The organism is Klebsiella quasivariicola (genome assembly GCF_002269255.1).
Classification (GTDB): Bacteria; Pseudomonadota; Gammaproteobacteria; order Enterobacterales; family Enterobacteriaceae; genus Klebsiella; species Klebsiella quasivariicola.
On record NZ_CP022823.1, the window covers coordinates 4,212,113 to 4,269,783 of the forward strand.

Consider the following 57,671-nt stretch of genomic DNA (forward strand, 5'->3'; position numbering starts at 1 on the left):
TACGCTCATAGCTCGCCAGGGAGAGTTGCCGCTGGGCCTGCTGCACCACGGTCATCTCACCGACAAATTCACATTTATGAAAGATAATCTCCATCATCAACCGGCGGCGCTCTTCTGTCACCGTCGCTTCAAGAACATAGACTAATATCTCCCTGATAACTGAGAGTGGATCGTTAGGGAATTTTGCCCGATACTCAGTTTCGAGATCGCTAATACTGGCGTCTGACAGCTCCCAAATTTCATTGAATAGATCTGACTTATTCTTGAAATGCCAGTAGATAGCTCCCCTCGTTACACCTGCAGCTTTTGCAATTGTTGCCAACGAGGTAGATGATACGCCTTGCTGCGAAAACAGACGCAGAGCAACATCCAGAATCAGTTGCCGGGTCTCACGTGCCTGTTGTTTGGTTTTTCGTGCCATAGGTTAATGACTTTACAGAGGTTACGTTTACATACATTTGTGAATGTATGTACCATAGCATGACCATAATAGAAAGACTGTAGTGGGTTTGTGGTTGTTTGAGCCACTGAACATTTTGAAATTGGACACTCGAGGTTTACATATGAACAAAAACAGAGGGTTAACGCCTCTGGCGGTCGTTCTGATGCTCTCAGGCAGCTTAGCGCTAACAGGATGTGACGACAAACCGGCTCAACAGGGAGCCCAGCATATGCCGGAAGTCGGTATTGTGACGCTCAAATCCGCACCTCTACAAATAACCACCGAACTGCCAGGCCGCACCAGCGCCTATCGCATTGCGGAAGTCCGTCCTCAGGTCAGTGGCATTATTTTGAAACGTAACTTCGTTGAAGGTAGCGATATCCAGGCCGGCGTCTCCCTGTATCAGATCGATCCCGCCACCTATCAGGCCAGCTATGACAGCGCCAAAGGCGACCTGGCAAAAGCCCAGGCGGCGGCGAACATGGATCAACTGACGGTCAAGCGTTATCAGAAACTGTTAGGCACTAAATATATCAGTCAACAAGACTACGATACCGCCGTTGCGACAGCACAGCAGAGCAATGCGGCCGTGGTGGCAGCAAAAGCGGCTGTTGAAACCGCGCGCATCAATCTGGCCTACACCAAAGTCACTTCACCTATTAGCGGCCGTATTGGTAAATCCGCCGTGACCGAAGGGGCGCTGGTGCAGAATGGTCAGTCGACCGCGCTGGCAACCGTTCAGCAACTGGACCCGATCTATGTTGACGTCACCCAGTCGAGCAACGATTTCCTGCGCCTGAAACAGGAGCTGGCCGACGGCCGCCTGAAACAGGAAAACGGTAAAGCTAAAGTCGAGCTGGTGACTAACGACGGTGTTAAATACCCGCAGGGCGGTACGCTGGAATTCTCGGATGTGACTGTCGATCAGACCACTGGTTCTATCACATTGCGCGCTATTTTCCCGAACCCGGACCACACCCTGTTACCTGGGATGTTTGTGCGTGCGCGGCTGGAAGAAGGTGTCAACCCTGACGCACTGCTTGTGCCGCAGCAGGGTGTGACCCGTACTCCTCGTGGCGACGCCAGCGTCATGGTGGTAGGCGAAGGCGATAAAGTCGAAGTTCGCCAGGTCACCGCTACCCAGGCTATTGGCGATAAATGGCTGGTGACAGAAGGTCTGAAAACCGGCGATCGCGTTATCGTCACCGGCCTGCAAAAAATCAAACCAGGCGTGCAGGTAAAAGCGCAGGAAGTAGCTTCTGATGACAAACAGCAAGCCGCAGGCAACGCGCCATCAGAACAAACCAAGTCTTAACTTAAACAGGAGCCGTTAAGACATGCCTAATTTCTTTATCGATCGCCCCATATTTGCATGGGTGATCGCCATCATCATCATGCTGGCTGGGGGATTATCGATCCTCAAATTGCCGGTAGCGCAATATCCGACGATTGCGCCGCCAGCAATTTCCATTACCGCCATGTACCCCGGTGCTGACGCCGAAACCGTGCAGAACACCGTGACTCAGGTTATCGAACAGAATATGAACGGTATCGACCACCTGATGTACATGTCCTCAAATGGCGACTCCACCGGTACGGCGACCATCACCCTGACCTTCGAATCCGGCACCGATCCGGATATCGCCCAGGTCCAGGTACAGAACAAGCTGGCGCTGGCGACGCCCCTGCTGCCACAAGAAGTACAGCAGCAAGGGATTAGCGTTGAGAAAGCGTCCAGCAGCTTCCTGATGGTTGTCGGCGTTATTAACACCAACGGCACCATGAACCAGGACGATATTTCGGACTACGTGGCGGCCAACATGAAGGACCCGATCAGCCGTACCAGCGGCGTCGGTGACGTTCAGCTGTTCGGTTCCCAGTACGCGATGCGTATCTGGATGGACCCGAACAAACTGAACAACTTCCAGCTGACGCCGGTGGACGTGATCAGCGCGCTGAAAGCGCAGAACGCCCAGGTGGCCGCGGGTCAGTTAGGCGGTACGCCGCCGGTGAAAGGCCAGCAGCTTAACGCCTCGATCATCGCGCAAACCCGTCTGACCAATACCGAAGAGTTTGGCAACATTCTGCTGAAGGTGAACCAGGACGGTTCCCAGGTTCGTCTGCGTGATGTCGCCAAAATTGAACTGGGCGGCGAAAGCTATGATGTGGTGGCGAAGTTTAACGGCCAGCCGGCATCCGGTCTGGGTATTAAACTGGCTACCGGCGCGAACGCGCTGGATACCGCCAACGCTATCCGCGCTGAACTGGCGAAGATGGAGCCGTTTTTCCCATCGGGCCTGAAAATCGTTTACCCGTACGACACCACCCCGTTCGTGAAAATCTCTATTCACGAAGTGGTTAAAACGCTGGTGGAAGCGATCATCCTGGTGTTCCTGGTTATGTATCTGTTCCTGCAGAACTTCCGCGCCACGCTGATCCCAACCATCGCGGTACCGGTAGTCCTGTTAGGTACCTTTGCGGTCCTGGCGGCATTCGGCTTCTCAATAAACACCCTGACGATGTTCGGGATGGTACTCGCCATCGGCCTGTTGGTGGATGACGCCATCGTGGTGGTCGAGAACGTCGAGCGTGTAATGGCGGAAGAAGGCCTGCCGCCGAAAGAAGCAACACGTAAATCGATGGGGCAGATTCAGGGCGCGCTGGTCGGTATCGCCATGGTGCTGTCGGCGGTATTTATCCCAATGGCATTCTTCGGCGGTTCAACCGGGGCTATCTATCGTCAGTTCTCCATCACCATCGTTTCCGCGATGGCGCTGTCGGTACTGGTAGCGTTGATCCTGACGCCGGCGCTGTGCGCCACGATGCTGAAACCTATTCAGAAAGGCAGCCATGGCGCAACCACCGGTTTCTTCGGCTGGTTTAACCGCATGTTCGATAAGAGCACGCACCATTACACCGATAGCGTAGGCAACATTCTGCGCAGCACCGGTCGTTATCTGCTGCTGTATCTGATCATCGTAGTAGGCATGGCCTGGCTGTTCGTGCGTCTGCCGAGCTCCTTCCTGCCGGACGAGGACCAGGGGGTATTCCTGAGTATGGCGCAGTTGCCTGCTGGCGCGACCCAGGAACGTACGCAGAAAGTGCTGGATGAGATGACGAACTACTATCTCACCAAAGAGAAGGATAACGTGGAATCCGTGTTTGCGGTTAACGGCTTCGGTTTCGCCGGTCGTGGCCAGAACACCGGTATCGCGTTCGTCTCGCTGAAAGACTGGAGCCAGCGTCCGGGCGAGGAAAACAAAGTTGAAGCGATTACCGGCCGGGCGATGGGCTACTTCTCGCAGATTAAAGATGCGATGGTGTTCGCCTTTAACCTGCCGGCTATCGTTGAACTGGGTACCGCGACCGGCTTTGACTTCCAGCTCATTGACCAGGGCGGTCTGGGCCACGAAAAACTGACTCAAGCGCGTAACCAGCTGTTTGGCATGGTGGCTCAGCACCCTGACGTGCTGACCGGCGTGCGTCCTAACGGCCTGGAAGATACGCCGCAGTTCAAAGTCGATATCGATCAGGAAAAAGCCCAGGCGCTGGGCGTCTCCATCAGCGACATCAACACCACGCTGGGCGCGGCCTGGGGCGGAAGCTATGTCAACGACTTTATCGACCGCGGTCGCGTGAAAAAAGTGTACATCATGTCTGAAGCGAAATACCGTATGCTGCCGGAAGACATCGGCAAGTGGTATGTTCGCGGTAGTGATGGCCAGATGGTGCCGTTCTCCGCCTTCTCGACCTCGCGTTGGGAATACGGCTCGCCGCGTCTGGAACGTTACAACGGTCTGCCATCGCTGGAAATTCTCGGCCAGGCAGCGCCAGGCAAGAGTACCGGTGAAGCGATGGCGCTGATGGAAGAGCTGGCGGGTAAGCTGCCATCAGGTATCGGCTACGACTGGACCGGGATGTCTTATCAGGAACGACTGTCCGGCAACCAGGCCCCCGCCCTGTATGCCATCTCGCTGATTGTTGTCTTCCTGTGTCTGGCGGCCCTGTACGAGAGCTGGTCGATTCCATTCTCGGTTATGCTGGTTGTACCGTTGGGTGTGGTCGGTGCGCTGTTAGCCGCCACCTTCCGCGGGTTAACCAATGACGTTTACTTCCAGGTGGGTCTGCTGACGACCATCGGCCTGTCGGCGAAGAACGCGATATTGATCGTTGAATTCGCCAAAGACCTGATGGAGAAAGAAGGCAAAGGGCTGATTGAGGCGACGCTTGAAGCAGTACGTATGCGTCTGCGTCCAATCCTGATGACCTCCCTGGCGTTTATCCTCGGGGTAATGCCGTTGGTTATCAGCTCCGGTGCCGGCTCCGGCGCGCAGAACGCCGTTGGTACAGGCGTAATGGGCGGGATGGTGACTGCGACGATTCTGGCCATCTTCTTCGTGCCGGTGTTCTTCGTGGTGGTTCGCCGCCGCTTTAGCAAGAAATCGGAAGATATTGAGCACAGCCATCAGGTTGAGCATCATTAATCATCAATCCTGAACAAAGGGCCGCCATCGCGGCCCTTTTTTTGTCTGCCTGCCACAGGGCACATATTGCCATTGTTTATTTTTCGTGCTGCATTTAATATATATACATATGTTCCAGGCTGTTTTTATCAGATTGCTCAGCATTCAGGTTCAACATACGTACTTTTACCAGGAATAATCCTAATATCATTGTCAGTGGTCGGCGGTTTCTGAACGCGACAGCTGCCAGCCTTAAGCCAATGATTGATAAGACTTCTCTATTTTTCAGGTCTGGTACCGAAATCGAGGAAATTAATTCGTCTATTTTTAAGATAATTTCTCCCTGATAATTGTAATTTTTCGTAATAGCACGATGAAATCTTTTGGAGAGTGGATTATAGTTAAATCAGCAGGATTACTCAGTTAGTGCCAGGTCAGTTAGTCGTGTTCATCCCACAACGGTGTTTGTTAGTCGTCGTTTAAACCACTCAAAAGGGGATGCGTTATGGACGAATACTCGCCAAAAAGACATGATATAGCACAGCTACGCTTTCTCTGCGAAACGCTGTATCATGACTGTCTTGCAAACCTGGAAGAGAGCAACCATGGGTGGGTTAACGACCCGACATCGGCTGTCAATCTTCAGTTAAATGAATTGATCGAGCACATTGCCACGTTCGCGCTTAATTATAAAATTAAGTATGCCGAGGATAATAAACTGATCGATCAAGTTGACGAATATCTGGACGATACTTTCACATTGTTCAGTAACTACGGCATTAACTCCTCGGATTTGCAGAAGTGGAAAAAATCCGGTAATCGACTATTTCGTTGCTTTGTCAACGCCAGCCGGGAAAACCCGGCCAGTCTTTCGTGTTAGAATTATTACAATCAAAAGGTGGAATTATGTCTGATAAGCCATTAACTAAAACAGACTATTTGATGCGCTTACGCCGTTGCCAGACAATTGACACGCTGGAGCGCGTCATCGAAAAAAATAAATATGAACTGTCTGATAATGAACTGGCGGTATTTTACTCAGCAGCCGATCATCGTCTGGCTGAACTGACGATGAATAAGCTCTACGATAAGATCCCGACGTCGGTCTGGAAATTTATCCGTTAATTGTTGTGCAGAGCGAGGTCTATTGTCGAGGTGACAATCCCCGCATCTGCAGGGTATCTTTGTGATAGTACTCACATTTTTCCTTTTACAGCGAGCCTGTAACCGGTTTCTTTTTTATACTGCTATGGTGATAAAGAATCAGGTATAAGGAAATTCCATGAGTGAAGAAAAACGCAAAATGATCGCTGGTGAGCTCTATTTATCTGGCGACCCTACCCTCTGCGCCGATCGTCTGCGGGCCAGACATCTGCTGCATCGTTATAATCATTCTTCTCCGGATGCACAGCAAGAGCGTCAGTATATTCTGGCCGAATTGTTCGGTCGCGCCGGCGATGCATATATCGAGCCGAGCTTTCGCTGCGATTACGGCTACAATATCTTTCTCGGTTCCCATTTTTACGCCAATTTCGACTGCGTGATGCTGGACGTCTGTCCCATCCACATTGGAGATAACTGTATGCTGGCGCCGGGAGTCCATATTTATACCGCCACCCACCCCCTCGATGCCGATGCTCGTAACAGTGGTCAGGAATACGGTAAGCCCGTCACCATTGGTCATAACGTGTGGATCGGCGGCCGGGCGGTGATTAACCCCGGGGTAACCATTGGCGACAATGCGGTTATCGCCTCCGGCGCGGTCGTCACCAAAGATGTTCCGGCCTTTGCTGTCGTTGGCGGTAATCCGGCGCAGATCATCAAGCGGCTTCCGCAGCCAAATACGTAACTGTTATGCTTTTCTGTAACCGATCTGTTACTTTCACCCCGGAATATTGCAACATAAAATAGCCTTCAGGCTGAGCCTGCTATGCCCGGTCCGCCGGGCGCTCGTTGTTGGCTCATGGCAGAATTCGGGGACCAAGATGACAGAAATACAACGCCTGCTGACTCACACCATTGACGAACTCAACGTTCAGGAAAAACGCGATAATCGCCCGCGTTTTAGTATCAGTTTTATCCGCAACCATCCCGGGCTGTTTGTTGCCATGTATGCCGCGTTTCTGGCGACGCTGGTGGTCATGCTACGCTCTGAAACGCTGGTAGACTCGGTGTGGTTGCTGGTGGTGCTGTTCATCCTGTTCAACGCCTTTTTCTTCTTTGACGTCTATCCTCGCTATCGTTATGAGGATATCGATGTCCTCGATTTTCGCGTGTGCTACAACGGGGAATGGTACAACACCCGCTTTGTCCCCCGACAGCTGATCGATCGCATTCTTCAGTCGCCGGACGTCGATAGCGAGCAGAAGGCGCAGCTCAAAAAAATGGTCGCCACCAAAGGCGAGCTCTCCTTCTACGATGTCTTTACCCTCACCCGCGCCGGTGCTGCGCAATAAGGCGATTTAGCGTCCGTAGCGCCAGGAGATAGCGAGAAGCAGAGGTATTGCCATACCCAAGCACCAGTCCGCTCCGCGCTCGCTGCGGGTCGAGATAGAAATGACTTAACGCGGCAGGCGCCAGTTGAAACTGCCGCGCCTGCTGCGCCAGCATTCGGTCATTGACGCCCTCCATAGCGACCGTCAGATGCATCCCTCCTCCTCCGCCGAGAACCTCACACGGCACGGTGATCTCTTGCGCCAGCGCTTCGCGCAGCTGTTGTTGACGTTTGCGGTACAAACGGCGCATGGCCGCCAGATGGCGCGCATAGTGCCCCTTCTCAATAAACCTGGCCAGCGCGCGCTGTTCGGTACGGTGTCCGCCACGCAGCAGTGCGCCGATTACCGCCTGAGCAGCATCCGCCAGCGCGGACGGCATGACCATGAAGCCAATACGCAGCGCCGGAAAAAGCGTTTTGCTGAAGGTGCCGAGATACACCACCGGAGCGTCAGGGACCATCCCCAACATCGCCGGGATCGGTTCTCCGCTATGGCGAAACTCGCTGTCATAGTCATCTTCCACAATCCATGCCCCGTGCAGGCGGGCATACTCCACCAGCGCCAGACGTCGCGCAGCGCTCATGACGCTCCCGAGGGGATACTGATGAGAGGGAGAGGTGAAGATCAGCCGGGGCGGCTCCGCGACGCTGTCTGCTATTTGCATCCCTTCATCATCGACGGCCATCCCGCTGACCCGCAGCCCCGCCCGCAGGAAGACACTCCTGGCCCCCACATAACCCGGCTCTTCCACCCATACGCTATCGCCCGGGCTGGTCAGCAGTGAAGTACATAAATTAACGCCTTCCAGCGCCCCCTCGGTAATGACAATTTGCCGAATATCACAGCGGATCCCCCGGGAGAGCGCCAGATGGCGAGCGATAGCCTCCCGCAGCAGGGGGTCGCCTGCCGCCTCGCCATAGCCCAGCAGCGCGCTACCCTCGTCGCGTAAGACGTTATCCATCAGCCGCCGCCATAGCGGCAACGGGAAATAGTTCACCGCCGGCATGCCAGGGGTAAACAGCAGCGTCGGAGAGTCGCGGCGCATTGCGGCTGGCAGCCCCTGCAGCCGCTCAGGCAGCACGACGGGCGGCACCTTCATCGACTCTTCGCGGCAGGCGGCGAGCGGTACCACCTGCGTCCCCTGACGGCTCCGCGTCAGATAACCTTCCAGCGCCAGCTGCTCCAGTGCGGCATTGACCGTATTGCGCGACAGCTGCAGGTATCCGGCAATAACCCGCGAGCCGGGCAAACGGCAGCAGGCCGCCAGTGTTCCCTGCAGGATGGCATTGCGCAATGTGTGGTACAGCGCACGCTGCAGAGTTTCATCCTCACGCTGCCGTAACCCCTGCGCCAGCAACGCAAAAAATGCCTCGTCCGGTATATTCATTTCGCCTCCTCGTGGCCCCATAAAAACATACTCTGATGGCTCTTTTTATGGAACCAGCTAGCGCGTACGCTGCCAGCAAATCCCTGATGAGGAAACCGTAATGTGTGAATACAATCAGTTTGGACAGGCGCTCGGCGCCGCACTGCCTGACTGGCAACCGCGCCCCTGGCCGTCACGACAGGTATTGCAGGGTAGCCGCTGCCGCCTGGAACCACTGACCCCCGCCCATGCCAGCGATCTGTTTGCGGCCCACCAGCTGGCGCCTGACGCCCGCAGCTGGACCTGGCTGCTGCGTGAGCCAGAGAGCAGTCTCGCTGAATTTAGTGCCTGGGTAACGCAGGTGGCCACGCTGGCGGATCCGATCCATTTTGCCGTCGTTGACCAACAACACGGGAAAGCGATCGGCTCGCTGGCGTTAATGCGTATCGATGCCGCCCACGGCGTGGTCGAGGTGGGGCATGTGCATTTTTCGCCGTTATTAAGTCGGACCGCCATGGCGACCGAAGCGCACTGGCTGTTGATGCAGTATGTCTTCGACACGCTTGGCTACCGGCGCTATGAATGGAAATGCAACAGTCTTAATATCCCCTCAGCCCGGGCGGCAAGGCGGCTGGGGTTTCAGTACGAAGGACGTTTTCGCCAGGCGCTGGTGAGCAAAGGACACAACCGGGACACGGACTGGTTTTCGGTAATAGACGGCGAATGGCCGCAGCTGGATAACGCCATGCGGCAATGGCTGGCCGTCGACAATTTTACCGCCGACGGCCAGCAGCGCCGTCCCCTGGAGAGTTTCCGTTAACGACGTTTTTTACGCCCCTGTACCGCTTTGAAGCGGGGGTTACTCTTACAGATCACATACAGCCGCCCTTTGCGCTTGACCAGCTGGCAATCAGGGTGGCGCTGTTTGGCGCGGCGTAATGAGTTGACGACCTGCATCATGCTTTCCTTTTGGCATCAATAAAGCCGCCGAAACGCTGGCGGAAACGGGCTGCACTGCCTTCACTGGCGAACGTTTTTTGTTTGCCCGTGTAGTACGGATGCGATTTCGAGGAGACGTCGATCGTCACATACGGAAATGTTTCGCCATCGAGCTCAATCACGCGATCGGTGCGAATAGTTGATCCGACTTTAAAATACTCATTCGCGCTGGTGTCGTGAAACACCACCGTACGATAGGGAGGATGAATATGGGCTTTCATGATGACCTCTTTATTACGTTATAACATAACAACAAGGTTACGCCGTGCTGTGACAAAGATCAACCCTGCTTAATTTAAGGGTAAGGGTGAAAAGGCGAGTTTCCCCGCCTTTGGCTTCAGGGTGCCAGACGGTGGGCGATGGCGCGGAGCTGTTCCGCGATAGCCTGCAGATCTTTTCCCTCCTCGACTCGGGCACCGCTGGAATGGCGTATCACCAGGCGTGCCGGCAGGATGGATGAGGTATGCGACGCGCCGCTGGTACTGGCGAGGATCCGCCGCACAGCCTCCTTCCCCTGCAGATCGAGATCCAGCGACACCGTACTCAGTGCCGGATAGAAAAACGAGCTTTCGTAGGTATCGTCATAGCCAATAACGGACTTCTCACCCGGCACCGCCACCTGATGCTGATGGAAAGCGCTGAGCACCCCCAGCGCCATCTGGTCATTACCTACCAGCACGGCGCTGAAATTGGGCGTTTCGCGCAGCATCTGCAGTGCACCAGCATAGCCGCTTTGCGCATCCCAGTTGCCATGCAGAATAGTCACCGGCTTCAGGCCGTAGCCATCAAGGGTTTCCAGCCAGCTTTTTAGCCGGAGCTTGGCCGACACCGAGCTGTCCGGCCCCGCCAGCAACGCGATCTCCCGATGCCCCATCTCATAGAGATATTTGACGCTGGCCCGGGTACCGTCCGCCGGGTTAAACGAAACGTTAAACACGGAGCTGTAGGGATCGACATCGAGAAAAAGGCAGACGATATCATCATTGTCAGCGGCGATTTTCTGCGCCTGTTCGGTCTCCAGCGGCACGTTGATAATGACCTTGTCCACCCGCTGAGATTTCAGCTCATTGATAGAATCCTGGATACTTTGGTTGACGCTCTCATCGATCATCGAAATCAGTACCTGATAACCTTCCAGATTGGCATAGCGTTTTACCGCCGCCGCCACCTGGGAAGGCGCATGCCAGGCCAGCGAAATAGTCACCAGACCGACCGTCTGACTCTCCTTTCCCACCAGCTGCTGCGCCAGCCGGTTTGGCACATAGCGTAAGGCCTCTATCGATTTCTCCACCTTGCGGCGCGTCGCTTCGGATACATTGGCAGATTTATTGAGTACCCTGGACACGGTCTGGTAAGAGACGCCTGCATGACGGGCAACGTCTTCCAGAGTAGCGCTTTTAGACTTCATGGTCCGGTTCCTTATGTTGTTATCTCATGATTGTAACAGGGGCCATTTGAAAAAACGCTCACCGCCACTTCTCATTGCAAAAAAACACCTATAAAAGTATTACGTTCACAATACAGTGAATTGTGAATCATCTCACCCATCGCAACAAAAACCAGTGTGATTATTTGCAGTTAGTCACACAATAATCATATCTCATTTGCCTGAAGTTACATTTAGGCATTTTATGACATCAGTTATGTGAACGTAATACAAAACAATAAGAGGATAGAGATGAACACTACACTGCGCGCCCTTTCAGTCGCGTTAGCCGCTGCGCTAATCGCCCCTTCCGCATTTGCGGCTTCTGCCGCGATCCCGACGATCGATTTCCATGGCTATATGCGCGCCGGGGTTGGGGTCTCCGGCGATGGTAGCGAAGCGGAATGGCAAAAAAATAAGCTGGGCCGTTTGGGGAACGAGTCGGATACCTATGGCGAGCTGGAGCTGGGCTCTGAGGTCTACAAGAAAGATGACGTCAGCTTCTATCTCGACAGTATGGTCAGCATGGTCTCCGACGGCTCTAACGATAATGAAACCACGCTGAACGATGATGCACAGTTCGGCTTACGTCAGCTGAACCTGCAGATCAAAGGGCTGATCCCGGGCGATCCAAATGCGGTGATCTGGGGGGGTAAACGTTACTACCAGCGCCACGATCTGCATATCATCGATACCAAATACTGGAACATATCCGGCTCCGGGGCCGGGGTGGAAAACTACACCCTCGGCCCGGGCGCCGTCTCGCTGGCCTGGATCCGCGGCGATGCCAACGATGTTGACTATCGCGTCGATGGCGACAGCAACGTCAATATTAACTATATCGATTTACGCTACGCGGGCTGGAAGCCGTGGGCGGGCTCGTGGACCGAATTCGGTATCGACTACGCGATGCCAAACACCACGAAAAAACAGGATAGCTACGGCGGACTGTACGATGCTGACAACGGCGTCATGCTGACCGGTGAAATCAGTCAGGATATGCTGGGCGGCTATAACAAAACCGTGCTGCAGTACGCCAACAAAGGCCTGGCGCAGAACATGGTCTCCCAGGGCGGCGGCTGGTACGATATGTGGAACTACGTGAACGACGCCACCGGTTACCGTGTGATTAACACTGGCTTGATCCCCATTACTGAGAAGTTCTCCATCAACCATGTCCTGACCTGGGGCTCAGCGGATGACATTACCGACTATACCGACAAAACGCGGATGCTGTCGCTGGTCGCGCGCGGACAATACCAGTTCACCGACTATGTGCGCCTGATTGGCGAAGTTGGCGGTTTCTATCAGAAAGACAGCTACAACAATGGCACCAGCTACAAACAGGCGGGTGAGAAATACACCATTGCGCTGGGCCTGGCGGACGGGCCAGACTTTATGTCACGTCCGGAATTACGCATTTTTGCTTCATACTTGAATGATTCCGAGGATGGTAAACCGTTTGAAGACCAGACGGCGAATAATACCTGGAATTTCGGCGTGCAGGTCGAGGCCTGGTGGTAATCGCGCGCGGCTATGACTAATACGTTATTTTTATCTCCTGCTGTAAGACTGTTAATTATCTTCCGGTAAAGTTTATTGCCACTGCTGTCTTTGTCTTATTTTCGGGATAACCTGTTTTCAGGTTATCCCGTTTTATTTATTTCCGGGCGGCAAAATGTTCATCCAAAAGCTGACGCAGCGCATCGGACTGTTTACCGAAAATGGCATGCACCTGCTGACCAAGAATAATAACGCCCAGCGCCCCCTGCTGCTGTAATGCGTCCGTATCTACGTCTGCAAGATGACGAACCGTCACGCGCAGACGCGTAATACAGGCATCCACTTGCGTAATATTCGCTTCGCCACCAAAGGCCTGAATAAGCGCCTCAATTTGCTGTTTTTCCGCCTCGCTTAATGGCTGTGCCGGACGCGCAGGAGAGAAATAGTGCAGGAAGGATTTTAAACTCACCATAATAAACTCCAGGTTTAAGATAAAAAAAAGCCTGCTCGTCAGAGCAGGCGTGGAAAAGAAGAAATTACGCGTGACGACGGAGAATACGACAATCCCATGCTGACAGGCTCAGCGGAGCCGACACCGCCGCGTCGGTCAGGCAATCCCAATACCCTTGCGGCAGAGTCAGGGTATGGCTTTGGGCGCTGTAGTTCTGCAGGAAGATAAATGCGTTGTCACCGTCAGTGCGCGCAGTGGCCACCACGCCGGGTGGTAACTCCGTCGCTATCGCCCGCGGCAGGGCCAGCTCCTTGCTCAGGGCGCTAAAGAAATCGCGCTGGAAGGCTAAATCGTTGCGGGAGGCCACATGCCAGGCTTTGCCTTTCCCGAACTCGTTCACCGTCACCGCCGGCCGTCCGGCATAAAAATCATCCCGGTAGGTGGCCAGCGCCTGGGCGCTCTCGGTATGGATCAGTTCGCAGAGATGGCGCACCTGATAAGGGCCCTGCAGACCGCACTGATTCCCGGCAAGCCCCTGCACCAGATTAAACTCGCCGTCATTGAGGCAGTCGATCTCTTCCGCCCAGATCCCCAGCAGATTGCGCAGCGGGCCCGGGAAGCCGCCGAGATAGCAGAGATCGGACTCATTGACGATGCCGGTCCAGTAGGTGGTCACCAGGTGGCCGCCGCTGGCGACAAACGCCTCTGCCCGCCCGGCAAAGCCGTCGCGCACCATATATAACATCGGGGCAATCACTAACTGGTACGGCGTTAAATCAACATCGGCGTCAATCACATCGACGGCGATGCCCTGCTCCCAGAACGGGCGGTAGTGCTCGTTGACCGTCTTCTCATATTCCATCCCAAGATTGCGTGGCCCCTGGGCATCATCCAGCGCCCAGCGGTTCTGCTGGTCGAAGATAATCGCTACTTTCGCCTCGGTGCGACAGCCCCTCACCTCCGGCAGCTTACTGAGGATCTCGCCCAGCTGGCAGACTTCACGGCCAATGCGGGTATCAATGTGCCCAACGTGGTCGACCACCGCGCCGTGAAATTTCTCTACTGACCCGCGACTCTTCCGCCACTGGAAATACTGCACCGAGTCGGCACCATGCGCTACCGCCTGCAGCGAGGAGAGAATATGCATTCCCGGCTTCTTCAGTTTGCTGGTCGGCTGCCAGTTGGTGGCGCCCGGTGTGGACTCCATCAGCACAAACGGCTTACCACCCTTCAGGCTGCGCATCATGTCGTGATACATCGCGGTGTAGCAGGCCAGCGCGGTTTCGTCTTTATCGCGGTGCCACATCGGATAGCTGTCCCAGGAGATGAAATCCAGCGCCTCCGCCAGCTGCCAGTAGTCGTAATCGTAGAAATATTCCATAAAATTGGTGGTCACTGGCAGAGCGGCATTCGCCGCTTTCAGCGGGGCAATTTCATGGCGGCAAAAATCGGTCACCTGAGCGGTGTTAAAACGGCGCCAGTCAAGATTGAGACCGTGGATCGACACCTCGCCCTGCGGCGCAGGCGATTCAATCTGCGACCAGTCGGTATAGGTATGGCTCCAGAAGGTACTCCACCAGGCCTGGTTGAGATCCTCCAGGGTCTGGTAACGCGCCTTCAGCCAGTCGCGAAAACGGTTCTGGCAGAGATCGCAATGGCATTCACCGCCATATTCGTTGGAAATATGCCAACCCAGCACGGCCGGGTGTGAGGAGTAACGTTCTGCGAGCAGGCTATTGATTTTCAGGGTCTTCTCGCGATAGACCGGCGACGACATACAATGATTGTGACGGCCGCCGTGCAGGGCCGGCACCCGATCGCGCCCTACCCGCAGAACCTGCGGATAGCGTTGCGACATCCACGCCGGACGCGCGCCGCTCGGCGTGGCCAGAAAAACATGTATACCGGCGGCATACAGTTTATCCAGAATAGTGTCCAGCCAGGCGAAATCAAATACCCCTTCGCGTGGCTCAAGTTTCGCCCAGCTAAATATTCCCACCGACATCACATTGCATTTTGCCTGCTGCATCATGGCAATGTCTTTATCAATAATATCGGGGTCATTCTCCCATTGCTCCGGATTATAATCCGCGCCATGCAGCAGCGTATTAACCTTCGGATGTAAAGGTGCAAATTTATTCATAATAAACTTCCTGAAAAGAACGACAAAAAATTAATTAAATACTTTTACCGACGGCAATACTTTTCCCTGACAATCAAATAGCGCCTGATTTTCACGTGCATTGCCCTCTTTCCACTCGTCATGGATATATTTCATTCCCGCCGGCGTGGCCCAGGTATTTCCCGGCACGGCAATCCATGTAGGCTCCCAATAGAAAATACCTTTACCGCGCTGGTCAGGCACATCAACCACCGCCTGCATTAAATCGTGAATATAGTTATATTGTCCCTGTACGGTGGCGGGATATCCCCCATCCTTTTCTTCTTTCGCCTGGAAACTATTTTCCGCGTTGTCGCAGTTGGCCAGGGTATAGGCGTAGGCCGCCTCGACGACGATAACGTCTTTGTTATAGCGTTTGCTAATGTCATCCATATTGGCCTTCAGAGCGCTGATCGGGCCATTCCAGTAGGTGTACATCGACAGCCCAATCACGTCATACGGCACATGGCGTTTATCAATCTCATCAAACCACCAGCGGAAGGTATCATTTTTGGTCCCTTCGGCCAGATGCAGCATGATTTTCACCTGCTCGCCGTGGCGCAGGTTCTCCTTCAGGCCATCGATAGCCGCGTTCAGCAGGCCGGCCAGCCGGTCGAATTCTCCGCCACCCTGCCCCCAGCTTTTCCCTTCCGGCCACAGGATGCCGCCGTTGATTTCATTGCCAATCTGCACCATATCCGGCAGCACGCCCGCCTGCTTAAAGCGGGCGATAGTATCGCGGGTATAGTCATGAATCGCCGTTTTCAGCTGCGGGTAATCCATCTTTTCCCAGGCTTTCGGCTTGAACTGCTTGCCGGGATCGGTCCAGAAATCGCTGTAATGAAAATCAAGCAGCAGCTTCATCCCCTGGGCTTTCGCCCGCTTCGCCAGCGCCAGGGTGGTGGCCAGATCATTGTTCCCGCCGCCATAGTCCTCGCCGCTCGCCGATTGCGGATCAACCCACAGACGGAGGCGGACATAGTTGACGCCGTTCTCTTTCAGAATGGCGATCGGATCCTTGCGCTGATTATTCTGGTCGTAAAAGGTCGCCCCGTGTTTTTCCGCATCCAGCAGCGTGGAGATATCCGCGCCTTTGATAAAGTCCGCTGGCATGGCGTGAAACGCGCGGGTTTCAAGCGCGTCCGCGGCCAGTGAAGGAAGGGAAAAACTGCATGCCAGACAAACCGCAAGCCATGCGGGTGTGAATCTTTTCATGTGCTTATCCTTTAGTACTGCCCGAGGTCAGGCCGGAGACGAAGTATTTTTGTAGCGCCAGATAGAGGATCGCCACCGGTACGGCAATCAGCACTGCCCCCGCCGCGTAGGTGGTGTAGCTGGCACCCATTTTTTGCGCCACCAGGTTATACAGACCGATAGGCAGCGTGTATTTATCCGGGGTACGCAGGATGGTGCTGGAGAGGATAAAATCCCCCAGCGGACCAGTGAACGAGAACAGCGCCACCACCGCGAGGATCGGCCTCGACAACGGCATGATGATCTCGATAAAGATGCGAAAGCTGCTGGCGCCGTCCATGCGAGCGGACTCATCCAGGTCTTTGGGGATCGCATCGAGATACCCCTTCATCAGCCAGGTATTCATCGGGATCATCCCGCCGACGTAGATCAGCACCAGCGCCAGATGGCTGTTAATCAGGCCAAGCAGCTGCGACAGGACGAAGATCGCAATCAGTGCAGAAAACTGCGGGATCATCTGCAGCAGCAGGAACAGCATCAGCCCGTTCTGCCGCCCTTTAAAGCGGAAGCGGGAGAAGGCGTAAGCGGTAAAGCTGACGCTAATCAGGGTCAGCACCATGGTCAGGAAGCTGATTTTCATCGAGTTCCAGTACCAGGTGAGGTAATTCACATTGCCATTAAACAGATCGGCATAATGCTGGAACGACACATTTTCCGGAATGATTGAGGTACTGAGCAGGCTATTGCCGGCGTTCAGCGACGCCCCGACCGTCCAGACCAGCGGATAGATAATCACCACCGAGACCAGGATGACCACCAGCCAGGTGAGAGAGAGTCGGATCCACTTTTCGCGTTTAATACTGGGTGATTGAGCCATGTTGCTTCCCTTACGCCATGTCGTCATTTTTGAAGGATTTGGTGGCGCGGAACTGCCACAGCGCCAGGCCGACGACAAAGATCGACAGCAGGATCGTGATGGTCGCCGCGATGGCGTACTGCGACGAGGACATCGTCAGCTTATAGATCCACGACACCAGAATATCCGTCCCGCCGGCGTTAGAGCCCGCCACCGCAGGACCGCCGTTGTTGAACAGGTAAATGATGTTGAAGTTATTAAAGTTGAAGGTGTACTGGGTGATGATGATCGGCGCGATCGCGTACAGCACCAGCGGCAGAGTAATGGTACGCAAGCGGGTAAAGGCGCTGGCGCCGTCCATCGTTGCGGCTTCATACAGATCGTCCGGGATCGCCTGTAACACGCCGGTGGTCATGGCAAACACAAACGGGAAACCAAGCCAGGTCTGCATCATGATCAGCGCCGTTTTAGTCCAGAACGGATCGGTGAGCCATGCCTTAGGACTGATGCCGAAGAAGGACAGGATCGCGTTGTTGATGACCCCGAAGGAGTCGTTGAACATCCCGGCAAAGACGAGGATGGTGACAAACCCCGGCACCGCCCACGGCAAAATAAAGATGGTGCGGATCAACGGCTTAAAGCGCAGATCTTTTTGGTTGACCAGAATGGCCAACAGCACGCCCACCGTACACTGCAGGGTGGTCGCCAGCAGTGTCCACACCACCGTCCACTGCAGCACATCCAGGAAAGTGGAGCGCCAGATGGAGAGGGTAAAAATATTGACGAAGTTTTTCAGCCCCACCCAGTCAACCAGCTTCGCTGGCGGCGTGTGGTAGAGGTTGTAGTTGGTGAAAGCGATGGCGAAACCAAACAGAATCGGAAAGATCACCACAAAGACCAGCAAAATAAAGCCCGGGGTGATCATCAGGTATGGAAAGCCGTCGCTCAGCAGCATCTGGTACTGCTTACGCACGCTGTTGAGGGCGATCCCCTCATCACGTTTTTTACCGTTGAGCCACGCATCACGCAGCGAGAGAAAATAGATCAGCACGCCAAAGGCGACGATCAGTACGCTGATAATCCCCTCGGCTAACAGGAAGATAGAGTTATCCCGCGGTACCTCCTCGCCCAGGGTATATAGCCCCCACAGCCCCTCGCGCAGGAAATCATAAAAAATACCCAGAAAGCTGCTCAGCAGCACCAGGAAGACCAGCCCTTTCAGCCACTGGCGATGATAAAACTGACCGAAACCCGGCACGATTGCCAGCAGCAGGCCGCACCACGCATGCCGCCCGGGCCCGCGCGCGTCGCTAAAATTTTCGCTGGAATGGATGCTCACACTCGACTCCTTCTACAAACGGGAGGTCCCCCTCCCGCTCTGTGACTTCACGTGACGGTGAATTACTGATTGCTGGCCTGCATTGCTTCGATCTGCATCTTGATCTGTTTCACCGCGTTATCGAGCGCGGCCTGCGGCGCCTGCTTGCCGGTAAGGCTCAGTTCAAGCGCGGCGTTGGCCGGCCCCCACACTTCGCCCATCTCCGGAATGCCCGGCATGGCCATTGCCCGCGCCGACTGTACGGCGACAGCGCTCGCCTTTTCGTCGTTTTTAATCACCGGATCGTCAATCATCGCCTTCAGCGGCGGAATTTCACCGGTTGCGATGTAGCGGGCTTTCACATACTGCGGCTGGTTGATGAACTCGATAAACTGTTGCGCCAGCGCTTTGTCTTTACTCCAGGTCGATACCACATAGCCCTTCACGCCGAGGAAGGAGCTCATTGGCTTGCCGTCCGGCAGAGTTGGTAGCGGCACCACGCCATAGTTGATGCCTGCGGCTTCATACGGCTGGAAGGCCCAGGGACCGTTGATTACCGCCGCCGCTTTTTTCTCGGTAAACAGCGAATCGATGGCATTCAGCCCGTTATCGCCGAGGATCCCCGCCGGGAAGGCCTGCTCGGCATAGAATTTTTTCAGGAAGGTAACGGCTTCCACTGCGCCGGGGGTATTGAGGCCCACCTGCTGCGGATTAAAGCCGCCGCTGTCGTTTTTAGCGAAGATATAGCCGCCCATCGGGCCAATGGCTCCCCAGCTGTAGTAGATCTGATCAAACTTGGCCAGCAGACCGTATTTGTTCTGTTCGCGCTGGGTCTTCGAGTAGTCGAGCCAGGCCTGCAGGCTGTCCAGCGGCTTGTCGATCAGGTCCTTGTTGTAAATAAGCACCAGGGTTTCCACCGCCTTCGGGATCCCGTACAGCGCGTTGTCCATGCGGAAGGCATTGATGGAGGCTGGCGTAAAGGCATCCTGTTTCGCCTGATCGACATTGAGCGGTGAGAGAAGTCCCTGAACCACGGCACCGCCGAGCTGGTCATTCGGGATCACCAGCACGTCCGGCCCGATACCCGCCGGCCCGTCAAGGCGCAGCTTTTCCAGCTGCTGGGCATAAGGCATCTCCTGCAGATTGACCTTCACGTTGTACTGCTTCTCAAAATCACTGACCGCGGTTTTAATACCCGCGGATTTCTTAATGTCTTCCCAGACGTTGAGCTGGCCGGCGGCATGCGCCTGCAGGCTGGTGAGTTGCCCCGCCGCCAGGGTGGTAAGGATTAGTGCAGCAAGCGTGTTCTTTTTCATTATCAACCTCATGTGAAGGTATAACAATTTAATGGTTTTTATGTGACTTACGTCTGTCAGTTAGAAAAATAAATCATTTCAAACTGCCGTGTTACATGGAAAACATGTTCTGATTCGCTTTTGTTATACGCTACGCTTTTATCGTTGATAAAACTACCATAAGCTGCCAGTTGTGTGATCATCCTTGCAGAAATGAAACGTCCCTGTATGGCGCAAAATCCGCGGAAGTTATAGTCGGGCCATGACTTTACTGCTGTTGAACATCGTCACACCGATTTGTTACACGTAATACAAATCACACTCAACATAGTGACAAACCAACGGCAAATAACAGCTACTCACTCCGGGGAATGTGGATGTCCAATATACGACTGAGGAATGTCACCAAAAGGTTCGGCAGCACGGTGACGCTGCACCAGGTCAATCTCGATATTGAAGATGGCGAGTTTGCGGTCTTCGTCGGCCCTTCCGGCTGTGGAAAATCGACGCTGCTGCGCATGATTGCCGGACTGGAAGAGGTCAGCGAAGGAGAAGTGCTGATCGGCGATGAGGTGATGAATGATGTGGTGCCCGCCCGCCGTGGCGTGGCAATGGTCTTCCAGTCCTATGCGCTCTATCCGCATATGACCGTGGCGGAGAATATGGGCTACGGGCTGAAGGTGAATAAGGTGCCGAAGGAGGAGATCCGCCGCCAGGTGGAAATGGTGGCCAAAACCCTGCAGCTCTCGCACCTGCTGGACCGTAAACCGAAGCAGCTCTCCGGCGGCCAGCGGCAGCGCGTGGCCATTGGCCGCGCGATCGTGCGTAATCCCCGGGTGTTTATGTTCGATGAGCCGCTCTCTAACCTTGATGCGGAGCTGCGCGTCGATATGCGCCTGCATATTGCCCGCCTGCACCAGGAGCTGAAAACCACCATGGTGTATGTCACGCACGATCAGGTGGAAGCGATGACCCTGGCCGATAAAATCGTGGTCATGAACTACGGAAAGGTAGAACAAATGGGTTCGCCGATGGCGCTATATTACAATCCGGTCAACAAATTCGTCGCCGGCTTTATCGGCTCGCCAAAGATGAACTTTTTGCCGGCCGTCGTCAGCGACTGGCAGCCGGAACGCCTAACGGTCACCCTCGCGCAGGACCATCAGCTGACCCTGAACATCGCCACCCAACCGCTGAAGCCCGGCGCCGCGGTAACGTTGGGGATCCGGCCAGAACACCTCACTCCGGAAGTTACTACCGGTACGGTGGTGGAGTTTCAGTGTGAAGTGGTGGAGCGTCTGGGTAACAATACTTACCTGTTTGGTCAGTGCTACGGCCACGATAACGTCAAGGTTTTGCTGCCCGGCGACGTCCATTTCCGCCCGTGGCAGAAGATTAATCTGGCCTTCGACGACCGCTTCTGCATGGTGTTTGATGAGAACGATCTGCGCATCAGCGCCGACATCACGGCTCCGGATGCGCACTAGCTAACATATTGCTGTCATCTGCGCAGCGTATGCTGTGACTGAATGCCGGAATACACCCTGCCCGGCATTCACACCCTCATTTTTATTCTGCTGCATCGGAATCATCCTTCTCTCCCGGCATCGCAGGCACTTGTGATGCCGGCTTTTTTCCCTGAGCGGCATTCTTTCTCCCGCTGCGCCCGGTTTATCTTTCGCATATACTGATGGCAACCCGCGAGATAAAAAGGATACAGGCATGAGGACCCGGCATCTGGTAGCGCTGTTTACAGGGGTGCTGATACTGGCCATCATCCTGCCCATCTCCTTCAGCATCTGGCAGGCAGCGCGGCAGGCCAAAATGCAGTTCTATCGTGAACTGGATGATTATTCCAACCGTATCGTCGTTCGGACGCTGCAGGTCGCTGACCAGGCCCGGGAAGCGCTGCGAGAGGCCGACGCACACACCGCCGCCTCCTGTAGCCCTGAACATCTGCTTACGCTCCGCCGCATTGCCTACACTCACCGCTATATCCAGGAAGTGCTCTGGCTACGCGATTCCGTACCACAATGCTCCTCCCTGGAAGACCATAGCGTCGCGGTCACCTTTCCACCGCCGGACCACATTGCCCCCGACGGCTATCGCACCTGGCTGACCTCAATTAACGATCTTGGCCTCGATCATCAGATGACGGCCATGGGCAGCCAACAGCATATGGTGATGATCGATCCCATCTCCTTTATCGATGTGGTTCCCGCCAGCGAAGAGAAGATCCATACCATGCTGTTTGGTTTGGACCACATGAAAATGGTGATCAGCAGTCAACCGCTGCCGGCGAAAGTCTGGCAACGTATAAAAGATCCACATGTGGATATGCTCACGCTGGATAACACGGTCTACCGGATCCAGCGCATTCCCGAGCTGGGCTCTGGCATCGTGACCTGGTCTTCCACCCTACCGCTGCAGCAGCGCATTCGACAGCAGCTGATCTTCTGGCTCCCTGCCGGCATCTTCACCAGCCTGCTCGCCACCTGGCTGCTGCTGCGCCTGCTCAGGCACCTGCGTTCACCACGCAACAGTATGCTGGACGCACTCAACTCCGAAGCGATTCAGGTTTACTATCAGCCGATAATCTCGTTGCAGGACGGGAAAATTGCCGGCGCAGAAGCGTTGGCCCGCTGGCAGCAACCCGATGGCACCTTTTTATCGCCAGATATTTTTATTCCTCTGGCCGAACAGACTGGGCTTATCACGCAGCTGACGGAAGATATCGTCAGGAAAATTTTTACCGACCTGGGGCCCTGGCTGCAGCAGCGCCCGGAAATACATATCTCCATCAACCTGTCGGTGGATGATTTACGCTCGCCCACCCTGCCGACGTTGTTACACGATCAGCTGCAGCACTGGGGGATCGCCGCCGAACAGATCATCCTTGAGATCACCGAGCGCGGGTTTGTCAACCCGGAGAGCACCCTGCCGGTGATCGCGCACTACCGTCAGGCCGGCCACCGCATTTCGATTGATGACTTTGGCACCGGCTACTCCAGCCTGAGCTATCTGCAGGAGCTGGACGTCGACACGCTGAAAATCGATAAATCCTTTGTCGATACCCTCGAATACCGGCCGCTGACGCCGCATATTATTGAAATGGCCAAAGCGCTCAATCTGGCCACCGTTGCCGAAGGGGTGGAAACGGAAAGCCAGCGCGACTGGCTGCGCCAGCACGGCGTCCAGTACGCCCAGGGATGGCTGTACAGCAAAGCACTGCCAAAAGAGCAGTTTATTCTGTGGGCGGAAAATAACCTCCAAGTGCAGTAAGCAACAGGAGCAATAAGCAGAAGCCAGCGGGTGTAGCCACTTCGCCGCCCGTGCCTGGGCGCTACTTCAGATAGGATTTAATGACCTGCATCACCGTCTCCAGATCCGCTTCACGCTGTGTCTCTTCAGGCTCTTTCACCACATGGTCGGTCAGATGCCCCTGAATAACCTGCAGCATCATACCGTTGACCGCGCCACGGATCGCCGCCAGCTGCTGTAGCACCTCAGCGCACTCATGCTCGCGATTGAGCATTTTCTCTAACGCGGTACTCTGCCCCTGAATCTTTTTCAGTCGGGTCAGTAACATTTTTTTGTGTCGAACTGTATGTGACATTGCACGATCCACCGTTTCATTCTGTCCGTGATTACCGACCTTCATCATCAGTAACGCCTGCCAGCATAGCATGATCCCTTTTGTCAGCCGCTTTTTCTACTGGGGGGTAGTATTTTACTACTGGGGGGGAGTAGGATAAAGGCACTTTTGGCAAGGATCCCGATATGAACGATTTCACTTCCCTTCTGCAGCAGGGCAATGCCTGGCTGTTTATTCCCAGCGCGATACTGCTCGGTGCCCTGCACGGCCTTGAACCGGGCCATTCAAAAACCATGATGGCCGCCTTTATCGTGGCGGTACGAGGAACGTTAAAACAGGCGATACTGCTGGGGCTTGCGGCGACGGTTTCGCATACGGCGGTCGTCTGGCTGATCGCTATGGCCGGCCTGTGGTTTGGCCGCGGCTGGAACGCACAGACCTCTGAACCGTGGTTTCAGCTGATCTCGGGGATAGCGATTGTACTGATTGCCTGCTGGATGCTCTGGCGCACCTGGCGCGAATCGCAGCCCCATACGCACTCTCATCATCCGCACGCTCATGAACATGAACATGAACATCATCACCATAAACATGACCATCACCATGCGCCTTCATCCGCCGCGCCGCTGGTGGCGGAAGAGTGGCAGGACGCACATCAGCGGGCTCATGCGCAGGAGATCAATCGACGCTTTGATGGCCGCCAGGTGACGACCGGGCAGATCGTACTGTTTGGCCTGACTGGCGGGCTGATCCCCTGCCCGGCGTCCATTACCGTGCTGCTTATCTGTTTACAGCTGAAGAAATTCTCGCTGGGCGCCACGCTGGTGCTGGGCTTTAGCGTCGGTCTGGCGCTGACGCTGGTCGCTTCCGGGGCCATCGCCGCCCTGAGCCTGAAACATGCCACCCGCCGCTGGCCGTGGCTTAACGACCTCTCGCGCAAGGCGCCCTGGATCTCAGGCTTACTGATCATCGTGGTGGGGATTTACATGATGCTTCATGGCCTGAGCGGCCTGTAAGCGATGAAAGGCCCTCTCCGTGATGAAGAGGGCGAGTCATTAATTCAGGAGACGGTTTGCTGGGGAGTGCTGACCGCTTTGCGAGTGACGGGTCGGCTAAACCACGGCAGGCACAGCTGGATCAGCGGGCCAATCGCCAACGCGTAAATCACCGTGCCGACGCCAAACTTGCCCCCCAGCAGCCAGCCAATCACCAGCACAGAGAGCTCGATCGCCGTCCGGATACCGCGCAGTGACCAACCAGTGCGAGCGTGCAGGCCAGTCATTAAGCCATCGCGCGGCCCGGGGCCAAAGCCCGCGCCAATATACATCCCGGTAGCGATAGCGTTCAGCACAATCGCCACCACCAGCAGTGTACTGCGGGCTACCAGCGACTCCAGCGGCGGCAGGACGGCCAGCGTGGCGTCCGCCGCCAGTCCCAGCACGATAACGTTACTCACCGTGCCGAGCCCTGGCATCTGGCGGATTGGGATCCACAGTAGCAGCACCGCCGCGCCGGTGAGAATAATCACCGTACCGAAACTGATCCCCAGCTGTTTTGCCACCCCGAGATGGAAAACATCCCACGGATCGGCGCCAAGATTGGCATGCACGAAGAGCGCCGTGGACACGCCGTAAAGCACCAGACCAATATATAACTGCAGCAGGCGACGAAGCATATTTTTTCCTCAACATCATTGCGAATGCCTTCATCATCAGCAAAAATGGACTGATAATTAATGGCCAGTTTTGGAAAAGTGGATCGCTATGTCAGCCCGACGCTTTGGAACCCAATCCCTGGTACGCCTGCTCGGCAACTGGCAGGAGTCCAGCTCACGCACGCCGCTATGGCGCCAGCTGGCGGAAGCGCTCCGCCTGCTGATCCTTGATGGTCGCCTGACGCTGCAAACGCGCCTGCCCGGCGAGCGCGAGCTGGCGACGGCCCTGAACGTCAGCCGGACCACCATCGCCAGCGCGCTCGGCCAGTTGCGGGAGGAGGGTTTTCTCTACAGCCGTCAGGGGAGCGGGTCACGCATTGTTTTGCCGGAACGCCCCGCCGATCTTCCTCTGCCTACCGGCATCTCATCTACGCTTAATCTCTCTACCGCCGCGCTCAGCGCCGGGCCGGAAGTCCATCAGGCCTTCCAGCATGCCATGACCCTGCTCCCGTCCTATCTGACGCAAACTGGCTACGATCAACATGGATTGCCAGTGCTGCGGGAGGCCATTGCCCGGCACTATAGCGAACGCGGTCTACCGACGCGGCCCGATGAGGTGATGGTCGTCAACGGCGCCCTTAGCGCCTTCGCATTGATCCTGCGCCTGTTTACCGGCCCGGGTGACCGGGTGGTCATTGACGCTCCAACCTATCCCATGGCGATTAGCGCGATTCAGGGTGCCTCCTGCCGCCCGATCGGCGTCGCGCTCCCGCAGCAGGGATGGGACTGTGATGGATTGGCGGCGACTATTGCGCAGACCGCGCCGCGTCTGGCATGGCTGATGCCGGATTTTCACAATCCCACCGGGCGCTGTATGGATGCCCCCACCCGCCAGCGGGTCGCGGATATCGCCGCCAGGACGCGAACAACGCTGGTAATCGATGAGACCATGGCCGACCTTTGGTACAACGCGCCCCCGCCCCCGCCGCTGGCCTGCTTTAATCCCGATGCCGCGGTGATCACCATTGGTTCGGCCGGGAAAAGTTTCTGGGGAGGACTGCGCATCGGCTGGATCCGCGCCAGTGCGCGAACCATCGCCTCGCTTATTCAGGCCCGTGATTCCCTGGATTTAGGTACACCGCTGCTGGAGCAGCTGGCCTGCAGCTGGTTGCTGGACAATGCCGCAACGTTGCTGCCGCCGCGTCGGGAGATGCTGAAGGCGCGCCGGGACATGTGCGAAACGCTGATGGCGGAATATTTTCCCCGCTGGCGATTTGCGGCGCCGGAAGGTGGGCTCTCTTTTTGGGTGGAACTCCCTGACATGCTGGCCACCCTGTTCTCTGCGCGCGCGGAAAGCCAGGGGATCCATATCGGTACCGGTACGCGATTTGGTCTGGAGGGGGCGTTCGATCGCTATTTACGGCTGCCGTTTACGCTGCCGGATGAAGCATTGCGCCAGGCCTTCTCCACGCTACAACCGCTGTGGCAAAGCCTTGCAGAGCAGAAGGAAAATACGCGTCTGCGGAAAATAATATAACAAAATATCGACGGGCTGGGTTCAGCCCGTCAAATGACCGTCATCCATGAGGTATATGAGATGTTTTTATAAAATTGCCGGGATATCCTGCCCTCTGGTTATGGCAACCCGATGATAGAAATAAGGCAATTTCATTAATGCTGGCGCGGAATAGGAAACCCTTTCAGGGAAATAATAAAGCCATCTTCATCTTTTTTAATTTTAGCGCCGGTGTCACACCAGTCGGAGGCAATGCGAAAGAACTCATCACTACCGATATTCCAGTTCAGGCGAACATGTTTTACGTATCCTGAGCGCAACATATCGCAGGCTTCGCTATAGTTGCTGGCTGTAGAGAGTTGTTGTTTCATTTTTTCTTCTTCAGAAGTTTTCTTAATGCTTTGATTTCTTTAGGGGTTAATGGCGTCGCTTCCTCTTCGGTATGCTGGCTGTCAATGTCTTCTTCCGTTACCCCCGCCTCAGCTGCTGACGCCTCCAGCTGAAAAGCCAGCTGCAACAGCTTTTCCGTTGCCGTACCCAGGTTCTCGTTATTCACTTCCGCATAATGACGCAGCTTCTCTTTTAACTCGGCGTCAATTTTTACATTCAAAACCACTGTGGTCATAGCTACGCTTCCCGTGCAATAAAATCATCATAATTAATACACGAAGTTAACATGCTGATCCAGAGATATATTTTATAGCATGGATCGGCCAACAAATTCCCATCAATAAGATGCACCTTATTTATGACACAGACATGACATTAATATTTCAGTAGTATTTCAGATTTATGACAAGTCAATATTATGGAATAAAAAGGTAGTTTTTTAACAACTAAAAATAATATGTGATCTGTACCAGAAATTAATTACAGCAGGCGTAAAGACCGGATAAACATAAGGGAAATAACAGGCAGGCTGAAATGGGTGGGGGCCCTGCCAGCTACATCCCGGCACACACGTCGTCTGCTCTGGCTGCTTCCTTCCGGACCTGACCTGGTAAACAGAGTAGCGTTGCGGGAGAACCAACAGAGCCCCCATTGAGAGCGTTGGTTACCCAACGCGCTGGCGCATTATCCCTGCTGACCTGGTGAATTGCAAGCGCACGCCGACTGCCTGCTGGTTTATTGTGCAATAACGCGAATAAAACCAACAACTCACAGTTAACCGGTGAGATTGCGAGCGCGCCCTCAGCTTAAAGACGTGATATCCACCATACTTAGCCACCTTACCTCTTCTTTTATAATCAGCACATTGTCTCTACGGTACTCGAATGACTGACTCATCACCCCAGACCATTACTTTGCCTTTACCCGCTATTGAAGGGATGACCATCGCCTATCAGGGCGTGAACTATCTGCGCCCGGGAAAAATGCTCGACTTCGCAACCCTCAGCCAGGCGCCGGTAAGGGCGGTCACGCCGCTGTCGCTGCTCTATTCCACCGTCGGCGTGCTGCGCCAGGTCGAACTGCGCAAGCTGCCGGTCTATATCAGCGGTCGGGTGGTGTATCCCATCTCATCGCTGGCCATGCCGGGCCTGCGCGCGAAGCTCATCATTAACGCCGCCTCGCAGCGCCTGAAATTTCTTGAGAGTTTGATCGCCAGTTCACCGTCTGACAATGTCCATGGCATGCAGATCCTCGGCCTAGCCCTGACGTTCACCGTCGAGCAGCCCGCCTGACCCTTGCCGACTGTACAGCCTGCGGCTCAGCGCTTATGCTGGCGTTTTGCCGGTAACAGGACAGAACATGGATCAGCACGACACATTTCCCCAACGCGTCTGGCACATCGTGGCGTCGATACCGGAAGGATACGTCACGACCTACGGCGATGTCGCCCGCCTGGCCGGTTCACCGCGCGCAGCGCGTCAGGTGGGTGGCGTACTGAGGCGCCTGCCGGAAGGGTCTACCCTTCCCTGGCATCGCGTCGTCAATCGCCATGGCGATATCTCCCTCACCGGGCCCGACCTGCAGCGGCAGCGTCAGGCCTTGCTGGCTGAAGGGGTTCAGGTTTCCGGCAGCGGCCATATCGATCTCCAGCGCTATCGCTGGGTTTACTGAAGACAAAAAAAAGCCCCCTTCCGGGGGCTCAGCGAGCTTATTGCGCGACAGGAACGGCGGTCTGCTGGACCGGAACCAGCGTCAGGTCGGCATGAGTGCCCCCCTGATTTATCACCGACTGCACGGTATCGGTAATAAACATCAGCTGGCCGTTAACGGTGATCGCGGCACTCAGCAGAATACGGGCGTTCGGTTGCACGTCTGCCGGGTTGTAAGGCAGCGCAAAGTTAAATGGCGCCTGTTTGCCTTCAGTACGCACCGCTTTTTGCGACAACACGCGGGCTGGCGCATCTGCCAGAGAAGCATCCGACAGGGTCACCGTCAGTACCGCATCCGGCGGTAAAGCGATTCTCTGGCGGATATTAATCGTCCCCGTGACGCTTGGCTGCTGCTGCGCTACGCTCAGCGTCGCGATGCCGTAAGGGTCGGGCGCGGCTGCCTGAGTCGAAGAATTGGTCGAGTGGTGATTAGCACAGGCGGTCAGCGTCGCGGCAACGGCTAAGGCACTAAACATATAGGCAAATTTCATGATGTTCTCCTTATCATCCCTTAATACCCAGGAGGATGTTCCGCCGCTTCGCCGGCAGGAACTTTCGTGTCGTCAATAAGCGTGGCACAGATCTCAGATTTGTTCCTGTTAACCGGGCGTTATTCAGATTATTACACCCATCGGACCACTTGCGATTCCAGGTTATACTTGGCCACATTACGCGCACTGCGCCGCCATTGTTAATTGAGGATAAGTATGAGTCAGGCACTCTCTAACCTGCTGGCATTATTAGATCTGGAAAAAATTGAGGAAGGGTTGTTTCGCGGGCAGAGCGAAGACCTGGGATTGCGTCAGGTTTTTGGCGGCCAGGTAGTCGGTCAGGCGCTGTATGCGGCAAAAGAGACGGTGCCCGTTGAACGGCTGGTGCATTCGTTTCACAGCTACTTTCTGCGCCCGGGTGATAGCCAGAAGCCGATCGTCTACGATGTGGAGGTGCTGCGCGACGGCAACAGTTTTAGCGCCCGTCGGGTCGCCGCTATCCAGAACGGGAAGCCGATCTTCTATATGACCGCCTCCTTCCAGGCGCCAGAGAATGGCTATGAGCATCAGAAAGCGATGCCGACCACCCCCTCACCTGACGGTCTGCCTTCAGAAACCGACATCGCTCGCAAGCTGGCGCATCTCCTGCCGCCGCAGGTGAAAGACAAATTCCTCTGCGATAAACCGCTGGAGATCCGTCCGGTGGAGTTTCATAACCCGATGAAAGGCCATATTGCCGAACCGGTGCGCCAGGTCTGGCTGCGCGCCAACGGCGCCGTTCCCGACGATCTGCGCATTCATCAGTATCTGCTGGGCTATGCTTCGGACTTTAACTTTCTGCCGGTGGCGCTGCAGCCGCACGGCGTCGGTTTCCTCGAGCCCGGCATGCAGGTCGCCACTATCGACCATTCGATGTGGTTCCACCGGCCGTTTAATATTAATGAATGGCTGCTGTACAGTGTCGAAAGCACTTCAGCCTCCAGCGCCCGTGGCTTCGTACGCGGCGAGTTCTACACCCAGGATGGAACACTGGTTGCCTCAACGGTCCAGGAAGGGGTGATGCGCAACCGCAACGCATAAAAAAAGCCTCCCGGACGGGAGGCTTTTTGCTACAGGGAGAAGGGGTTTTGTCAGGCGTTGTAGGCGTTTTCGCCATGGCTGTTGACGTCCAGCCCTTCGCGTTCCTGCTCTTCCGGCACGCGCAGCCCGACGGTCATGTCCGCCACTTTATAACCGATGAAAGCCACCACGCCGGACCAGACTACGGTGATGGCGATACTTTCCAGCTGCACCAGCAGTTGATGGCCCATGGTGACACCTTCCGCATAACCGACGCCGCCGAGAGACGTCGCCGCGAAGATACCGGTCAGGATACAGCCGACGATGCCGCAGACGCCGTGAACGCCAAAGACGTCGCAAGGGTCATCCACACGCAGCCAGCGCTTCAGCGCGGTCACACCCCAGATACCGGCCAGACCAGAGGCGATCCCGACAATCAGCGCCCCGCCGACACCGATATAGCCACACGCTGGCGTCACGCCGACCAGACCGGCAATCGCCCCTGAGCAGGCGCCCAGCAGAGAAGGTTTGCCACGCAGGGCCCATTCGCCAAAGGTCCACGCCAGGATAGCCGCGGCAGTCGCCACAACGGTGTTAACGAAGGCCAGGGCCGCAATTTCATTCGCTGCGCTGGCAGAGCCGGCGTTGAAGCCGAACCAGCCCACGTAGAGGATAGCGGTGCCAGTGAATACCATCGGCAGGTTATGCGGTTTGAACGCTTCTTTGCCGAAGCCCACGCGTTTACCCATCATATAGGCGCCCACCAGCCCGGCGACCGCGGCGTTGATGTGCACAACAGTGCCGCCGGCGAAGTCCAGCGCGCCATGCGTCGCCAGCAGACCGCCGCCCCAGACCATATGCGCAATCGGCACGTAGGAGAGCGTCATCCACACCACCACGAAGATCAGTACCGCGGAGAAACGAATACGTTCCGCCAGCGCCCCAACAATCAGCCCGACGGTGATGCAGGCAAACGAGCCCTGGAAGGCCACGTGGATATACTGATAGAAGGTGCCCATCAGCGCTTTCAGCTCAATGTTTTTCAGCATTACCCAGTCAAAGCTGCCGAAGAAGCTGCCGCCGGTGCCGAAGGCCAGGGTATAGCCATAAATCACCCACAGTACGCAGACCAGGCCAAAGGTGACAATCACCTGCGTCAGCATGGACAGAACGTTTTTGCCGCGGATCAGCCCGCCGTAAAACAACGCGATCCCCGGGATAGTCATAAACAGAACCAGCGCGGTGCAAATCATCATAAACGCGTTATCGGCTTTGTCCGCTACCGCAGGCGCGGCCATCGCCAGCCCCGGAAGAAGGGCTAATGCCCCCAGACCCGATTTCATTGTTGCCATTTTCATTGTTTCGTTCCCCATCACTGTGTGGTCTGGAAATTACAGTGCCGCTTCGTCAGCTTCGCCGGTACGGATGCGAATGACGCGCTGCAATTCAGCGACGAAAATTTTGCCGTCGCCAATTTTTCCGGTATAAGCCGCTTTGCTGATGACATCGATGACTTCATCCAGCTGATCGTCGGCAATCGCCACATCAATCTTCACTTTTGGCAGAAAGTTGACGCTATATTCGGCGCCGCGGTAGAGCTCCGCGTGACCTTTTTGACGGCCAAATCCTTTGACTTCAGTGACCGTCAGGCCCTGAATGCCGATGGAAGACAAGGCTTCACGCACGTCTTCCAGTTTGAATGGTTTGATTACCACGGTAACCAGCTTCATAAGTCCCCTCCAGTCAGTATTCGGTAATGGCCGCAGCTAACACGATGGATATAAAGCAAGGGCTATGCCAGAAATGAAAAAAGGCCGCAGAGCGGCCCTTTGATGGCAAAAAACAGGGGACAGGTCAGGCAATAGCCTGCGCAAAGAGATTTGTTGCGTAAAAATGCACCACAACGGTGCATTTCATGTAGCGTTTTTGCACCATGGCAGGCCGCCCTGTTTTCGCTGCCTGCTGGTGGTGCATCAGGCGCTGAGCGACTCTTCCCGGGCGCTGGCCGCCAGCTCTTCGCCGGCCAGCTGCAGCTGATACATCTGCCAGTAACGGCCTTTCGCCGCCAGCAGTTGCTGATGAGTGCCCCGCTCAACGGCCTGACCGCGATGGAGGACCAGAATGGTATCGGCCTCGACGATGGTCGACAGCCGATGGGCAATGACGACCAGAGTGGTATGCTGGCGAACCTTTGCCAGCGCTTGCTGAATAGCCTGTTCAGTGCCGGAGTCGATGTTGGCGGTCGCCTCGTCCAGAATCAGGACCTGCGGGGTCTCCACCAGCACGCGCGCCAGCGCCAGCAGCTGTTTCTGCCCGACGGAGAGATTATTGCCCTGCTCGCCCAGCTGAGTGTACAGGCCATCGCTCATGCTGCGTGCCACCGCCGCCAGCTGCACTGCCTCCAGCGCTTCCCAGACCTGGGTTTCACTGATGTCCCGGCCCAGCGCGACGTTAGCGTAGAAGGTATCCGCCAGCACCACCGGATCCTGTTGCACCATCGCGATGCCCCGACGCAATGCGCTGTGGCTGAGGGACGCGAGCGGCCGTCCATCGATGCGGATCTCCCCGTGGGTTAACGGGTAATAGCCCATCATCAGGCTGGCGAGGGTACTCTTGCCGCTGCCGGTATGTCCGACCAGCGCCACGAAGCTGCGGGAGGGAATATCCAGCGTGATATCCTGCAGGACCAGACGGTCTCCCCGGTAGGCAAAGGAGAGATGGTCAATTTCCACCCGGCCGCTGCCCAGCGGCGCGTCATCCGAACCCCACGCCTGGCGCGGGCGATCCATCAGCTCAAAAACGCGTTCGCCGGCGACCACCGCCTGCTGCAGCATCGACTGCTGGGTGGTCAGCTCGATAAGCGGCTCGTTAAGGCGCCCAAGATAGCTGATAAACGCGTACAGGACCCCGACCTCGATCGTGCCCGCCGCGCTAAAGCCAAACAGCATCAGCAGCCCGCACAGCACCAGCGAGGAAAAAAGGCTCAGCAGCGGGCGCAGCAGAAAACCGTCGAGGCGCAGCGTCTGCATTCGCGCCATATAGTGGGCATAGCTGGCCTCGCGCATCCGTTCGCCAAAGCGCGCCTGCTGGCGAAACTGCTGGATCACCCCCATGCCGTTAATGACTTCGTTGAAACCATCGTTGATATCGGCAAGCCAGGCGCGCACCCGGCGCACAATCGGCGTGCTGTAGCGCTGATAGATGATCATTACGATCAGCACCGCCGGGAAGATCGCAATCGCTACCAGCGCCATCCGCCAGTCGAGGCTAAACATCGCCACCAGCATCGCGCCGATCAGCGCCGCGCTGCGCAGTACCGTCGCCACCACCGTCACGTACAGATCGCGAATGACTTCGGTATCGTTGGTCACCCGTGAGATAAGTTGCCCAACCGGCTGGGTATCAAACTCGCTGAGCGGCTGATGCAGGGCGGCATCCATTACATCGCTACGCAACTGCTGGACGACGCCGACCGCGGCGCGGTTAAACAACAGCGACTGGTTATAGTGCAGTAACGCCGCCAGCAGCTGCAGGCCAATATAGGCTGCCGCCAGGCCTGCCACCAGCTTCAGGGGCAGCGTATGTTTCGCCACCATATTGTCGATAAAATAGCTGATGAGCAGCGGGCCGCTCACTTCCGCCGCCGCCGCGATCCACATCATCCCCACCGCGATGGCCAGCGGCTTACGCCACGGTGAACCATAGGCCAGCAGACGTTTAAGCGTCGGCCAGAGTTCCGTAAAGCTACGCATCCAGGGCCTCCTCTTGCGCCTGCGGAACCTCATCGAGCGCCGCCTCAAGCTGCTGATAACGATACATATCGCGATACCAGCCGGGCTGCACGGCCAGCGCCTCATGGCGGCCACGCTGGGCAATATGCCCATGCTGCAGCACCAGAATTTCGCTGGCCTCGGTCAGCGCCGACAGCCGGTGGGCGCTGATGATCACCGTTCGCCCCTCCCCCCACTGGCGCAGGTTGTGCAGGATCTGGTGCTCGGTGCGGCCATCCACCGCCGATAAGGCATCGTCGAGGATCAGTATTTCGGCCTCCAGCAGCAGGGCGCGGGCGATAGAGATGCGCTGTTTCTGACCGCCAGAGAGCATCACGCCGCGCTCGCCCACTTCGGTCTCGTAGCCCTGAGGTAGTCGCAGAATGTCGTCATGCACGCTGGCCAGCCGCGCCACCCGCTCAATCTGTTCCGCCGTCGCATCCGGTTTTCCCAGCGCGATATTATTGGCGACGGTGTCGGAGAATAAAAACGGCGTCTGATTGACTACCGCCAGCCGGGCGCGCCAGCTGTCGAGCTGCAGACGCGGCAGCGGCAGATCGTGAAAGCGGATCTCGCCGCTGGTGACGTCAAAATGACGTTGCAGCAGCGCCAGAATGGTGCTTTTGCCGGCGCCCGTCGGCCCGCAGATGCCCAGCATTTGCCCGGGCTGGAGGGTAAAATTAACCTGCTCCAGCGAAGGTTTGCTCGCCTGCGGATAGCTGAAATCACGGATGGCGACCTGCAGAACGCCGCGGCCTGCCGGCACTGTCTCGGTCCCGTCGTCCACCGCCGGTGCCTCTTCGAGCATCGTGCGGATACGGCCATAGGCCGCGCTACCGCGCTCCACGATGTTAAACATCCACGCCAGCGCCAGCATTGGCCAGATCATCAGGCCAAGATACATCACGAAGCTGGTCAGCTGGCCCAGCGTCAGGCTGCCGTGGATCACCATCCAGCTGCCGCCGCCGATGGCCAGCAGATTAGCCGCCCCGATGGCGATATAGATGGTGGGGTCGAAGCGGGCGTCAATGCGCGCCACGCGCATATTTTTTGCGCCGGTATCGGCTGCATCGGCGGCAAACTGCGCCGACTGGCGATCCTCCAGCCCAAACGCCTTGATCATGCGAATGCTGGTCAGGCTCTCCTGCGTACGATCGTTGAGGCTGGAAAAGGCCGCCTGAGCCACGCGGAAACGTTCATGAAGCGCGTCGCCGTTGCGTTTAATCGCCAGGGCCATCAGCGGCATCGGCAGCAGCGCCAGCAGGGTGAGCTGCCAGCTAATCTGCGTCGACATCACAATCAATACCGCACAGCCCATCACCAGCGAATCCACCAGGGTTAATACCCCTTCGCCGGCGGCAAACACCACCCGGTCCACGTCATTGGTGGCGCGGGCGATCAGATCCCCGGTGCGATGGCGCAAATAGAACGCCGGATGCTGGCGACTCAATTGCCGATAAAAATCTTCCCGCAGCTCGACCGCCAGCTGATAAGAAGCACCGAACAGCAGTACACGCCAGACATAGCGCAGCAGGTAGACCATCACCGCGATCAGCACCAGCGCGCCAATCCACATCCACACCTTCTCTGCGGTGTAATGTTGTTGCGTCACACCGTCCACCACAATGCCCACCACCTTCGGCGGAATAAGCTGCAGAACGGCAATAATGGCCAGCAGAGCAATCGCGCCAAGATAGCGGCGCCACTCCCGGCGGAAGTACCAGCTGAGTTGAGCAAATAATCGCAAGCAGTAAGATCCTGAATTTTTAATAGGTTACGGCACAATACCGTTATTCGACAGGCAAGGCGGTGGTATATTTTATCTGTTCCATAGCAAAACTCGAAGTGACATCCGACAGACCAGGCACGCTGTTCACTAAACGTTTATAAAAGTCGTCATAGCGTTTCATATCGGCCACCTGCACCCGCAGCAGGTAGTCATACTCACCCGCCATCCGCCAGAAGCCGAGCACTTCCGCCATCTGCGTCACTTCGCTAACGAACTGACAATACCAGTCGCTGCTGTGATGTTGGGTCTTGATGAGGACAAACGCCGTCAGCCCCAGCCCCACCTTTTCCGCGTCCAACAGGGCGACACGCCCGCGGAGAATCCCCTCATCTTCGAGCCGTTTCAGGCGTTTCCAGCAGGGGGTAGTGGTCAGATTAACGGCATCGGCCAGCGCCTGCAAAGAGAGGGTGCAATCTTCCTGCAGCAGCGCCAGCAGCTTACGGTCAATTTTATCTAGCATAGGGCATCCAGGGAGAAAATTTTGCTCTCATAATGGTAATCCACAGGCTAAATGGCAACAATTTTTCCTGCGCTTTCCGCTAAGCTAGGCACAAAATGACAAACAGGAAATCACGATGAACAGCGCCTGGGTTAAACATGCCATTAGTGAAATCAACGCCGACTATCAGCGCTCTGCCGACACGCACCTGATCCGTCTGGCGCTACCCGCATTTCCGGGGATCCCCCTCTATCTGAAAGATGAAAGCACCCACCCCACCGGCAGCCTGAAGCATCGCCTGGCGCGGTCGCTGTTTCTCTATGGTTTGTGCAACGGCTGGATCAAAGAAGGTACGCCCATTATTGAGTCCTCCTCAGGGTCAACCGCCGTTTCGGAGGCTTATTTCGCCCGGCTGTTGGGGCTGCCGTTTATCGCTGTGATGCCTTACTGCACCGCCAAACGCAAAATCGAACAGATCGAATTTTACGGCGGACGCTGCCATTTCGTGCAGAGCGCCTGCGAAATCTACGACGCGTCCGAAACGCTGGCCCGCGAGCTGAACGGCCATTATATGGATCAATTCACCTTTGCCGAGCGGGCCACCGACTGGCGCGGCAATAACAATATCGCCGACAGTATTTTTCGCCAGATGAGCCATGAGCCGCACCCGCAGCCATCATGGATCGTCATGAGCGCCGGCACCGGCGGCACCTCGGCCACCATTGGCCGCTATATTCGCAGCCAGGGCCATGAGACGCAGCTGATGGTCGTTGACCCGCAGAATTCGGTCTTCCTCGACTACTGGCAAACCCGCGACGCCAGCCTGCGCAGCCCGGTCGGCAGCAAAATTGAAGGCATCGGCCGCCCACGCGTCGAACCGTCGTTTATTCCCGACGTCGTTGACGAGATGCTACGCGTGCCGGATGCGGCGAGTGTGGCGACTGCGCTATGGCTCGAAACGCAGCTTGGGCGCAAGGTCGGCGCCTCGACCGGCACCAATATGTGGGGCGTATTGCAGCTGGCCGCGAGGATGCGCGAAGAAGGACGCACCGGCTCTATTGTGACGCTCCTGTGCGACAGCGGTGAACGTTACCTGGAAAGCTATTACAACCCACAGTGGGTGGCGGATAACATCGGCGATATTGCGCCCTGGCAGGCGGAGATCGCCGGTCTGGTCGAAAGGCGATAAAAAAAGCCAGATAGAAAACTATCTGGCTTGCTGGAAGAGTCTCTCTATTCGGGGGAATAAGGAAGATCAGGGTTATCCAGCCAATGCGTTAAAAAGTGGGAGACCGCCTGATGACGGCAGTCACCGATCACCGGTAGATGCGGCAGCTCGGCTTTCAGCTGCGGCATCGCGTTGCCCATGATAAAACCCCGCCCAACGCTGCTCAGCATCTCGCGATCGTTCATGGCATCGCCAAACGCCATGCACTCCTGCAAGGTGAAGCCTAAGTGCTGGCTGAGCACCGCCAGCGCTGCGCCTTTGTTGCAGCCAACCGGCAGCACCTCCAGACAGTCCATCGCCGAGAAGCAGAGAAACGCGCGCTCGCCCAGCGCCTCATTCAGCTGGATCCGCAGGCGGTGGAGATCGTCATGATCGCCGCAGAAACAGATCTTGGTGACATGCTGCGCCGACATGCGTTGCGGATCGCACAGTTGATAGTGAAAGCCGCTGAAGACATGCGCTTGCAACAATTCAGGCCGTGCCTGACCGGTGAACCAGCCGCCATCGTTAAACACATGCATGCTGGCCTGCGTATCCCATTTGCTGTGCAGCACCACTTCCGCCGCCTCGGGATCGAGATCCTGGCGATAAAGCTCCTCCCCTTCCAGCGAATGGATGCGCGTTCCGTTGCCGGTGATCAGAAATGCATCAAGGGAAAATTCGCCAATCACATGGTGCATCTCCAGCACATGGCGACCGGTAGCGAACGTCAGGGTGATATCGCGTTCGCGCAGCCGGTTCAGTGCGTTGAGCGTCTTTTCGCCGAGACGATGGTTCGGCATCAGCAGAGTGCCGTCCATATCAAATGCGGCCAGTTTTGCCATGGTGTATTCCCCGATGTGTGATGGGCTTCGCTTGTGTTGCAGTATCACCTGGGATATACGGAAGTAATAGTGAATAGATATTATTAATTGTTCCGGGTTTACAGCAACCCAGCGGACGGCGGCCCTTATGCGACTCTTACACCGTTTAAATCAATACCAGCGTCTATGGCAGCCCTCAGCCGGAGCGCCGCAGCAGGTCACTGTCGGCGAACTGGCGGAACGCTGTTTTTGCAGCGAACGCCACGTCCGCACTTTACTGCGTCAGGCGCAGGAGGCGGGGTGGTTAAGCTGGCAGGCCAGCTCCGGGCGCGGCAAGCGCGGACTGCTCTTTTTTCACAAAACCCCGGAACGTCTGCGTAACGAGATGATGGAGCAGGCGCTGAGCAAAGGCCAGCAGCAGAACGCGCTGGAGCTGGCGCAACTGGCCCCGGTGGAGCTGAAAGCCCTGCTTCATCCTTTCCTCGGCGGTCAATGGCAAAACAATACCCCAACGCTGCGTATTCCTTACTATCGCCCGCTGGAGCCGCTGCGACCCGGCTTTCTGCCCGGACGCGCCGAACAGCATCTGGCCGGGCAGATCTATGCCGGGCTGACGCGCTTCGACGAAGGCGACAACATGCCGATCGGCGATCTGGCGCATCACTGGCAGGTCTCCCCGGACGGCCTGCGCTGGCAGTTTTATATCCGCTCCACGCTGTGCTGGCACAACGGCGACACGGTGGAAACCACACACCTACGGCAGCGGTTACTGCTGCTGCTTGAACTGCCCGCCTTACGCACCCTTTTCGCCAGCATCAGCCGTATCGATGTCACTCACGCCCAGTGTCTAACCATTACCCTGCATCGTCCTGACTACTGGCTACCGTTCCGCCTGGCCAGCTACTGCAGCGTGCTGGCGCATCCTGACGATCCGACTATCGGCTGCGGGCCGTTCCGTCTGAAGCGGTTTAGTCCGGAACTCGTCCGCCTGGAAAACCATCCCCGCTACCACCTGCAGCATCCGCTGATCCAGGCGGTGGAGTACTGGATCACCCCCCAACTCTTCGACCGCGATCTCGGGACCAGCTGCCGTCATCCGGTGCAGATCACCATCGGCGATCGCGAAGAGCTGCATAATCTGCGCCAGGTCAGCAACAGCATCAGCCTTGGCTTCTGCTATTTGACCCTGCGCCACAGCCCTCGGCTTAGCAAAGCGCAGGCCCAGCGGCTGGTATCGATCATTCACCGCTCGTCGCTGCTGGAAACGCTGCCGCTGGACGAGGATCTGATTACGCCAAGCCATGAGGTACTGCCGGGATGGTCCATCCCGCAGGGACCGGAAAACAACGCGGTACCGCTGCCGGCCAGGCTCACCCTGCTCTATCATCTGCCGGTCGAGCTTCATGCCATGGCTGAGCAGCTCAGACTGCGGCTGTCTGTTCTGGGCTGCGAGCTGACGCTGCTGTTTCATGACGCCAAAAACTGGGAAGGCTGTCAGCATCTGGGCCAGGCCGATCTGATGATGGGCGACCGACTGATCGGCGAAGCGCCGGAATACGCGCTCGAACAGTGGCTGCGCTGCGATATGCTGTGGCCCAATTTGCTGACCGGGGCGCAATATGCCCATCTGCAGGCGACATTAGACGCGGTGCAGGCGCAGCCCGAGGCCCGCAGCCGCAACGATGCGCTGCGCAACGTATTCAACAGTCTGATGGAAGACGCCATCATGACGCCGCTGTTCAAATATAACTATCGAATCAGCGCGCCACCGGGGGTCAATGGCCTGCGACTCAACGCGCGGGGCTGGTTCGACTTCGCCAGTGCCTGGCTGCCAGCCTCGTGAACGTGAGAGAGCTGGTCGCCGTGCGCGTCTGGCGCTACCATATCGCCTTTACTCATTTAGTCAGGAATTGCCATGAAACGCGCCGTAGTTGTCTTCAGCGGAGGACAAGATTCAACCACCTGTCTGGTGCAGGCTCTGCAACAGTATGATGAAGTGCATTGCGTCACTTTTGATTATGGCCAACGCCACCGCGCGGAAATCGATGTTGCGCGCGAACTCGCCCTGAAACTGGGCGCCGTCGCGCATAAAGTGCTGGACGTCACTCTGCTTAACGAACTGGCAGTCAGCAGCCTGACCCGCGATAACATTCCGGTACCCGACTATCAGCCTGATGCCGAGGGCATTCCCAACACCTTTGTCCCCGGGCGCAATATTCTGTTTTTAACCCTGACGGCAATCTACGCCTATCAGGTGAAAGCCGAAGCCATCATCACCGGCGTGTGCGAGACCGACTTCTCCGGCTACCCGGACTGCCGGGATGAGTTTGTCAAAGCGCTGCACCACGCCGTAAGCCTGGGGATGGCAAAAGACATTCGCTTTGAAACGCCGCTGATGTGGCTCAACAAAGCCGAGACCTGGGCGCTGGCCGACTACTGGGGCCAGTTGGATCTGGTGCGTCGGGAAACCCTCACCTGCTACAACGGCATTAAGGGCGATGGCTGCGGCCAGTGCGCCGCCTGCAACCTGCGCGCTAACGGCCTTAACCAGTATCTGGGGGACAAGGTCGGCGTGATGGCGGTGATGAAGCAAAAAACCGGGCTGACACAGGCATAGCCTCTGGGAAGCGATGTACCGGCGCTTTCACTCAAATTCCCCGGTGGCGCTATGCTTACCGGGGCTACGGGTTCATCACCTGCCGTGGGCCCGTTACTCCCACGACGGTTGTCAGCGCAAGTTCATCTGGTCAAGTTTCTCACGCAGTTCTCCCTCCAGCGGCAGCGCCTTCTGGGTTTTTAAATCAATACAGACGAAGGTAATTAGCGCATCGGCCACCACTTCGCCATTGGGGTTGAGAGTGACTACCTGGCTGAGGGTACCGCTTTTGCCGTTGAGTTGCTCCAGTTTACTGCTCACCGTCAGCACATCGCCTAAAACCGCTGGGCGACGGTAATTAATATTGATGTTCACCACCACGAAGGCGATGTTTTTCTCCATCATCCACTGAAACGCAGGGCTGTTCTCCAGGCCATCCCAGCGGGCCTCCTCAAGGAACTCCAGGTAGCGTGCGTTATTCACATGCTGATAGACGTCCAGATGATAGCCACGAACTTTAATTTGTGTCTGCATAGCACCAATGCCTTTCTGTTATTGTTGTTTATGAGGTAAGAGGTCACACCACTTGATGCAACCTCTTTATCCTGGCAAAAAATCACCGCTGTGCAAGCGCTGGCATAAAATTTACAGCGTCAGATGAGCTAAATTGCGCTCCACCAGCGCGCTCCCCATCCCCGGCACCTGCTTCAAATCATCAAGGGTTTTGAACGGCCCATACTCTTCTCGGTAGCTGACAATCGCCTGGGCTTTTTTCAGGCCTACACCATTCAGTGCCTGAGCCAGCTGTTCGGCACTGGCACGGTTAATGCTGACCTTTGTCGCCCCGTTGTCGGCCTCCCCCGGCACCGCTTCCGCCTTCGCCGAAGCGGTCGCCTGCACATTTTCTTTATTCACCGCCGCTTTGCCGCTGGCGGGGGCAGCCAGCGCGCCCTGTACGCCTACCGCGAAAACCAGAACGCTCGCGGCCATCAGTGCTTTTATTCCATATTTCATGCTGATATCTCCTTGTGTGTAGACAGCAAGGTCACGATAGCGTCAGTGCGGATGGCCGACAAAAGGCAAATCACAGAAATGGAAAGGGCCGCGAAAGCGGCCCTTGAGGATTACATCGTGTTGCTCATTTTTGCGAGACGACGCGAAATTACTGCTGCTGGTCGATGCTGTCGCCGAGCTTAATTTTCGCTGCCTTACGCAGGTTGCTCATCAGCGCTTCGAAAGCAATTTGAGCGTTGTTCTGGGTAATCCCCTGAACCATAGCCTTCTTCTGCTCTTCCGGCATGTTGCCTGCTTTCACTTCATCCAGCGCCACCAGCACCACATCGCCTTGCATATTGCTGCCAACGCCGTAGACAGGTTTGCCCTGCTGCGGCAGCGGCAGAGTGAATGCCAGCTGGCTCAGCGGATCCTGGCCGGTACGGGAGAGCGTCTGCGGCGCGCCAAAGCTCAGGCCAGCCGCTTTCATCGCTTCATCGCCTTTGCCGTCTTTCAGCGCCGCCAGCAGCTTGTCGGCGTCCAGTTTCGCCTGCTGTTCCGCTTTATTGTGCTTAACCATATCGCTAACCTGCGCCTTCACTTCGGCCAGCGGTTTCACCGCTTCGGCTTTGTGCTCGCTGATGCGCAGAACAAATGCGCGATCGCCGTCAACGGTAATGATGTCGGAGTTGCTGCCCGGCGCGCCGTTCTCACCCACCAGACCGCCGTTGAAGATAGCGTCAGCGACCGGTTTAAAGTTCAGCTCTTCCGGCAGGTTATCGCGGCCAAACCAGCCGGTTTCGACGACCTTAAGACCGGCAACCTGCGCCGCGCCTGCCAGCGATTCATTATCGTTGCTGGCCGCATCGCTCACCTTCTGCTGCAGCGCATAGTAAGCATCCAGCGCTTTCTCCTGCTTCACTTTCGCCGCAATGTCATTGCGCACGTCAGCCAGCGGTTTGACCTGGGCTGGCTGCACGTCGTCCAGACGAGCCACCAGGAAGCCAACCGAGGATTTAATCACGCCGGAGAGCTGACCTTTTTCTTTCAGCCCGGCATCTTTCAGCTCAGGAACGGTAGAGGCATCTTCCATCCACCCCATATCGCCGCCGTTGCGGGCAGAGATAATGTCGGTCGATTTTTCTTTCGCCAGCGTGGCGAAGTCCGCCCCTTTTTGCAGTTCGGCCAGCACCGCTTTCGCATCAGCTTCGGTTTTGGTCTGGATCACGCTGTAGCGGTTGCGCTGCGGCTGAGTGAACTGATCCTTGTGCTGATCATACCAGGACTGAATCTCTTCGTCAGAGACACTTTCCTGCATGCTGGCGGCATCCATTTTGATATAGCTGACGCGGAACTGCTCCGGCGCCATAAAACGGGCCTGATTCTGCTGCCAGAAGGCGTTAATTTCCTCATCGCTGGCGGTCTGTTTTGCCGCCAGAGCGTTTACGTTGATGGTCGCTTCGCGAACGACCCGCTGCTGAGACACCAGCGCCGCCAGTTGATCGGATTCGCCCGGCAGCATGAAGTCGGTGCCGGCAATGGCGTTAATCAGCTGTTGGGTGGTCAGCTGGTTACGCAGCGCCTGGGCGTACTGATCGGTGGTCATCCCCATCTGGGCGACGATACCGCTGAAACGCTGGTTGTCGAACTTACCGTCTGTCTGGAACGCCTGAGTCTGGAAGATCGCCTGCTTCACCTGCTCATCGCTGATGCTGAGGCCCAGCTCACGGGCATACTGATCCAGAAGCGACTCATCGATCAGGCGATTCAGCACCTGCTGGCGCATAGTCTTCATGTAGTTTTCGTTCGCCGCCAGCTCGGAGAACTGGTCGCCAAGCTGCTGCTGCATACGGTTACGTTCGCTGGCGACGGCGTTTTCAAACTGCCCACGGCCAATCTCCTGGCCATTCACTTTTGCGGCATAGTTTTTGCCACCGCCAATCAGGTAACCACTCACCCCGGTCAAAATGAACGAGACGATAATGATACCGAAAATAATCTTGAGCACGACGCTGTTGGCGGCCGTGCGTAGGTTGTCCATCATGGTGTAACAACGCTCCGCTGTAGATGACTTTAGCTCGCGCAGCATAGCACGTGATGGCCGCCGCGCGTGAGGACGTATTTTGACAAGAAAACAGGGTGATTGTCAGCCCACAAGTAGCGATAAACACACATAAAGTGGTCTGAAAAGGCAATAAAAAAGGCACATCTCACGATGCGCCCTTGTACTTCGTCACATTCCCTGATGGGAAAGCCGATCAGTTCACCGCGTCTTTCAGCGCTTTACCAGCACGGAAGCCCGGTACTTTTGCGGCAGCGATAGTAATTTCTTTACCTGTTTGTGGGTTGCGACCAGTACGGGCGGCACGTTCTTTAACAGCAAAGGTACCAAAACCTACCAGCGCAACGTCATCCCCAGCCTGCAGAGATTCAGTAACAGAAGCGATTAAAGCATCTAACGCACGTCCAGCTGCAGCTTTAGAAATGTCCGCACCCGCAGCAATTTTGTCAATCAGTTGAGATTTATTCACTGTTCTCTTCCTCTCTTTATAATTTATATCGCACCTGAGTCCTTCATAGTGCGACCGCGCAGCAGTTATATCAGGACTGTCATGCCCTTACAACAGCAGTTGTCGATGACCCCCCTGCCAGCGATCTAAGTTAGCTACACAAAAAAAGGCTGGCAAGTGCGAAATGCCTTACCAGCCCTATTTTTATTAGCGCAATTTGCGCAGAATCACTATTTCGCGGTCACAACCTGCATGCCGAACGGTTCGTTCTGCAGCGCAAGTGTCAGAACTTCCTCGATTCGTTTCACCGGATGGATATCCAAATCGGCGATAACGTTATCTGGAATTTCTTCAAGGTCGCGTTTGTTCTCATCAGGAATCAGAACAGTCTTAATGCCGCCGCGATGCGCCGCCAACAGTTTTTCCTTCAGACCGCCGATCGGCAGTACCTGACCACGCAGGGTAATCTCCCCGGTCATCGCCACATCGGCGCGGACTGGGTTACCGGTCAGACAGGAGACCAGCGCCGTGCACATGGCAATACCCGCGCTCGGACCATCTTTCGGCGTCGCCCCTTCCGGTACGTGGACGTGAATATCACGCTTCTCGTAGAAGTCGGCGTTAATGCCCAGTTTGTCCGCCCGTGAACGCACCACGGTCAGCGCAGCCTGAATCGACTCCTGCATCACTTCACCCAGCGAACCAGTGTAGGTCAGCTTGCCTTTCCCCGGAACGCAGGCGGTTTCAATGGTCAGCAGATCGCCACCTACCTCCGTCCACGCCAGACCGGTCACCTGGCCGACGCGGTTCTCACTGTCGGCACGGCCATAGTCGAAGCGCTGTACGCCGAGATAATCATGCAGATTCTCACCGTTAATCTCGATGTGTTTCAGCGTCTTATCCAGCAGCAGCTGCTTAACGGCCTTACGGCACAGCTTGGAGATTTCACGCTCCAGGCTACGAACGCCCGCTTCCCGCGTGTAGTAACGAATAATGCCGATAATGGCGCTATCGTCGACGGTCAACTCGCCTTTCTTCAGCGCGTTACGTTCAATCTGCTTCGGCAGCAGGTGACGCTTCGCAATGTTCAGCTTTTCATCTTCGGTATAACCGGAGAGACGAATCACTTCCATACGGTCCAGCAGCGGCGCCGGAATGTTCATGGAGTTAGAGGTGGCCACAAACATTACGTCGCTGAGATCGTAATCCACTTCCAGATAGTGATCGTTAAAGGCCACGTTCTGTTCCGGATCCAGCACTTCCAGCAAGGCTGAAGCTGGGTCGCCGCGCATGTCGGAAGACATTTTGTCGATCTCATCCAGCAGGAACAGCGGGTTTTTGACCCCCACTTTTGCCATTTTCTGGATCAGTTTGCCCGGCATCGAGCCAATATAGGTGCGACGGTGACCGCGGATTTCCGCTTCATCGCGCACGCCACCTAACGCCATACGCACGTATTTACGTCCGGTCGCTTTGGCGATGGATTGACCCAGCGAGGTTTTACCTACCCCCGGCGGCCCCACCAGACAAAGGATCGGCCCCTTGATTTTATTCACCCGGCTCTGCACCGCGAGATATTCAAGGATGCGGTCCTTCACGCGCTCCAGACCATAGTGATCGGTATCAAGGATCTCCTGGGCCTGGCGCAGGTCTTTTTTGACCTTACTGCGCGCATTCCACGGCACCTGCACCATCCAGTCGATGTAGCCACGCACGACGGTCGCTTCGGCAGACATCGGCGACATCATCTTCAGCTTCTGCAGTTCCGCTTCGGTTTTTTCTTTCGCCTCTTTCGGCATTTTCGCCGCGTCGATCTTACGCTTCAGCGCTTCGTTTTCGTCCGGGGCGTCGTCCATCTCGCCGAGTTCTTTCTGAATCGCTTTCATTTGCTCGTTCAGATAGTACTCGCGCTGGGATTTCTCCATCTGCTTTTTGACGCGGTTGCGAATGCGCTTCTCAACCTGCAGCAGATCGATTTCCGATTCCATCATCGCCATCAGATATTCCAGACGTTCGTTGACGTCGGACATCTCAAGCACAGACTGTTTGTCAGCCAGCTTCAGCGGCATATGCGCCGCGATGGTATCCGCCAGACGCGCCGGATCGTCGATGCTGTTCAGCGACGTCAGCACTTCCGGTGGGATCTTTTTGTTCAGCTTGATATAGCCTTCAAACTGGCTGATAGCGGTACGAACCAGCACTTCCTGCTCGCGTTCGTCAATCGCCGGCGAATCGAGATACTCCGCTTTCGCCGAGAAATGTTCGCCATTATCAGACAGCGCAGAAATGCGAGCACGCTGCAGCCCTTCGACCAGCACCTTCACGGTGCCGTCCGGCAGCTTCAACATCTGCAAAATAGACGCCACGGTTCCAACGGTGAAAAGATCGTTTACACCCGGCTCATCCGTCGACGCTTCTTTCTGCGCAACCAGCATGATTTTTTTATCATGGTCCATGGCCGCTTCGAGGCAACGGATAGATTTTTCCCGCCCTACGAACAGGGGTATGACCATGTGCGGATAAACCACCACATCGCGCAATGGCAATACGGGGATTTCAATGCGTTCAGAACGCTCAGGATTCATAGAGCTCTCTCTTAGTTTAAAGTCCGCCAGGTAGCCGACGACGCCACACTCCACTGCATCGTCGTTAATATGTAATCCAGTATATGGGGATGTATTCCACACATTCAACGGCGGGAATGCAGGAAAAATAAAAGGGGAGATAAAATCCCCCCTTTTTGTTAACTGCTTGAGTGAATTGGCTAATTATTCACCAGATGCCTGCTGAGCTTCCGGTTTGCCGTAGATCAGCAGCGGCTTGCTCTGACCGGCGATAACCGACTCATCAATGACCACTTTTTCCACATCTTCCATGGAAGGCAGGTCATACATGGTATCCAGCAGCGCCGCTTCCACAATGGAACGCAGGCCACGGGCGCCGGTTTTACGCGCCATCGCTTTTTTGGCGATAGCATCCAGCGCTTCGTCGCGGAACTCAAGCTCTGCACCCTCAAGGCTGAACAGCGCCTGATACTGCTTGGTCAGGGCGTTTTTCGGCTCTTTCAGGATCTGGATCAGCGCTTCCTCGCTCAGTTCGTTCAGGGTCGCCACTACAGGCAAACGACCGATAAACTCCGGAATCAGACCAAACTTGATCAGATCTTCCGGCTCAACCTGGGCCAGCAGCTCGCCTTCGCTGGCTTTGTCTGACTTCGCTTTCACCGTCGCGCCAAAACCAATGCCGGAGCCGGTTTCAACGCGGTGAGAGATCACTTTGTCCAGGCCAGCAAATGCCCCGCCGCAGATAAACAGGATCTTGGAGGTATCAACCTGCAGGAACTCCTGTTGCGGATGTTTACGTCCGCCCTGCGGCGGAACGGCGGCGACGGTACCCTCGATAAGCTTCAGCAGCGCCTGCTGCACGCCTTCACCAGAGACGTCGCGGGTAATCGACGGGTTATCGGATTTACGCGAAATTTTGTCGATTTCGTCGATATAGACAATACCGCGCTGCGCTTTCTGCACGTCGTAGTCGCACTTCTGCAGCAGTTTCTGAATGATATTTTCGACGTCTTCACCCACATAACCCGCTTCGGTCAGGGTGGTGGCGTCTGCCATGGTAAACGGCACATCCAGCAGGCGCGCCAGCGTTTCCGCCAGCAGCGTTTTACCGGAGCCGGTCGGCCCGATCAGCAGGATGTTACTTTTACCCAGCTCTACGCCATTGCTGGTATCGCCATTGCGCAGACGTTTGTAGTGGTTGTATACCGCGACCGCCAACACTTTCTTCGCCTGTTCCTGACCGATGACGTAGTCATCAAGGTGGTGGCGAATCTCGTGCGGCGTCGGCAACGCGCTGCGCTCGCGGTGCGGCGCAACTTCTTTAATCTCTTCGCGAATGATGTCGTTACATAAATCAACGCATTCGTCGCAGATATACACGGATGGCCCGGCGATCAGCTTACGCACTTCATGCTGGCTTTTGCCGCAAAAAGAGCAATACAACAATTTGCCCGATCCATCTTTGCGTTTATCTGTCATGAGTCCAAACCTCTTTTTAAGTTCTTTGTGCCGCACACGACGACGCAAATGCCATTCTCAGGCGCAAGCCGCCATATAGCGTTGTGCCGCCCTTCATTAGTATATACACAAAATCCTTCGCGCTACATCGAGGCGGTGGCAAAGCCACCGGCCGCAAGCCTGCCCGGCAAGCGCCCGGTATAATACCCACCACCCACACTAACGTGGCGAGAAGGATGAAGCGTAAAGCGGCACCCTTGCGCCTGGGGCATCAATTACGATGGGTCAAAATAGAGTCGACCAACCCGTACTCCACGGCTTCCGCAGCAGACAGGAAGCGGTCACGCTCGGTGTCACGCTCAATCTGCTCAAGAGACTGGCCGGTATGATGCGCCATCAGCTCATTCATGCGTCCTTTCACCTTCAGGATTTCGCGGGCGTGGATCTCAATATCCGTCGCCTGTCCCTGATAGCCGCCCAGCGGCTGGTGGATCATCACGCGGGAGTTCGGCAGGCAGAAGCGCTTGCCTTTCGCCCCGGCGGTCAGCAGGAACGCGCCCATAGAAGCGGCCTGGCCCATACAGATGGTGCTGACGTCCGGCTTGATGAACTGCATGGTGTCATAAATTGACATCCCGGCGGTGATCACCCCGCCCGGAGAGTTAATGTACAGGTAAATGTCTTTTTCCGGGTTTTCCGCTTCCAGAAACAGCATCTGCGCCACGATCAGGTTGGCCATGTGGTCTTCAACCTGGCCGGTCAGAAAAATGACGCGTTCCTTAAGCAGACGGGAGTAGATATCAAAAGAACGTTCACCGCGTGAGGTCTGTTCAATGACCATCGGCACCAGGGCCATATGGGGTGCAAAGTTGTCTCGTTCGCCACTGTATGACATTTCCGTCTCCTGGAGTAATTTTAAAATACCTGCTGCACTGATTGTAACCTTACGGACGGATTATCAGCCACAGTTTCTATCCGCTGAACGCGTCACCGCCTCTTCAACACGCGTGCGATTGCGGATGCAGTTGCCTCCCCCGGTAATGGGGATGGTGTTGCCATATTTCAAGCATAACAAGCTTTTGCTGTAACGCTATCATGGTAAATGCGTTTTAGCATCGTGCCTTAGGCGTTCATTATCCTAAAAAAAAAACCCGCCGCCTTTCGGCAACGGGTTTTTGCTCGAACCTTAAACAATCGCGGCGAAATTACGCCTGCTGGTTCATCAGTTCGTTGAAGGAAGTGGCTTTTTCAGACACTTTGGCTTTCGCCAGCACGGCTTCAACAGCCTGCTCTTCCAGCGCCACGTTGCGCATGTTGTCCATCAGCTCTTTGTTCTTGCTGTAGAACTCAACCACTTCTGACGGATCTTCGTACGCAGAAGCCATCTCTTCGATCAGGGCTTTCACACGCTCTTCGTCAGCTTTCAGCTCGTTGGTGCGAATCACTTCGCCCAGCAGCAGACCAACAACGACGCGGCGTTTAGCCTGCTCTTCGAACAGCTCGCGCGGCAGTTCCAGGGCTTGTTTCTCGTTGCCGCCGAAACGCTGAGCAGCCTGGCGACGCAGTACGTCGATTTCGCTGTCGATCAGGGCCGCCGGAACGTCGATCTCGTTGGCTTTAACCAGACCTTCGATAGCCTGAGACTTCACGCGGTTACGCACAGCGCCTTTCAGCTCGCGCTCCATGTTTTTACGCACTTCAGCGCGCAGGCCAGCAACGGAACCATCTTCCACGCCGAAACGTTTGATGAATTCTTCGGTCAGCTCCGGCAGTTCGCGCTCTTCAACTTTTTTCAGGTTGATAACGAACTTAGCCGCTTTACCTTTCAGGTTTTCAGCGTGGTATTCTTCCGGGAAGGTCACGTCGATGGTGAACTCTTCACCCGCTTTATGGCCTTTGATACCGTCTTCGAAGCCCGGGATCATGCGACCCTGGCCCATCGCCAGTACGAAGTCAGAAGCTTTGCCGCCTTCGAACTCTTCGCCATCTACAGAACCGGTGAAGTCGATGGTAACGCGATCTTCAGCATCAACGGCGCCATCTTTTTCTTTCCAGGTCGCCTGCTGCTTGCGCAGGGTTTCCAGCATGGTATCAACGTCAGCGTCGGTGACTTCAACAACCGGTTTTTCAACTTCGATCGCGTCCAGACCCTGCAGTTCAACTTCCGGATACACTTCGAACTCTACCGCGTAGGTGAAGTCTTCGCCCAGCTTGTATTCGCCCGGAACGTAGTTCGGCGCGCCGGCCGGATTGATTTTTTCTTTGATGATCGCGTCAACGAAATGACGGCTCATCAGGTCACCCAGCACATCCTGGCGAACGGACGCGCCATAACGCTGAGCAACAACATTCATCGGCACTTTGCCTTTACGGAAGCCGTCAATGCGAACTTTTTTCGCTACGTTGACCAGCTCGCTTTTGACAGCATTCTCGATGCTGTCAGCGGCGATAGTAATCGTTACACGGCGCCCAAGGCCCTGAGTGGTTTCAACTGAAACTTGCATCTTGTTACCTCAAAAAAATCACAGTGCTCGGTCAACTCTGGAAGCGCGTGTAGGTGGCTTCGCAGAACCGGGATGCCCTCTTCAAATCAGAAACACATTCCCTGTCGTCAGAATCATCCCGAAGACATTCATATATAAGACGCGGCATTATAGCGGCATCACTTTTGTGAGTCGAGAACGGTTGTCGCCCACTGCTGCGGCATTTTTCACATTTCCCGCTCAAATTTGTCCGCAAAAGCGCTAACTTTGCGCATTTTCCAGGCAAAACAAAACGGCCCGTAGGCCGTTTTTGCTAAATCTGCAAGCAACATACTGGAAAAGCGCCAGCGGTTGCAAATGGGATTTCTAGGCGATACTCCCCGCACCGCGGCACGGCGGTGAGGCGAAAACCGTATCCTGTAATGCTTCCCATTCTTTAATCGTATAGGTGTGCAGCGCCAGGGCATGCACTGTACTCGACAGCTCCTCGGTTAGCGTGCCGTAGATCATACGGTGGCGATTGAGGAAACGCTCGCCAGTGAAGCGATCGCTCACTAACACCACTTTAAAATGACTCTCAGAGCCCGCAGGGACGTTGTGACGATAACTTTCATCCACGACTTCGAGATACATCGGGTCGAACGCTGCTCTAAGTTTTGCTTCGATCTGTTCACGTATCATCATGAATTTTCTCCTCCGACAACGCTGAGATGCCGCCACTCCATTTAAATGTTAGCCGCTTTTACCGCTTCCATTAGGAGAAAACAACAAAAAATTAGCATTGTTCTGATATTTTCATTCAAAAGTATCACGTTTACTGGCTCTGGTCGCCAGATCCGCCGGGAAAGCGTGATTAACCGTGGCGCTATGCTCAGAAAACCGCCAGGGCGATGGATTTACACGCGTTGCCACTTCCCCTTGCCGTTAGCGATGCTATGATGGCGGTAATTTTCCTTATAACAACACCATGCGTTGAGACCTGAACATGCTTAAGAAGATCCTTTTTCCGTTGGTCGCCATGTTTATGCTGGCAGGATGCGCCACGCCGCCGACCACTATTGAAGTATCGCCGAAAATCACGCTGCCGCAGCAGGATCCGAGCCTGATGGGCGTGACCGTCAGCATCAACGGCGCTGACCAGCGTCCGGACCAGGCGCTGGCGAAAGTGACGCGCGACAACCAACAGGTCACCCTTACTGCCTCCCGCGATCTGCGTTTCCTGCTGCAGGAAGTGCTGGAGAAACAAATGACCGCTCGCGGCTACATGATTGGCCCGAACGGCGCGGTCGATCTGCAGATTATCGTCAACAAACTTTACGCTGACGTCTCCCAGGGCAACGTGCGCTACAACATCGCCACCAAAGCCGATATCGCCATCATCGCCACCGCGGCGAACGGCACGAAGATGACCAAAAACTACCGCGCCAGCTACTCCGTTGAAGGCGCCTTCCAGGCCTCGAACAAAAACATCGCTGATGCCGTCAACAGCGTCCTGACCGATACCATCGCCGATATGGCGCAGGACACCAGCATCCACGATTTCATCAAGCAAAACGCGCGTTAATGCCACCACGAACCCGGCTTCCGCCGGGTTCGTGCTTTATGCTATGTCCAGTCACTACTTACGCATTTTTCAGCAGCCGAAATCAGCGATTTTGCTGATCCTCGGCTTCGCCTCCGGTCTGCCGCTGGCTCTCACCTCCGGTACTCTGCAGGCCTGGATGACGGTGGAAAATATCGATCTGAAAACGATCGGTTTTTTCTCGCTCGTCGGCCAGGCCTATGTCTTTAAATTCCTCTGGTCACCGCTGATGGATCGCTACACGCCGCCATTTCTGGGGCGCCGTCGCGGTTGGCTGTTGACCACCCAGGTATTACTCCTGCTGGCCATCGCGGCGATGGGCTTCCTTGAGCCGGTCAGCCAACTCCGCTGGATGGCGGCGCTGGCGGTGGTGATCGCCTTCTGCTCGGCGTCGCAGGATATCGTGTTCGATGCCTGGAAAACCGACGTTTTGCCGGCGGAAGAGCGCGGCGCCGGCGCCGCGATCAGCGTGCTGGGCTATCGCCTCGGGATGCTGGTCTCCGGTGGACTGGCCCTGTGGCTTGCCGACCGCTATCTCGGCTGGCAGGGGATGTACTGGCTGATGGCGGCACTGCTGGTGCCCTGTATTATCGCCACGCTGCTGGCGCCCGAACCGAGCGATGTTATTCCGGTCCCCAGATCGCTGGAACAGGCGGTGGCCGAACCGCTGCGCGATTTCTTCGGCCGCAACAACGCCTGGCTGATTCTGCTGCTCATCGTCCTTTATAAGCTCGGCGATGCGTTTGCTATGAGCCTGACCACCACTTTCCTTATCCGCGGCGTGGGGTTTGATGCCGGCGAAGTGGGGATGGTGAACAAAACCTTAGGCCTGTTTGCCACCATTCTCGGCGCCTTGTATGGCGGGGTGCTGATGCAGCGATTGACGCTCTTTCGGGCGCTGCTGATCTTCGGTGTGCTACAGGGAGTCTCCAACGCCGGCTACTGGCTGCTGTCGGTTACCGATAAGCATCTCTATTCCATGGCGACCGCCGTGTTCTTTGAAAACCTGTGCGGGGGGATGGGGACGGCGGCGTTTGTCGCACTGCTGATGACGCTATGCAATAAATCATTCTCCGCCACTCAGTTCGCGCTGCTCTCTGCGCTGTCCGCGGTTGGCCGCGTATACGTTGGGCCGATCGCCGGCTGGTTTGTCGAGGCCCACGGCTGGTCGACTTTCTATCTCTTCTCGGTGGTCGCGGCGGTGCCGGGGATCGCGCTACTGCTGCTGTGCCGGCAAACGCTTGAGCATACCCAGCGCACGGCAAGCTTTATGCCACGAAGTGAATACCCACAGGCCTATGCGCTGGCGCTGAGGATCCTGGCGCTGGGTTGCCTGCTGCTGGCTGTATGGCTGTTACTGCTGGTCATGAACGCGCTGGATTATACGGCGTTCTCTTTCCTGCCCGGCCTGCTGGAGGTGGCGGCGCTGACCGCCGTGGGGGGTATTTTGTTCGGCGGTCTGCTCGACTACCTGGCGCTGCGTAAAACCCGCCTGATTTAAGGATATTGCATCATTATTAGCCGTTGTAATTACGAAACGTAATTATAACGGCTTATTAACGCTTTTATATTGCCCGCTGCGCTATTTGTTGTTTTGTGCGTTTTAGTTTTCTGGAAATTATTGACAGTTTTCATTCGATTCTTTAAATAATTTAACCGATTCAGCTACGGCGATTTTATTTTACGTATTCACAATGTCTTTTATTTGATAATTAAATGTTAAACAATTGTTCTAATTTATGGGTGGTTATGCCCATTCGCCGCTAAGCACTCCTTTTCTTATCCCTTTCGTTATCAATCCCACGAAAATCAGGCTTTGCAAGCTATTACGTAACACTACGTAACATATGTGACAAACCAAGCAGAAGCCGCTAACACAGAACTGACAGAGATCCAATCATGTTTACAGTAATGCAACCTTACCGTAAAATGCCCGTACACTTTAAACGCCACCAGATCCCGTGGAATTGAGGTCGTTCAATGAGACTCAGGAAATACAATAAAAGTTTGGGATGGATGTCATTAATCGCAGGTACTGTATTACTCAGTGGTTGTGATTCTGCACTCCTTGACCCAAAAGGACAGATTGGACTGGAGCAACGCTCTTTGATTCTGACGGCCTTCGGCCTGATGATGATTGTCGTTATTCCCGCCGTCTTGATGGCAGTAGGATTTGCCTGGAAGTATCGCGCGAGCAATAAAGATGCGAAGTATAGCCCGAACTGGTCACACTCCAATAAAGTGGAAGCTGTGGTCTGGACGGTACCTATTCTGATCATCCTGTTCCTGGCCGTTCTGACCTGGAAAACCACTCACGCACTGGAGCCAAGCAAACCGCTTGCCCATGACGAGAAACCAATCACCATCGAAGTCGTATCGATGGACTGGAAATGGTTCTTTATCTATCCGGAACAGGGTATTGCTACCGTTAACGAAATCGCCTTCCCGGCGAACGTACCGGTACACTTCAAAGTGACCTCTAACTCGGTGATGAACTCGTTCTTTATTCCGCGCTTAGGTAGCCAGATTTACGCAATGGCCGGGATGCAGACTCAGCTGCACCTCATTGCTGATGAAGCAGGTACTTATGACGGTATCTCCGCTAGCTACAGTGGCCCGGGCTTCTCTGGTATGAAGTTCAAAGCGATTGCGACCCCGGATCGTGCAACTTTCGATCAGTGGGTGGAAAAAGCAAAACAGTCTCCGAACTCCATGGACTCCATGGCCGCGTTCGAGAAAGTGGCTGTGCCTAGCGAATACAACAAAGTGGAATACTTCTCTAACGTGAAGCCGGATCTGTTCAAAGATGTTGTGAACAAATTCATGTCTCACGAGAGCATGAACATGTCCAAACCTGAAGGCGAGCACGCCGCTCACGACGGGATGGAAGGCATGGACATGAGCCACGCGGAAACCGCTCACTAAGGGGCCGAGGAAGAAAACGATGTTCGGAAAACTTACACTGGATGCAGTGCCCTACCACGAACCTATTATCGTGGTAACGGTGGCTGCGATTATCATTGGGGGACTGGCGCTTCTGGCAGCCATCACTTACTTCGGTAAGTGGTCCTACCTGTGGAACGAGTGGCTGACTTCTGTCGACCACAAACGTCTCGGTATCATGTACGTTATCGTGGCAATCGTCATGCTGCTGCGTGGCTTTGCTGACGCCATCATGATGCGTAGCCAGCAGGTGCTGGCCTCGGCCGGGGAAGCAGGCTTCCTGCCGCCTCATCACTACGATCAGATCTTTACCGCCCACGGCGTTATCATGATCTTCTTCGTGGCGATGCCGTTTGTTATCGGTCTGATGAACCTGGTGGTTCCGCTTCAGCTCGGCGCACGCGACGTAGCCTTCCCGTTCCTCAACAACCTGAGCTTCTGGTTCACCGTTGTGGGCGTGATCCTGGTTAACTTGTCTCTGGGCGTTGGTGAGTTCGCGCAGACCGGTTGGCTGGCCTATCCGCCGTTGTCGGGAATTGAGTACAGTCCTGGTGTAGGGGTCGACTACTGGATTTGGGCGCTGCAGCTCTCCGGTATCGGTACTACCCTGACCGGTATTAACTTCTTCGTGACCATTATCAAGATGCGCGCCCCGGGCATGACCATGTTCAAGATGCCAGTGTTCTCCTGGGCATCTCTGTGCGCTAACATCCTGATTATCGCCTCGTTCCCAATTCTGACCGTCACCATCGCGCTGCTGACCCTGGATCGTTACCTGGGCACCCATTTCTTTACCAACGATATGGGTGGCAACATGATGATGTACATCAACCTGATTTGGGCCTGGGGTCACCCGGAAGTGTACATCCTGGTTCTGCCGGTGTTCGGGGTCTTCTCCGAAATCGCCGCGACCTTCTCGCGTAAGCGTCTGTTCGGTTACACCTCTCTGGTGTGGGCAACCGTCTGTATTACCGTTCTGTCGTTCATCGTTTGGCTGCACCACTTCTTCACCATGGGTGCTGGCGCGAACGTAAACGCCTTCTTCGGTATTACGACCATGATTATCGCAATCCCGACCGGGGTTAAGATCTTCAACTGGCTGTTCACCATGTATCAGGGCCGCATCGTCTTCAACTCGGCGATGATGTGGACTATCGGCTTTATCGTGACCTTCTCCGTAGGTGGGATGACCGGCGTGCTGCTGGCGGTACCGGGCGCGGACTTCGTTCTGCACAACAGCCTGTTCCTGATCGCGCACTTCCATAACGTTATCATCGGCGGCGTGGTATTCGGTTGCTTCGCAGGCCTGACCTACTGGTGGCCGAAAGCCTTTGGTTTCACCCTGAACGAAACCTGGGGCAAACGCGCTTTCTGGTTCTGGATCATCGGCTTCTTCGTAGCGTTTATGCCGCTGTACGTGCTGGGCTTCATGGGGATGACCCGTCGTCTGAGCCAGCAGATCGATCCGCAGTTCCACCCGATGCTGGTTGTTGCAGCTTGCGGTGCGGCGCTGATCGCCTGCGGTATCCTGTGCCAGCTGATTCAGTTCTACGTGTCTATTCGCGACCGCGATCAGAACCGTGACCTGACCGGTGACCCATGGGGTGGTCGTACGCTGGAGTGGGCAACCTCTTCTCCACCGCCGTTCTATAACTTCGCTATCGTTCCTCAGGTTCACGAACGTGATGCCTTCTGGGAAATGAAAGAGAAAGGTGAAGCGTACAAACAGCCTGCTCACTATGAAGAAATTCATATGCCGAAAAACAGCGGCGCCGGCATCGTAATTGCCGCCTTCGCTACGGTATTTGGTTTCGCCATGATCTGGCATATCTGGTGGATGGCGATCGCCAGCTTCATCGGCATCGTAGCGACCTGGATTATTAAGAGCTTTGACGAGGACGTGGATTACTACGTACCGGTTGCAGAAGTCGAAAAACTGGAAAAACAGCATTTCGATGAGATTAACAAAGCAGGGCTGAAAAATGGCAACTGATACTCTTGCGCATACTGCCCACGCGCATGAACACGGGCACCATGATACAGGACCGATGAAGGTATTCGGTTTCTGGATCTACCTGATGAGCGACTGCATCATCTTCGCTACGCTGTTTGCGACCTATGCCGTTCTGG

At 55.7% G+C, this 57,671-nt stretch carries 54 protein-coding genes, 1 other RNA gene and 1 pseudogene (2 of these 56 running past the window's edge); 23 read left to right on the forward strand and 33 right to left on the reverse strand.

Annotated elements, in window-relative coordinates; all coding sequences use genetic code 11:
* On the reverse strand, positions 1-421 hold the 5' portion of the coding sequence (gene acrR, locus B8P98_RS21335) for a multidrug efflux transporter transcriptional repressor AcrR (RefSeq protein ID WP_080896997.1). It extends 230 nt beyond the left edge of the window; only the first 421 of its 651 coding nucleotides appear in the window; the start codon lies at positions 419-421; the stop codon falls past the left edge of the window.
* Between the two features lie 142 nt (positions 422-563).
* On the opposite strand from acrR, the gene acrA reads away from it, so the two are divergent.
* The 5 genes from acrA to maa all read left to right on the forward strand — a co-directional run bounded on the left by acrA (position 564) and on the right by maa (position 6,754).
* Positions 564-1,757: a multidrug efflux RND transporter periplasmic adaptor subunit AcrA gene (gene acrA, locus B8P98_RS21340; RefSeq protein WP_025710694.1), complete on the forward strand. Its 1,194-nt coding sequence runs from the start codon at positions 564-566 to the stop codon at positions 1,755-1,757.
* Positions 1,758-1,779: 22 nt separating this feature from the next.
* Positions 1,780-4,926 carry a multidrug efflux RND transporter permease subunit AcrB gene (gene acrB / locus B8P98_RS21345; protein ID WP_025710693.1) on the forward strand — a complete coding sequence of 1,049 codons (3,147 nt, stop codon included), beginning with the start codon at positions 1,780-1,782 and terminating at the stop codon, positions 4,924-4,926.
* Positions 4,927-5,410: 484 nt separating this feature from the next.
* Entirely contained in the window at positions 5,411-5,785 is a 375-nt protein-coding gene (tomB, locus tag B8P98_RS21350) for an Hha toxicity modulator TomB (protein ID WP_025710692.1), read from the forward strand.
* A gap of 26 nt (positions 5,786-5,811) precedes the next feature.
* Positions 5,812-6,030 carry an HHA domain-containing protein gene (locus B8P98_RS21355; RefSeq protein ID WP_002892050.1) on the forward strand — a complete coding sequence of 73 codons (219 nt, stop codon included), beginning with the start codon at positions 5,812-5,814 and terminating at the stop codon, positions 6,028-6,030.
* A 157-nt stretch (positions 6,031-6,187) separates the two neighbouring features.
* A complete protein-coding gene (gene maa, locus B8P98_RS21360; RefSeq protein ID WP_025710691.1) occupies positions 6,188-6,754 on the forward strand; it encodes a maltose O-acetyltransferase in 567 nt (188 codons plus the stop codon).
* On the opposite strand, the pseudogene B8P98_RS31150 reads toward maa, so the two are convergent.
* A pseudogene (locus tag B8P98_RS31150) lies at positions 6,726-6,854 on the reverse strand (hypothetical protein); the annotation flags it as partial. The gene maa and the pseudogene B8P98_RS31150 overlap by 29 nt on opposite strands.
* A 36-nt stretch (positions 6,855-6,890) precedes the next feature.
* Between B8P98_RS31150 and B8P98_RS21365 the strand changes: the two are divergent.
* Positions 6,891-7,361 carry a YlaC family protein gene (locus B8P98_RS21365; RefSeq protein ID WP_025710690.1) on the forward strand — a complete coding sequence of 157 codons (471 nt, stop codon included), beginning with the start codon at positions 6,891-6,893 and terminating at the stop codon, positions 7,359-7,361.
* Here the strand turns inward: B8P98_RS21365 and pdxR are convergent.
* Entirely contained in the window at positions 7,336-8,787 is a 1,452-nt protein-coding gene (gene pdxR / locus B8P98_RS21370) for a MocR-like pyridoxine biosynthesis transcription factor PdxR (RefSeq protein WP_080924892.1), read from the reverse strand. The genes B8P98_RS21365 and pdxR overlap by 26 nt on opposite strands.
* Before the next feature lie 100 nt (positions 8,788-8,887).
* On the opposite strand from pdxR, the gene B8P98_RS21375 reads away from it, so the two are divergent.
* The gene (locus tag B8P98_RS21375; RefSeq protein WP_025710688.1) at positions 8,888-9,586 is read left to right on the forward strand and encodes a GNAT family N-acetyltransferase; all 699 of its coding nucleotides are present in this window, start codon (positions 8,888-8,890) and stop codon (positions 9,584-9,586) included.
* Here the strand turns inward: B8P98_RS21375 and ykgO are convergent.
* The 3 genes from ykgO to B8P98_RS21390 all read right to left on the reverse strand — a co-directional run bounded on the left by ykgO (position 9,583) and on the right by B8P98_RS21390 (position 11,173).
* Positions 9,583-9,723 (reverse strand): type B 50S ribosomal protein L36, encoded by a 141-nt coding sequence (gene ykgO / locus B8P98_RS21380; protein ID WP_025710687.1) that lies wholly within the window; start codon positions 9,721-9,723, stop codon positions 9,583-9,585. The two genes, B8P98_RS21375 and ykgO, sit on opposite strands and share 4 nt — an antisense overlap.
* On the reverse strand, positions 9,723-9,986 hold the full coding sequence (locus B8P98_RS21385; protein WP_080924893.1) for a type B 50S ribosomal protein L31: 264 nt from the start codon (positions 9,984-9,986) through the stop codon (positions 9,723-9,725). Before B8P98_RS21385 ends, ykgO begins: the two co-directional genes overlap by 1 nt.
* Before the next feature lie 116 nt (positions 9,987-10,102).
* On the reverse strand, positions 10,103-11,173 hold the full coding sequence (locus tag B8P98_RS21390) for a LacI family DNA-binding transcriptional regulator (RefSeq protein ID WP_025710685.1): 1,071 nt from the start codon (positions 11,171-11,173) through the stop codon (positions 10,103-10,105).
* A 270-nt stretch (positions 11,174-11,443) separates the two neighbouring features.
* Between B8P98_RS21390 and B8P98_RS21395 the strand changes: the two genes are divergently transcribed.
* The gene (locus tag B8P98_RS21395; protein WP_025710684.1) at positions 11,444-12,715 is read left to right on the forward strand and encodes a maltoporin; all 1,272 of its coding nucleotides are present in this window, start codon (positions 11,444-11,446) and stop codon (positions 12,713-12,715) included.
* A 136-nt stretch (positions 12,716-12,851) separates the two neighbouring features.
* Here B8P98_RS21395 and B8P98_RS21400 read toward each other — a convergent pair whose 3' ends face one another.
* From B8P98_RS21400 to B8P98_RS21425, 6 genes are all read right to left on the reverse strand, one after another.
* Positions 12,852-13,166, reverse strand: coding sequence for a glucose PTS transporter subunit EIIB (locus B8P98_RS21400; RefSeq protein WP_095033402.1), 315 nt, complete (start codon positions 13,164-13,166; stop codon positions 12,852-12,854).
* 64 nt (positions 13,167-13,230) lie between these two features.
* Positions 13,231-15,288, reverse strand: coding sequence for a beta-galactosidase (locus B8P98_RS21405; RefSeq protein WP_025710682.1), 2,058 nt, complete (start codon positions 15,286-15,288; stop codon positions 13,231-13,233).
* A 30-nt stretch (positions 15,289-15,318) separates the two neighbouring features.
* A complete protein-coding gene (locus B8P98_RS21410) occupies positions 15,319-16,521 on the reverse strand; it encodes a glycoside hydrolase family 53 protein (RefSeq protein ID WP_025710681.1) in 1,203 nt (400 codons plus the stop codon).
* 4 nt (positions 16,522-16,525) lie between these two features.
* Positions 16,526-17,377, reverse strand: a complete 852-nt coding sequence (locus B8P98_RS21415) for a sugar ABC transporter permease (RefSeq protein WP_000079398.1) — start codon at positions 17,375-17,377, stop codon at positions 16,526-16,528.
* A gap of 10 nt (positions 17,378-17,387) precedes the next feature.
* A complete protein-coding gene (locus B8P98_RS21420) occupies positions 17,388-18,695 on the reverse strand; it encodes a carbohydrate ABC transporter permease (RefSeq protein WP_008805425.1) in 1,308 nt (435 codons plus the stop codon).
* Positions 18,696-18,757: 62 nt separating this feature from the next.
* Positions 18,758-19,990 carry a maltodextrin ABC transporter substrate-binding protein gene (locus B8P98_RS21425; RefSeq protein WP_025710680.1) on the reverse strand — a complete coding sequence of 411 codons (1,233 nt, stop codon included), beginning with the start codon at positions 19,988-19,990 and terminating at the stop codon, positions 18,758-18,760.
* Positions 19,991-20,346: 356 nt separating this feature from the next.
* On the opposite strand from B8P98_RS21425, the gene B8P98_RS21430 reads away from it, so the two are divergent.
* Positions 20,347-21,456: an ABC transporter ATP-binding protein gene (locus B8P98_RS21430; protein WP_042929008.1), complete on the forward strand. Its 1,110-nt coding sequence runs from the start codon at positions 20,347-20,349 to the stop codon at positions 21,454-21,456.
* A gap of 235 nt (positions 21,457-21,691) precedes the next feature.
* The gene (locus B8P98_RS21435; protein WP_025710678.1) at positions 21,692-23,251 is read left to right on the forward strand and encodes an EAL domain-containing protein; all 1,560 of its coding nucleotides are present in this window, start codon (positions 21,692-21,694) and stop codon (positions 23,249-23,251) included.
* 61 nt (positions 23,252-23,312) lie between these two features.
* Here B8P98_RS21435 and B8P98_RS21440 read toward each other — a convergent pair whose 3' ends face one another.
* Positions 23,313-23,585, reverse strand: a complete 273-nt coding sequence (locus B8P98_RS21440; RefSeq protein ID WP_025710677.1) for a metal/formaldehyde-sensitive transcriptional repressor — start codon at positions 23,583-23,585, stop codon at positions 23,313-23,315.
* A 164-nt stretch (positions 23,586-23,749) separates the two neighbouring features.
* Here B8P98_RS21440 and B8P98_RS21445 point away from each other — a divergent pair, with 164 nt between their 5' ends.
* Positions 23,750-24,580: a nickel/cobalt efflux protein RcnA gene (locus B8P98_RS21445; RefSeq protein ID WP_025710676.1), complete on the forward strand. Its 831-nt coding sequence runs from the start codon at positions 23,750-23,752 to the stop codon at positions 24,578-24,580.
* Positions 24,581-24,624: 44 nt separating this feature from the next.
* Here the strand turns inward: B8P98_RS21445 and yczE are convergent, their stop codons facing one another.
* A complete protein-coding gene (yczE, locus tag B8P98_RS21450) occupies positions 24,625-25,239 on the reverse strand; it encodes a membrane protein YczE (protein ID WP_025710675.1) in 615 nt (204 codons plus the stop codon).
* Positions 25,240-25,327: 88 nt separating this feature from the next.
* Here yczE and yczR point away from each other — a divergent pair, with 88 nt between their 5' ends.
* Positions 25,328-26,755 (forward strand): MocR-like transcription factor YczR, encoded by a 1,428-nt coding sequence (yczR, locus tag B8P98_RS21455; protein WP_080896999.1) that lies wholly within the window; start codon positions 25,328-25,330, stop codon positions 26,753-26,755.
* A gap of 134 nt (positions 26,756-26,889) precedes the next feature.
* Here yczR and B8P98_RS21460 read toward each other — a convergent pair whose 3' ends face one another.
* The 3 genes from B8P98_RS21460 to ffs form a co-directional block, all read right to left on the reverse strand.
* Positions 26,890-27,105: a hypothetical protein gene (locus B8P98_RS21460; RefSeq protein WP_004129860.1), complete on the reverse strand. Its 216-nt coding sequence runs from the start codon at positions 27,103-27,105 to the stop codon at positions 26,890-26,892.
* Positions 27,102-27,359, reverse strand: a complete 258-nt coding sequence (locus tag B8P98_RS21465; protein ID WP_025710673.1) for a hypothetical protein — start codon at positions 27,357-27,359, stop codon at positions 27,102-27,104. Before B8P98_RS21465 ends, B8P98_RS21460 begins: the two co-directional genes overlap by 4 nt.
* A 310-nt stretch (positions 27,360-27,669) precedes the next feature.
* Positions 27,670-27,766, reverse strand: an RNA gene (ffs, locus tag B8P98_RS21470) — signal recognition particle sRNA small type.
* A gap of 242 nt (positions 27,767-28,008) precedes the next feature.
* Here ffs and B8P98_RS21475 point away from each other — a divergent pair.
* Positions 28,009-28,416, forward strand: coding sequence for a dTDP-glucose pyrophosphorylase (locus B8P98_RS21475; RefSeq protein WP_080897000.1), 408 nt, complete (start codon positions 28,009-28,011; stop codon positions 28,414-28,416).
* Between the two features lie 67 nt (positions 28,417-28,483).
* Positions 28,484-28,795: an MGMT family protein gene (locus tag B8P98_RS21480; RefSeq protein WP_025710671.1), complete on the forward strand. Its 312-nt coding sequence runs from the start codon at positions 28,484-28,486 to the stop codon at positions 28,793-28,795.
* Between the two features lie 37 nt (positions 28,796-28,832).
* Here B8P98_RS21480 and B8P98_RS21485 read toward each other — a convergent pair whose 3' ends face one another.
* Entirely contained in the window at positions 28,833-29,324 is a 492-nt protein-coding gene (locus tag B8P98_RS21485; protein WP_025710670.1) for a YbaY family lipoprotein, read from the reverse strand.
* A 216-nt stretch (positions 29,325-29,540) separates the two neighbouring features.
* On the opposite strand from B8P98_RS21485, the gene tesB reads away from it, so the two are divergent.
* Entirely contained in the window at positions 29,541-30,404 is an 864-nt protein-coding gene (gene tesB / locus B8P98_RS21490) for an acyl-CoA thioesterase II (protein WP_080897001.1), read from the forward strand.
* 50 nt (positions 30,405-30,454) lie between these two features.
* Here the strand turns inward: tesB and amtB are convergent, their stop codons facing one another.
* The 5 genes from amtB to B8P98_RS21515 all read right to left on the reverse strand — a co-directional run bounded on the left by amtB (position 30,455) and on the right by B8P98_RS21515 (position 36,402).
* Positions 30,455-31,741 carry an ammonium transporter AmtB gene (gene amtB / locus B8P98_RS21495; RefSeq protein ID WP_004152876.1) on the reverse strand — a complete coding sequence of 429 codons (1,287 nt, stop codon included), beginning with the start codon at positions 31,739-31,741 and terminating at the stop codon, positions 30,455-30,457.
* 33 nt (positions 31,742-31,774) lie between these two features.
* Entirely contained in the window at positions 31,775-32,113 is a 339-nt protein-coding gene (glnK, locus tag B8P98_RS21500; protein WP_002891893.1) for a P-II family nitrogen regulator, read from the reverse strand.
* Between the two features lie 243 nt (positions 32,114-32,356).
* Positions 32,357-34,135 (reverse strand): SmdB family multidrug efflux ABC transporter permease/ATP-binding protein, encoded by a 1,779-nt coding sequence (locus tag B8P98_RS21505; protein ID WP_025710668.1) that lies wholly within the window; start codon positions 34,133-34,135, stop codon positions 32,357-32,359.
* Positions 34,128-35,900, reverse strand: coding sequence for a SmdA family multidrug ABC transporter permease/ATP-binding protein (locus tag B8P98_RS21510; protein WP_025710667.1), 1,773 nt, complete (start codon positions 35,898-35,900; stop codon positions 34,128-34,130). Before B8P98_RS21510 ends, B8P98_RS21505 begins: the two co-directional genes overlap by 8 nt.
* 43 nt (positions 35,901-35,943) lie before the next feature.
* On the reverse strand, positions 35,944-36,402 hold the full coding sequence (locus B8P98_RS21515) for an Lrp/AsnC family transcriptional regulator (protein ID WP_002891873.1): 459 nt from the start codon (positions 36,400-36,402) through the stop codon (positions 35,944-35,946).
* 115 nt (positions 36,403-36,517) lie between these two features.
* Here B8P98_RS21515 and B8P98_RS21520 point away from each other — a divergent pair, with 115 nt between their 5' ends.
* Entirely contained in the window at positions 36,518-37,570 is a 1,053-nt protein-coding gene (locus tag B8P98_RS21520) for a PLP-dependent cysteine synthase family protein (protein ID WP_025710666.1), read from the forward strand.
* 44 nt (positions 37,571-37,614) lie between these two features.
* Here B8P98_RS21520 and cof read toward each other — a convergent pair whose 3' ends face one another.
* Positions 37,615-38,433, reverse strand: coding sequence for an HMP-PP phosphatase (gene cof / locus B8P98_RS21525; RefSeq protein WP_025710665.1), 819 nt, complete (start codon positions 38,431-38,433; stop codon positions 37,615-37,617).
* Positions 38,434-38,560: 127 nt separating this feature from the next.
* Between cof and B8P98_RS21530 the strand changes: the two genes are divergently transcribed.
* On the forward strand, positions 38,561-40,255 hold the full coding sequence (locus B8P98_RS21530) for an SgrR family transcriptional regulator (protein ID WP_080897006.1): 1,695 nt from the start codon (positions 38,561-38,563) through the stop codon (positions 40,253-40,255).
* A gap of 72 nt (positions 40,256-40,327) precedes the next feature.
* Positions 40,328-41,029 (forward strand): 7-cyano-7-deazaguanine synthase QueC, encoded by a 702-nt coding sequence (gene queC / locus B8P98_RS21535; RefSeq protein ID WP_025710664.1) that lies wholly within the window; start codon positions 40,328-40,330, stop codon positions 41,027-41,029.
* A 111-nt stretch (positions 41,030-41,140) separates the two neighbouring features.
* Here queC and B8P98_RS21540 read toward each other — a convergent pair whose 3' ends face one another.
* From B8P98_RS21540 to bolA, 9 genes are all read right to left on the reverse strand, one after another.
* Positions 41,141-41,542, reverse strand: a complete 402-nt coding sequence (locus B8P98_RS21540; protein ID WP_008805405.1) for a YbgC/FadM family acyl-CoA thioesterase — start codon at positions 41,540-41,542, stop codon at positions 41,141-41,143.
* Positions 41,543-41,653: 111 nt separating this feature from the next.
* Complete coding sequence (locus B8P98_RS21545; RefSeq protein ID WP_080897007.1) at positions 41,654-42,022, reverse strand: helix-hairpin-helix domain-containing protein; 369 nt, start codon at positions 42,020-42,022, stop codon at positions 41,654-41,656.
* Positions 42,023-42,170: 148 nt separating this feature from the next.
* A complete protein-coding gene (gene ppiD / locus B8P98_RS21550) occupies positions 42,171-44,045 on the reverse strand; it encodes a peptidylprolyl isomerase (protein WP_025710662.1) in 1,875 nt (624 codons plus the stop codon).
* Between the two features lie 214 nt (positions 44,046-44,259).
* Positions 44,260-44,532, reverse strand: a complete 273-nt coding sequence (gene hupB, locus B8P98_RS21555) for a nucleoid-associated protein HU-beta (RefSeq protein ID WP_002444653.1) — start codon at positions 44,530-44,532, stop codon at positions 44,260-44,262.
* Positions 44,533-44,741: 209 nt separating this feature from the next.
* The gene (gene lon / locus B8P98_RS21560) at positions 44,742-47,096 is read right to left on the reverse strand and encodes an endopeptidase La (protein ID WP_023288614.1); all 2,355 of its coding nucleotides are present in this window, start codon (positions 47,094-47,096) and stop codon (positions 44,742-44,744) included.
* Between the two features lie 183 nt (positions 47,097-47,279).
* The gene (gene clpX, locus B8P98_RS21565; RefSeq protein ID WP_002891807.1) at positions 47,280-48,554 is read right to left on the reverse strand and encodes an ATP-dependent protease ATP-binding subunit ClpX; all 1,275 of its coding nucleotides are present in this window, start codon (positions 48,552-48,554) and stop codon (positions 47,280-47,282) included.
* Positions 48,555-48,804: 250 nt separating this feature from the next.
* Complete coding sequence (gene clpP, locus B8P98_RS21570; protein ID WP_002891804.1) at positions 48,805-49,428, reverse strand: ATP-dependent Clp endopeptidase proteolytic subunit ClpP; 624 nt, start codon at positions 49,426-49,428, stop codon at positions 48,805-48,807.
* Between the two features lie 310 nt (positions 49,429-49,738).
* Positions 49,739-51,037 (reverse strand): trigger factor, encoded by a 1,299-nt coding sequence (gene tig / locus B8P98_RS21575; RefSeq protein ID WP_025710660.1) that lies wholly within the window; start codon positions 51,035-51,037, stop codon positions 49,739-49,741.
* Positions 51,038-51,382: 345 nt separating this feature from the next.
* Positions 51,383-51,700 (reverse strand): transcriptional regulator BolA, encoded by a 318-nt coding sequence (bolA, locus tag B8P98_RS21590; protein WP_025710659.1) that lies wholly within the window; start codon positions 51,698-51,700, stop codon positions 51,383-51,385.
* A gap of 301 nt (positions 51,701-52,001) precedes the next feature.
* On the opposite strand from bolA, the gene B8P98_RS21595 reads away from it, so the two are divergent.
* The 5 genes from B8P98_RS21595 to B8P98_RS21615 all read left to right on the forward strand — a co-directional run.
* Entirely contained in the window at positions 52,002-52,580 is a 579-nt protein-coding gene (locus B8P98_RS21595) for a lipoprotein (protein ID WP_004204800.1), read from the forward strand.
* A 43-nt stretch (positions 52,581-52,623) separates the two neighbouring features.
* Entirely contained in the window at positions 52,624-54,099 is a 1,476-nt protein-coding gene (ampG, locus tag B8P98_RS21600; RefSeq protein ID WP_025710658.1) for a muropeptide MFS transporter AmpG, read from the forward strand.
* 479 nt (positions 54,100-54,578) lie between these two features.
* A complete protein-coding gene (gene cyoA, locus B8P98_RS21605) occupies positions 54,579-55,523 on the forward strand; it encodes a cytochrome o ubiquinol oxidase subunit II (RefSeq protein WP_025710657.1) in 945 nt (314 codons plus the stop codon).
* A gap of 19 nt (positions 55,524-55,542) precedes the next feature.
* Positions 55,543-57,534 carry a cytochrome o ubiquinol oxidase subunit I gene (gene cyoB / locus B8P98_RS21610; protein ID WP_004204804.1) on the forward strand — a complete coding sequence of 664 codons (1,992 nt, stop codon included), beginning with the start codon at positions 55,543-55,545 and terminating at the stop codon, positions 57,532-57,534.
* Positions 57,524-57,671: the 5' end (the start) of a cytochrome o ubiquinol oxidase subunit III gene (locus B8P98_RS21615; RefSeq protein WP_002891635.1), read on the forward strand. Its footprint extends 464 nt past the window's final position; 148 of the gene's 612 nt are visible here — the first part of the coding sequence; it begins with the start codon at positions 57,524-57,526; its stop codon lies beyond the right edge, outside the window. The genes cyoB and B8P98_RS21615 overlap by 11 nt, the downstream gene beginning before the upstream one ends.

Coding starts and splice junctions, on each gene's coding strand:
- pdxR (WP_080924892.1), bottom strand. CDS start 8,787: ATGAATATACCGGACGAGGCATTTTTTGCGTTGCTGGCGCAGGGGTTA.
- B8P98_RS21480 (WP_025710671.1), top strand. CDS start 28,484: ATGGATCAGCACGACACATTTCCCCAACGCGTCTGGCACATCGTGGCG.
- B8P98_RS21425 (WP_025710680.1), bottom strand. CDS start 19,990: ATGAAAAAGAACACGCTTGCTGCACTAATCCTTACCACCCTGGCGGCG.
- B8P98_RS21440 (WP_025710677.1), bottom strand. CDS start 23,585: ATGTCACATACAGTTCGACACAAAAAAATGTTACTGACCCGACTGAAA.
- ampG (WP_025710658.1), top strand. CDS start 52,624: ATGTCCAGTCACTACTTACGCATTTTTCAGCAGCCGAAATCAGCGATT.
- B8P98_RS21400 (WP_095033402.1), bottom strand. CDS start 13,166: ATGGTGAGTTTAAAATCCTTCCTGCACTATTTCTCTCCTGCGCGTCCG.
- B8P98_RS21530 (WP_080897006.1), top strand. CDS start 38,561: ATGCGACTCTTACACCGTTTAAATCAATACCAGCGTCTATGGCAGCCC.
- B8P98_RS21545 (WP_080897007.1), bottom strand. CDS start 42,022: ATGAAATATGGAATAAAAGCACTGATGGCCGCGAGCGTTCTGGTTTTC.
- acrB (WP_025710693.1), top strand. CDS start 1,780: ATGCCTAATTTCTTTATCGATCGCCCCATATTTGCATGGGTGATCGCC.
- cyoA (WP_025710657.1), top strand. CDS start 54,579: ATGAGACTCAGGAAATACAATAAAAGTTTGGGATGGATGTCATTAATC.
- B8P98_RS21515 (WP_002891873.1), bottom strand. CDS start 36,402: ATGCTAGATAAAATTGACCGTAAGCTGCTGGCGCTGCTGCAGGAAGAT.
- bolA (WP_025710659.1), bottom strand. CDS start 51,700: ATGATGATACGTGAACAGATCGAAGCAAAACTTAGAGCAGCGTTCGAC.
- acrA (WP_025710694.1), top strand. CDS start 564: ATGAACAAAAACAGAGGGTTAACGCCTCTGGCGGTCGTTCTGATGCTC.
- ppiD (WP_025710662.1), bottom strand. CDS start 44,045: ATGATGGACAACCTACGCACGGCCGCCAACAGCGTCGTGCTCAAGATT.
- B8P98_RS21415 (WP_000079398.1), bottom strand. CDS start 17,377: ATGGCTCAATCACCCAGTATTAAACGCGAAAAGTGGATCCGACTCTCT.
- maa (WP_025710691.1), top strand. CDS start 6,188: ATGAGTGAAGAAAAACGCAAAATGATCGCTGGTGAGCTCTATTTATCT.
- B8P98_RS21465 (WP_025710673.1), bottom strand. CDS start 27,359: ATGACCACAGTGGTTTTGAATGTAAAAATTGACGCCGAGTTAAAAGAG.
- B8P98_RS21520 (WP_025710666.1), top strand. CDS start 36,518: ATGAACAGCGCCTGGGTTAAACATGCCATTAGTGAAATCAACGCCGAC.
- lon (WP_023288614.1), bottom strand. CDS start 47,096: ATGAATCCTGAGCGTTCTGAACGCATTGAAATCCCCGTATTGCCATTG.
- ykgO (WP_025710687.1), bottom strand. CDS start 9,723: ATGCAGGTCGTCAACTCATTACGCCGCGCCAAACAGCGCCACCCTGAT.
- B8P98_RS21595 (WP_004204800.1), top strand. CDS start 52,002: ATGCTTAAGAAGATCCTTTTTCCGTTGGTCGCCATGTTTATGCTGGCA.
- yczE (WP_025710675.1), bottom strand. CDS start 25,239: ATGCTTCGTCGCCTGCTGCAGTTATATATTGGTCTGGTGCTTTACGGC.
- tig (WP_025710660.1), bottom strand. CDS start 51,037: ATGCAAGTTTCAGTTGAAACCACTCAGGGCCTTGGGCGCCGTGTAACG.
- B8P98_RS21475 (WP_080897000.1), top strand. CDS start 28,009: ATGACTGACTCATCACCCCAGACCATTACTTTGCCTTTACCCGCTATT.
- queC (WP_025710664.1), top strand. CDS start 40,328: ATGAAACGCGCCGTAGTTGTCTTCAGCGGAGGACAAGATTCAACCACC.
- B8P98_RS21375 (WP_025710688.1), top strand. CDS start 8,888: ATGTGTGAATACAATCAGTTTGGACAGGCGCTCGGCGCCGCACTGCCT.
- amtB (WP_004152876.1), bottom strand. CDS start 31,741: ATGAAAATGGCAACAATGAAATCGGGTCTGGGGGCATTAGCCCTTCTT.
- B8P98_RS21435 (WP_025710678.1), top strand. CDS start 21,692: ATGAGGACCCGGCATCTGGTAGCGCTGTTTACAGGGGTGCTGATACTG.
- B8P98_RS21460 (WP_004129860.1), bottom strand. CDS start 27,105: ATGAAACAACAACTCTCTACAGCCAGCAACTATAGCGAAGCCTGCGAT.
- B8P98_RS21410 (WP_025710681.1), bottom strand. CDS start 16,521: ATGAAAAGATTCACACCCGCATGGCTTGCGGTTTGTCTGGCATGCAGT.
- yczR (WP_080896999.1), top strand. CDS start 25,328: ATGTCAGCCCGACGCTTTGGAACCCAATCCCTGGTACGCCTGCTCGGC.
- B8P98_RS21355 (WP_002892050.1), top strand. CDS start 5,812: ATGTCTGATAAGCCATTAACTAAAACAGACTATTTGATGCGCTTACGC.
- clpP (WP_002891804.1), bottom strand. CDS start 49,428: ATGTCATACAGTGGCGAACGAGACAACTTTGCACCCCATATGGCCCTG.
- B8P98_RS21405 (WP_025710682.1), bottom strand. CDS start 15,288: ATGAATAAATTTGCACCTTTACATCCGAAGGTTAATACGCTGCTGCAT.
- B8P98_RS21430 (WP_042929008.1), top strand. CDS start 20,347: ATGTCCAATATACGACTGAGGAATGTCACCAAAAGGTTCGGCAGCACG.
- B8P98_RS21395 (WP_025710684.1), top strand. CDS start 11,444: ATGAACACTACACTGCGCGCCCTTTCAGTCGCGTTAGCCGCTGCGCTA.
- B8P98_RS21385 (WP_080924893.1), bottom strand. CDS start 9,986: ATGAAAGCCCATATTCATCCTCCCTATCGTACGGTGGTGTTTCACGAC.
- B8P98_RS21445 (WP_025710676.1), top strand. CDS start 23,750: ATGAACGATTTCACTTCCCTTCTGCAGCAGGGCAATGCCTGGCTGTTT.
- tomB (WP_025710692.1), top strand. CDS start 5,411: ATGGACGAATACTCGCCAAAAAGACATGATATAGCACAGCTACGCTTT.
- B8P98_RS21540 (WP_008805405.1), bottom strand. CDS start 41,542: ATGCAGACACAAATTAAAGTTCGTGGCTATCATCTGGACGTCTATCAG.
- cof (WP_025710665.1), bottom strand. CDS start 38,433: ATGGCAAAACTGGCCGCATTTGATATGGACGGCACTCTGCTGATGCCG.
- B8P98_RS21365 (WP_025710690.1), top strand. CDS start 6,891: ATGACAGAAATACAACGCCTGCTGACTCACACCATTGACGAACTCAAC.
- clpX (WP_002891807.1), bottom strand. CDS start 48,554: ATGACAGATAAACGCAAAGATGGATCGGGCAAATTGTTGTATTGCTCT.
- B8P98_RS21485 (WP_025710670.1), bottom strand. CDS start 29,324: ATGAAATTTGCCTATATGTTTAGTGCCTTAGCCGTTGCCGCGACGCTG.
- tesB (WP_080897001.1), top strand. CDS start 29,541: ATGAGTCAGGCACTCTCTAACCTGCTGGCATTATTAGATCTGGAAAAA.
- B8P98_RS21390 (WP_025710685.1), bottom strand. CDS start 11,173: ATGAAGTCTAAAAGCGCTACTCTGGAAGACGTTGCCCGTCATGCAGGC.
- B8P98_RS21505 (WP_025710668.1), bottom strand. CDS start 34,135: ATGCGTAGCTTTACGGAACTCTGGCCGACGCTTAAACGTCTGCTGGCC.
- cyoB (WP_004204804.1), top strand. CDS start 55,543: ATGTTCGGAAAACTTACACTGGATGCAGTGCCCTACCACGAACCTATT.
- glnK (WP_002891893.1), bottom strand. CDS start 32,113: ATGAAGCTGGTTACCGTGGTAATCAAACCATTCAAACTGGAAGACGTG.